This is a genomic window from Pseudomonas sp. GM17 (genome assembly GCF_000282175.2).
In the GTDB taxonomy this organism is placed as follows: Bacteria; Pseudomonadota; Gammaproteobacteria; order Pseudomonadales; family Pseudomonadaceae; genus Aquipseudomonas; species Aquipseudomonas chlororaphis.
This window is the reverse complement of record NZ_CP124732.1, coordinates 3,773,133-3,829,778: the sequence shown is the minus strand read 5'-3', so window position 1 is coordinate 3,829,778 and position 56,646 is coordinate 3,773,133. Positions and strand designations below refer to the sequence as shown.

Sequence of the window (56,646 nt, the reverse complement as noted above, 5' to 3'; positions counted from 1 at the left end):
GTGATCAGCGACCGCTCGCTGGAGTCGGCGCAAGCCACCGCCGCTGAGCTGGACGCTACTGGCGAACGGGTGCTGGCGCTCAAGCTCGACGTGTCGAGCAAGGTCGATTTCGAGGACGCTCTGGCGGCTGTCGTCGCGCATTGGGGGGCGTTGCAGGTGGTGGTGAACAACGCCGCGATGACCATGACCACGCCCGTGATGCAGATCAGCCCGGAAGAGTTCGACCGGGTGGTGAGCGTTAACCAGCGCGGCACGTTTGTCGGCTGCCAAGTGTTCGGCAGCTATCTGGCGACCCGGGGGTACGGGAGGATCATCAATATGGCCTCCCTGGCCGGGCAGAACGGCGGCACCGCGACCGGCGCGCATTACGCCGCCTCCAAGGGCGCAATCATCACCTTGACCAAGGTCTTTGCCAAAGAGCTGGCGGCCTCCGGTGTCACGGTCAACGCCATCGCCCCGGGCCCTGTCGAGTCGCCGGCGGTACGTGCCGCCGTGACGCCCGAGCGCCTGGAAAAACTGATAGAGGCGATTCCGGTCAAGCAATTGGGCAACGCCGCATTCATCGGCAGGCTGATCGTGCAACTGGCCAGCGAAGACGCCTACTTCACCACCGGGGCGACCTGGGACGTGAACGGCGGGCTCTTCATGCGCTGAGGTCATTGGCGCCACGTTTTGCAACAGCAGCAGGGCGTGCCCAGGTGCGCGCCCGTACAACCAATTCGGGACAGTCCGGTATGAGCGATCAATTATTGAAAGTTGTCGTGCGCAAGCGCGAAGAGCAGGGCGAAGGTGTCGTCGTGCTGGATCTGAGCGATGCGTCGGGACAGCCCTTGCCCGCGTTCGAGGCGGGCGCGCATGTCGATATCCATCTCAAGGCTGGGCTGGTTCGTCAGTATTCGCTGTGTGGCGATCCGGCCAACGCCAGCGCCTATCGCTTGGGGGTACTCAAGGATCCCGCCTCGCGGGGCGGTTCGGTGGCGGTGCATGAGTGGTTGCAAGAAGGGCGCGAGATCGAGATCAGCCTGCCGCGCAATCACTTTCCGCTGGCCAGCGATGCCAGGCGCTCGATCCTGATCGGTGGCGGTATCGGCATTACCCCGATGGTCGCCATGGCCTACGCATTGAATGCCCGCGGCAGCGATTTCGAACTGCACTATTGCGGCCGTTCGCGCAGTCGCAGCGCCTTTCTCGACGAGTTGGGCAGCGCTGCGTTTGCTTCCCGGTTGCACACGCATTTCGACGACGAAGCCGTCGAACAGAAACTCGACCTGTCCAGGGTGCTGGGCACCCCCCAGGCCGGTGTACACCTGTATGTCTGCGGACCGTCCGGCTTCATGGACTGGATCATTGCCCAGGCCCTGGAAGCAGGTTACGCCGACGATCATGTGCACCGCGAATACTTCCAGGTCGAAGTCGACACCTCGGGCGCGGGCTTCGAAGTGGTTGCCCAGCGTAGTGGCAAGACCGTCCAGGTGGTCGAGGGCCAGAGCATTGTCGAGGCACTGGCTGCCGTGGGCATCAGGATTGAAGTGTCCTGTGAGCAGGGCGTTTGCGGCACCTGCTTGTGCGACGTTATCGAAGGCGAACCGGATCACCGCGACGTGTATCTCACGGATGACGAAAAATCCGCCAATGACCAGATTCTGGTGTGCTGTTCCCGAGCCAAATCCAAGAAGCTGGTGCTGGATATCTGATAGACCGGAGGGTAAGACCATGGTCGATACAACGGGGTTTCGTAACTCAATGGCAATGCTCGGTGGTGCGGTTTCGATCATCACCACCGATGGCCCTGCGGGTCGTTTCGGCTTCACCGCTTCGGCGGTGTGCAGCGTGACCGACCAGCCGCCGACACTGTTGGTGTGCATGAATCGCTCGTCGTTTTCCAATGTGCATTTCAAGAGTAATGGGGTGCTGAGCGTTAACGTCCTGACGCCGGGGCACCAGGAGGTATCGGGGGCGTTTTCCAACCGCAACCTCGATGCCGAGCAGCGCTTTTCCTGCGCATCCTGGACCACCCTGGAAAGTGGGGCGCCGCTGCTCGATGAGGCACTGGTGAGTTTTGACTGCCGCATCGCCCAGGCTCATGAAGTCGGATCGCACACAATTTTCTATTGCGAAGTCCTGGGTATCCGTAATGGCGAAAGCCAGGAAGGCCTGGTGTATTTCAATCGCGCCTACCACCGCTTGGGAGATGCATCCAAAGCAACTCCCTGACAGGGCTGGAACCCGGAAGTTTCGATAAGGACTTCCATGATCATTAAGTTTATTGAATAACAAGAAAGCAGTTGTCGCTGTTCTGGCGAATGACTGTGTTACGCCTTTTTTTGCAGTGAGTGGTTATAAAAACAATACTGAGGATTGACTGCCTAAGTTTAACTTTTGCTGAACTAATCTGCTTCCACTAGCCGTGCCTTTGTGCATGTAAAAAAGAAGGAACGCTTGATGTCTCAGAATTGCTGGGTAAGCCGTGGCGTCACTCCTGTGGCCGTGATGGGAATCTTCATGCCGGTCGTTGTATATGCCGACTTCGTAGATGACAGACAAGTCAGTCTGGGGATGCGCAACTTCTACATTGACCGTGATTTCAAACAGCATGACGCGCCGCAATCCCGGGTGGGCAGTTGGACCCAAGGTTTCGATTTTCGCGCGATCTCGGGTTACACCGAAGGCACGCTGCAGTTTGGCCTGGACCTTTCGGCGCAGTACGCCTATCGCTTGGACGGAGGCGGTGGACGGGGCCCGGACAGCATCATTCCGTACGATGCCAGCAAGGGCGAACAAGTCCGTGACTATGGCCGTGCGGCGCTGACCGGCAAGGTGCGTTACAACAAAACCGAACTCAAGATAGGTGAACTTCGTCCGACGTTGCCGGTGGCCTACATCGACGATTCGCGGCAATTGATCACCACGTATCACGGTGTACAGATCGAATCCAGGGAAGTGGAAAAGCTGACACTGACGGGCGGTCGCTTTACCGAAATCAGCTCCCGGGAGTCTTCCAATACCGAGAAGATGTACTTGTTCAATGGTCCTAACATCAAACGCCGCAGTGATGGGTTGAACTTTGCGGGTGCCACCTATGTATTTACCCCAAACTTGTCCGGTACTTATTTCTTCGGGCAACTGGAGGATATCTATAAACAACACTACCTGGGGCTGACCTATAACCATGATCTGGGTGCCGGTTACGGCTTGAAGACAGACCTTCGTTACTTCAATCACAGTGAAGACGGCAAAGCGCTGTACGGCGATATCGACAACCGCTCCTATGGCGTCATGACCACCCTGAAAAAAGGCGCCCACGCCTTCGGTGTCGGCTACCAGCGCATGCTCGGCGAGTCGACATTCCCAACGCTCAATGGCTATGCGCCGCAGCCTTACCTGGTGAACTGGTCGACAGTGGCGTTCGTCAAGCCGAACGAAAGCTCCTGGCAATTGCGTTATGACTACAACTTCGCGGGCGTCGGGTTGCCGGGGTTGAAATTGATGACGCGTTACATACGCGGCACCGGTATCGACCGGGGCAGCAATAGCCTCGAACAGAACGTCGAAAGTGAACGCAACATCGTGCTCGGCTATGTGGTGCAAAGCGGTCCCCTGAAGGACTTAGGTTTCGAGTGGCGCCGGATTGACGTAAAGACGCGCTATGGCAATGGCAGGGCGTCGGGGGTGGACTATCAGGAAAATCGCCTGATCACGACCTACACCTGGAAGTTCTGAAATCCCTGGAAGTCGTTCGCGGCTTCCAGGCCGGCCTGCGCATCCGGCACGGTTGAACTTCAACATTGTTTTTCCTTCGTCCGGAGCGCTCCTTCCGGACTTTTTTACCGCGGTTTTTATGCCGCGCTATAAGGATTGCCTATGCGTCGTTTTTATACCGGCTGCGACTTGGATCGCGTTCACAGTATCGCCGAATTGGCCGAGATAGCCCGGCGGCGCTTGCCTTACTTCGTGTGGGAGTACCTCAGCGGCGGTGCGGAGGCCGAATTGACGCTCAAGGATAATCTCGCGGCGTTCAGCGCCTTTGGCCTGCATTCCAGGGCCATGGTGCCCTGCCATGCGCCCGACACTTGTCGCGCCGTGCTCGGCCGGGTGTTGCCCATGCCGATGCTGATTGGGCCGACGGGCTATAACGGCCTGCTGCACCGCGATGCCGACATTCACTTGGCCAGGGCGGCAACGGCACGGGGGCTGCCCTTCAGCCTGAGTACCGCGTCCAATACCTCGCTTGAAGAGCTTGTCGCGGCGGTGCCTGGTGTCGACCTGTGGTTCCAGATGTACGCCATGCGCGATCCGCGGGTGCAAAACGATTTGCTGCAGCGGGCCGCCGACGCAGGCTGCCGGACCCTGGTGTTGACCTGTGATGCGATGGTGCTGGGTAATCGCCAATGGGACCGGCGCAATTTTGCCAGGTCGCGCCAGCTGACATGGCGCAACAAGCTGGATGTGGTCCGCCACCCGCGCTGGCTCAAGCAGGTGATGTGGCCATCGGGGCTGCCCGGCATGGGCAACCTCGAACCCTACTTGCCACCGCGCGAGCGTAACCCCCTGGGATCGATGGCGTTTATCGGCCAGCAGATGGATACCTTGCTCGACTGGGACATGTTGGCGCGTTTGCGTGAGCAGTGGGGAGAGCGACTGTTGCTCAAGGGCGTATTGCATCCGGCAGATGTGGAGCGCGCCATCACCCTTGGGCTCGACGGCGTGGTGGTGTCCAACCACGGTGGTCGCCAGCTGGACGGTGCACTGAGCAGTCTCGACGCGCTGGCGGCCATCGCCCCGCAGGCACGGGGCAAACTCAGCCTGCTGCTCGACGGCGGCATTCGCCGTGGCAGCGACATCGTCAAAGCGCTCGCCTTGGGTGCGGATGCCGTGCTGCTGGGCCGATCCACCCTTTACGGGGTGGCGGCGGCCGGTGAAGCCGGAGCAGGACGGGCATTGGACCTGCTGACGGCTGAACTCGCACTGACCATGAACCTGATGGGCTGTACCCACCTCAATCACCTTGACGGTGACAGCGTGTTCCAGCGTCGACGCGCTTGAGCATCAAACTGCGTTGCAAGCTGGAACAGCTAACTGCGTTGCAGAACCGCCCGGATATTTGACCGCGCGCTCGAGTCGAGGGAGCTGTCGCCGGTGTTCAGCGACGCAATGTATTTTTCGTTGTGGGTGCGGATCATCCATGCATCTCTGGTCCTGAGCCGAGGTATTCATGAAGCTGTACGAGTTGATCACGTTCACCGTGCGCGTGCGCACTGTCGCCATCGCCATGGTGTGTCTGGAACAGCGCCTGCTGGCGCAAGGCGCCGGCGTGAAGTTGATGGGGTGCTGGGCATCGGAGGTCGGCCCGCTGAATCAGATCGCGATGTTGCGCGGCTTTGCCGACGAGGCGTCTCGCCAGGTCGAGCGCGAGCGTTATCTGGCGGCTGCCGACGCGTTTGGCATTGAGGCGTATCTGATGGAGATGCGCGTGGAAAACTATTCGTTGTTTCCCTTTCTCCAGCCGCTGCCTGCCGGGCGGCACGGGCCGTTCTACGAGTTTCGTATCTACGATCTGCTGCCATCCGGTCTGGCACCCACGCTGAGGGGCTGGAAAAAAGCGCTGGGCCCCAGAACCGCCGAGCAATATTCGCCGGTATATGCCGCCTTCTATGCCACCGATGGTCAGTTGCCTCGGTACTTGCACATCTGGCCGTACTACTCGCTCGAACAGCGCCTGGACGTGCGCACCCGTGCCGTACAGGATGGCGTCTGGCCGCCGGAAAACTCAGGTCCGCAACTGCGCGACATGCATTCGACGATCTACCTGCCGGCGAGCTTTTCGCCGTTGCTGTGAGACGGCCGCTGATCGGTGAGGCGCGGTTCACTCAACGCTAGTCATTCCCCACGCCATGTTTTGCCCAGGACAGTCAGGCCGACCTCATAGCTGATCCGCATCGATCACCGCCTGGGCGAACGCCCGCGGGTCTTCCTGCGGCAGGTTGTGGCCGATGCCGCCGCTGATCAGGCGGAACTGATATTTGCCGGTGAAGCGCTTGGCGTAGTCCGCGGGGTTCGGGTGCGGCGCGCCGTTGGCATCGCCTTCGAGGGTGATGGTCGGCACGCTGATGGTTGGGGCCGTGGCCAGTTTCTGTTCCAGGGTGGCGTAGCGGCTTTCGCCTTGAACCAGCCCCAGGCGCCAGCGGTAGTTGAACACCGTGATATCGACATGGTCGGGGTTGTCCAGGGCCTTGGCGCTGCGCTCGAAGGTGGCGTCGTCGAACGTCCATTGCGGCGAGGCCAGTTGCCAGATCAGCTTGGCGAAGTCGTGGGTGTTTTTCTCATAGCCGGCGCGACCGCGATCAGTGGCGAAATAGAACTGGTACCACCACTGCAATTCCGCCTTGGGCGGCAGCGGATTCTGGCCGGCCGCCTGGTTGCCGATCAGGTAGCCGCTGACCGACACCAGCGCCTTGACCCGCTCCGGCCACAGCGCCGAGACGATGTCCGCCGAACGCGCGCCCCAGTCATAGCCGCCGAGCACTGCTTGCTTGATCTTCAGTGCATCCATGAAGTCGATGACGTCACTGGCCAGCGCGGCCGGTTGGCCATTGCGCAGGGTTTTCGCCGACAGGAAACGGGTATCGCCGTAGCCGCGGGCATAGGGCATCAGCACCCGATAACCCTTGGCCGCCAGCAAGGGCCCAACCTCATCAAAGCTGTGAATGTCGTACGGCCAGCCGTGCAGCAGAATCACCACCGGGCCATCGGCGGGGCCTGTTTCGGCGTATGCCACGTCCAGCAGCCCGGCGTTGACATGCTTCAGCGGGCCGAACGGCGAAGGGGCGGCATAAGTGGTGGCGGGGGACCTGGCTGATCCCCTTCAACCTGGGTTGCATTTGATGGCCGCGACGTATCTGGCCTGTGTCCGAATCCTGGGGCGGATGCAAGCTTATGTAGCGAGAAGTCATGCAGATACATTGCGATACTCGGTGGTTTGGCAGCGGGACAGCGACGTCCCATTCCCGCCTCTTGGGCTGCGCAAAGCTCGATACAAAAGTGGCTTATGCCCCGGCTTGCCATGGCGCCGATGCGCGAGCGCCAGGACGGCGCGAACCCTGGCCCCGGTCGCATAAATTTGAAATGCACGCCATTGCCCGACAGAATCGCGCCCCGATCCGGCCAAAGGCGCCGGACGTTCGTGGTGAAAAGGGGCGGCAGTTGAACCAACAGACATTGTCCATGCGCCTGGAGCGCGTGGCGGCGCATGTGCCAGCGGGTGCGCGCCTGGCCGATATCGGCTCGGATCACGGCTACCTGCCGGTGGCATTGCTGCGCCGTGGCCTTATCGCCGCGGCGGTGGCCGGCGAGGTGGCGTTGACGCCGTTCCACGCGGCCCAACGCAGCGTGCGCGAAAACGCGCTGGACTCGGGCATCAGCGTGCGCCTGGCCAACGGCCTGGCGGCGATCGAGCCGGAAGACCGGATCACGGCGATCAGCATTTGCGGCATGGGCGGCGAGACCATCCGCGACATCCTCGACAGCGGCAAGGCCCGCCTGAGCGGCCAGGAACGCCTGGTCCTGCAGCCCAACGGCGGCGAGCAACCCCTGCGCCAATGGCTGATGGAGCATGGCTACCGCATCCTCGGCGAGGAAGTGCTGCGGGAAAACCGCTTTTTCTACGAAATCATCGTCGCCGAGCGCGCCGGGCCGGTGAACTACACCGCCGAGGAACTGTACTTCGGCCCGCTGCAACTGCAGGTCCGCAGCCCGGCCTTCCTGGCCAAGTGGCAGCGCATGCTGCGCCTGAAACACAAGACCCTGGCCCACTTCGCCCGGGCACGGCAGGCCGTGCCCGAGGAGAAGGTCCAGGACATCGCCCGGCAGGCTCGGTGGATCAGCGAGCTGCTGGCCTGAACGCGGTCCAGGGGTTGTACAGGAAGGGGCGCTTTGAATCCCCTATCATTCAAGCATTCACAAACCGAGCAGAAAAAACATGAATCGTCGCAAGAAAATCAATCAGCTATTAAAGGCTAACGCGAAAAAGGCCAGTGCCAAGCTGGCACCGCGAAAGCCCAAATACATCAGCAAGGCCGACCGATTGAAGCTGGCTGCCGAGTCCAGTCCGGAGTCCGTGGTGTCCTCCGAGAGCTGATCCATGGCGCTTGAGCGGCCATTGCTGCTACAAGGCCCGGCTATTTACATCAACCTGTTAGCCGGGTTGGGCCGCCAGGCTATTACTGACCTTGCGTCCCAGCACAAGTACCGTGACAAAACCGCAGCCCACCAGGACCGTGGCCAGGCTCAACAGCACCGAGCTGCCCAGCTGGTCGACGATCCTCCCGCCGAAGAACGAGCCCAACGCAATAATCACCTGGAACAAGGCGACGAAGAGTGGCATGCCGCGTTCGACATCCTTGGGCGCTACGACAAACATCCAGATACTGGCGCAGGCCGGGAAGGCGCCGAAGGCGAAGCCCCAGAGCGCGATCAACATCGCAGCGCCAGTCATGCCGGTGGCGAAGTAGGGGAACAGGGCAGTGCTGGTGCCGATCATCAGTGCGACCAGCAACAGGGTATGACGCACGCTCCGGTTGGCGGCGAAGCCGGCGAAAATATTCCCCACGACCCCGGCCACGCCATACAGCAGCAGAAATGAACCAATAGTCGGCCCATCGAAGCCGGCACTCTGTTTGAAGAAGGGGGCGACATAGGTGTACGCGGCAAAGTGCGCCAGGCCGATCAGCAAGACTGCGATCAGTCCGACCCGAGCTTGTGGGTTGATGAACAAGGCCGGCAGGTCACTGATGCGAATGGCCTTGTCCGGGGTGAGCCGCGGAAGCAGGAAGACCTGCGCCAGCAGCACCGGTATACCCAACAGCGCGGTGACCAGGAAGGTCATGCGCCACCCCATCAGGCCACTCAGCCAGGTGCCTACGGGCACGCCCAGTACGGTGGCCAGGGTCACACCGACCATGATGATCGAGGTGGCCTGGGCTACGCCCACTCCTTTGGGGGCCAGGCGGCCGCTAAGGGCAATGGCGGTAGCCCAGAAACCGCCGATGCTGATGCCCAGCAGCACACGGCCGAACAGCAGCAGGTTGAAGTCGCTGGCGTAGGCCACGACCGAGTTGGCGATGATCATGATCAGCGTCAGGCCGATAAGCAGATTGCGACGGTCCAGGACACCGATGCCCACAGACAGCAAGGGGGCGGCGAGGGCGGCCATGATGCCGGGCAGGGTAACCATCAGACCGGCGTGGCCAGCAGTGATGCCCAGGTCGCTGGCGACATCGTTGAGCACGCCCACCGGGAGAAACTCGCTGGTCACCAGGGCGAAGGCACCCACGGCGACCGAGAGAATCGCCAGCCACTGTTGTTTGACGCTCTGTTGACTATGTTCGAGGAGGCCGTGAGGGGCCTGGCTTGTGCTTGACATGGTGCTGGGTTCCAAGGGGGATGTCGCCTGAGGCGGACAGGGGCGCGGGGGGAAATTCGAGGCGATTATAGGAGTCGGTTTTGGCACGCCGAGAGGCGAGCCTCTCGATAATAATCATCAATGCCATCGATTAAACGCTGGGCGAGTACCGGCTGTTGGCCGGTCGCGACCCATTCGGTAACGGTCATCCCTGTCACATTGATCCGGCAAGATGGAGGGGCACGACGTCCTGAACGCGCCTGGGCATAGGGCGGAAACCGCCCTGATTCGACCGCCTCAGCGCAAACTCCACGACACCCCGACATACATCGCCATGCCTTCCCCCGGCGTCGATCGCGCGGCGTCCAGGCCTTTGTCGTCGTAGCCCGGGGTGACGGTGGCGGCGTAGTGCTGGTCGGTCAGGTTGCGCAGGTCGAGCCAGGTCTGCCAGTCGCCCTTGGGCGCGTTGTAGCCCAGGGTGGCGCCGAACAGCGCGTAGGGATCGGCGTAATAGCTGTTGGCGTAGTCCACCGCCACCTTGGACACCAGTTGCGTGTTGAGCGCGGCGAAGAAGCCCTGAGGCCAGTCGTAGCGCAGTTCGCCCTGGTAGTAGTGCATCGGCAGGCCCGGCAGGCGGTTGTCGCCGAAGCGTTCATCGTCGCGGTAGTGGAAGTCGCTGAAGGTATAGCTCTGGCGCAGGCTCAGCTGGCCGCCGTCTTTCCCTGACCACAGCTTGCTCTGCAGGCTGGCTTCCACGCCCTGGTGCACGGTGGGGCTGGCGTTGAGCTCGTAGGGGGTGGTGGCGTTGGCGTCCGGCAACACCGAGAGCAGTTCGTGGCGCACCTGGGCGTAGTACCAGGCCAGGCTCCATTGGCCGATGGCGCTGTCGCCACGGCCGCCGAGTTCCAGGGTGGTGGCGGTCTGGTTTTGCAGTTTGATCGGGTCGCGCTGGGTGCCGGTGGCGGCGCCGCTGCCGGCCGGGAAACGAATGTTGGAGCTGTAGATCAGCGACCAGGGGTGGGGCGCCTCCACCGAGCGGCTGAGGTTGCCGAACAGTTGCAGGTCGGGGGCCAGCTGGTAGCGCAGGCCCAGGCGCGGCGCGTAGTCCCAGTCGCCGAGGCTGGTCTTGCCACCGCCGTCGGGGTAGGTCACGGCGCTTTCGCGGCGGGTGTAAATGGCGGCCAGGCCGGTGGTCAGCCACAGGTCGTCGGCGATTTCCAGGTCATTGCCCAGATGCAGGACACTGTCCGAGCCCTGGTAAGTGAAGTTGCGCATATGAGTACCCGGCGCATAACCGGCGGTGTTGCCGCTGGGGATACGCACCAATTCGCTGGCCCCTGAGTTGGGCAGGTGCTTGGTCACCCGCAGGCCCAGGGTGCTGTGGCTTTCCAGGCCCCAGAGGGTGTCGCGGCGCTTGTAGTCGAAGGTGCCGCTGACATCGGTGTAGGCCACCTTGAGGCGGTTGGGGCCTTCGCGCAGGTCCATGGGGTAGTCGTGGTAGACCAGGCCGGTCTGGATACTCGAATCGTCGTCGATGTACCAGGTGGTCTTGTTGCCAATAAAGGTGCTGCCCGGCTGGTCGCGGCTGTCGTTACGCGTCACGTAGGCCGGGTTGGCCGCCCGCGGGTCGTGCTCGATGGAGCGCTGGGTGACCCGCCCGGCGAGGTCGTTGTCGGTCTGGCGATGGCGGATATAGAAGCGGGTTTCCAGGTTCGGGTTGAAGCGATAGCCGAAGTTGGCGACGACCCCCTGGCTCTTGCTGGCGCTGTGGTCCTGGTAGCCATCGGAGCGGGCGTCGGTCAGGGACAGGTAGTAGTCGAAGTCGCCCAGCACCTGCCCGGAGCTGACCTGGCGCTGCTGATAACCGTGGCTGCCGGTGGCGTAGCGCACCTGCAACTTCGGCGCGTCGTAGCCGGTGTGGCTGATGTAGTCGATGGCGCCGCCCAGGGCCAGGGCGCCGCGGTCGAAACCGTTGGCGCCGCGCAGCACTTCCACCCGCTCGAGCCACAGCGGTTCCAGCAACTCATAGGGCGTGCCGCCCGGGCCGCTCAGCGGCAGGCCGTCGAGCATCGTGTACAGCCCCGAGGCATGGGCGCCCGGCGCGCGGTTGATGCCCGAACCGCGGATCGAAATCTTCACCCCTTCGTTGCCCGCCGACTGGGCATAGACCCCCGGCTGATACGCCAGCACATCCTGGTTGCTGGCCACGCGGCCCTGCAGCGGGCGGCGCAGGTCCACCACATTGCTGCCGCCGGGCACCTGAGCCAGCCGCGCCTTGGCTTCCTCGATCGATGCGTCTTCGCCGCTGCGCTCCTCGGCGCCGATCAGCACCTGTCCCAGCTCAAGGCCCTGGGCTTCGGCCGGGGCCGGACAGACAAGGGCCAGGCCCAGCAAGGCAGAGGGCAGGGGACGGGGCGAGGGCATCGGGGGGAACTCCAGGCATGGGCAACGGGCAGAGAGAACTGCGACGTATGAAAGAACGAGGGAAACACATGGCAATTTTGTCTTTTGCCTGGCAGGCGCAGATCGGCAGGAGTCCAGCGTCCATGCCCGTGCGCTATCAAGGCTGTTCGCAATGGATATATCCGCGCATCGGCGTTCGGCTATCGTCACCCTATATGACTCGATCGCGCAGCCGCTGTGCTTTTGCGTTGACGCTATGTTGGCCGCTGCTGCGATTCACCCAGCGCTCTCAACCGCGAGGACATCACGATGAGCACCCACAAAGCTGTCGCTGTTTCGCTGGCCCTGTTCGGCGCAACCTTCCTGGCATCGGCTGCGCTGGCCGAGGGCACAGGGTTGATTGCCGCCACCCCCGCCGAACTGAAATGGACACCCGCGCCCTCGGTAGGGCCCGGGGTGATGATTTCGGTGATCGAAGGCGACCTGAAAAAACCAGAGCCTTTCACGATGCGCCTGATGCTGCCGGCCAACACGAAAGTCGGCGTGCATACCCACCCTGTGACCGAACGTGTCACCGTGATCTCGGGCACCTTCTACTTTGCCACCGGCGACACCTTTGATGCGGCCAAGGCCAAGGCCTATCACCCGGGCGACACCCTGATCATTCCCGTCGGCATGCCGATGTACGCCGCCACGCAAAAACAGGAAACCGTGCTCCAGCTCCACGGCACGGGCCCCTGGGGCATCACCTACCTCAACCCGGCGGACGACCCCAGGAACAGCAAAAAATAGGCAATGGCTGAAGGCTGGATTCGATCTGATATGTGTCAGGCAAGGCCTGACACATATCCCTCTCAATGATTAACAGGCTACGGATTTGGCCACCCGGATGTACTCTTCAACGAAGTTGTTGGCAGAGTGAACCCTTACGCCTTTGAGCTTATCCAGGGGTGGGTTTTCCCAGTGCTCTGATGCGGTGATGGGGTAGACGGGGAGTATGGAAACTCCCTGAGGCGGGTCAGCAACGAAGTCAAAGTCTTGAATCCCGTCTTTCGGGAAGTCGATGTAAAACCGCGGTTGCAATCTTGGGTTGGTCCAGCCCGGAGAGCCCACCAGGCCATGGGCCAATATATGCAGCTGTGGTGGGTTGGACTTGAGCAGTGACAGGTGGATGTCCAAAACTTTCATTATGCTAGCCATCTTCGATCTCCTTTCGATGAGTGCACCTCTTTTCACCTCGGCGCTCGGGTGTAAAACCCTCTAGCTGAAAGCCTGATACGTTTCAGAATGTCCCTTGGCAGGCAAGAAGTGTCATGTGCACTTCCTGGATGGTTCTCTCCTTGAGTACCGGGAGGAACGAGTAGGCGAACACGCTACTGTTCGAAAAGGAGTACGGCATGGACAGTGAATTCAGGCCCGTTAAAACCGGTTCGGCTGCTGTTGGGTAGACACTAGTAAAGGAGCCTGCCAGCTGCCAGGCCCGATCATCGGATACCGCAGAGGGCTGGGCGCCACCCGCGCAAGCGTTTCGCCAGGAGGCAACCGCAGTGCCTGCTAAACCAGGGGAGGCTCGATACGCCGCAATTTTATTGAAAAGAAAACCGACTCTGCTTACCTCTCATCCAGGGCCCGACGTTTCGCGCCCGCCATCACCCTTCGTCAAAGCCCTCGATCAAAGGTGCCTCCATGCTGCTTGCCCGCTGGCTGCCAGGTTTGGCCAATCTCCTGCAATACCGCCGCGAATGGTTCAGGTACGACCTGCAGGCCGGTTTGTCGGTGGCCGCCGTGCAGATCCCGATTGCCATTGCTTACGCACAGATCGTCGGGCTGCCGCCCCAGTACGGCTTGTACGCCTGCGTGCTGCCGATGATGGTCTATGCCCTGGTGGGCAGTTCGCGGCAGTTGATGGTCGGGCCGGATGCGGCCACCTGCGCCATGGTCGCCGGGGCGATCGCCCCTCTGGCGCTGGGCGATCCCGAGCGCCTGGCGCAGTTGGCGGTGATTGTCACGGTGCTGGTCGGCCTGATGCTGATCGGCGCCGGCATCGCCCGGGCGGGGTTTATTGCCAGCTTTTTCTCGCGGCCGATCCTGATCGGCTATCTGAACGGCATCGGCCTGAGCCTGCTGGCCGGGCAACTGGGCAAGGTGCTGGGCTACAAGATCGAAGGCGACGGTTTCATTCTCAGCCTGCTGAACATGCTGCAGCGGCTTGGCGAAACCCATTGGCCGACCCTGGCCATCGGGGCGGGCGCCCTGGCGCTGCTGATCTGGTTGCCGCGGCGCTTTGCCAGGTTGCCGGCAGCGCTGGTGACGGTGGCCATCGCCACCTTGTGCGTCGGCTTGCTGGGCCTGGACAGCTACGGGGTCTCCGTGCTGGGCCCGATCCCTTCGGGCATGCCGCAGTTGAGCTGGCCGCAGACCAACCAGGCCGAACTGAAAAGCCTGCTGCGCGATGCGCTGGGTATCGCCACGGTGAGTTTTTGCAGTGCGATGCTGACGGCCCGCAGCTTCGCCGCCAGGAACGGCTACACGGTCAACGCCAACCATGAGTTCCTGGCGCTGGGGGTGTCCAATATCGCCGCCGGGGTCTCCAGCGGTTTCGCCATCAGCGGCGCCGATTCGCGCACGGCGGTCAACAGCATGGTGGGGGGCAAGAGCCAGTTGGTGGGGATCATCGCCGCCCTGGTGATTGCCCTGATCCTGCTGTTCTTCACCGCGCCCATGGCCTGGATCCCCCAGGCGGCGCTGGGGGCGGTGCTGTTGATGGCGGGCTGGGGCCTGATCGACATCCAGGCGATGCGGGTCATCCGCAAGCTCAGCCGTTTCGAGTTCTGGCTCTGTGTGCTGACCACCCTGGGGGTGATTGGCGTGGGGGTGCTACCGGGGATCATCGTCGCGGTGCTGCTGGCGATCCTGCGGTTGCTCAAAAGCATCTATCAGCCCACCGACGCGGTGCTGGGCTGGGTGCGCGGGATCGAAGGCCAGGTCGATATCAGTCAATACCCGCAGGCGCGCACGCTGGCGGGGCTGGTGGTGTATCGCTTCGATGACGCGATCCTGTTTTTCAACGCCGACTACTTCAAGGCGCGCCTGCTCGAGGCGGTCGAACGCGAGCCCGAGCCCCGCGCCGTGCTGTTGGTCGCCGAGGCGGTGACTTCGATCGACGTCAGCGGCATCGTGGCCCTCAGGGAGGTGCGCGACACCCTGCTGGCCCGCGGCATCATCCTGGGCATCGCCCGGCCGCACGGGACATTCCTGAGGATGCTGGTGCGTTCAGGCCTGGCGCGCGAGCTGGAGCAGCAATTGTTGTTCCCCTCGGTGCGCGCCGGCATTCGTGCTTATCGGGTCTGGCGCAATCAGGTGCAGCGTGAGGCGCTGAAAGATGAGCCGCGGGCCGGCACCGCATAACGGGTGTCCAGGCCGTCTCATGACTGAATGCGGCCTTGGCCAGCCACCACCAACGCTTGACCCAAGAGGAGGTACGGCATGCAACGATTCACCGGCGGTTGCCTGTGCGGCAAGGTGCGGCTCGTGGCGTCGGGGCCGCCATACCGGGTCGGTTTGTGCCACTGCCTCGACTGCCGCAAGCACCATGGCGCGCTGTTCCATGCCTCGGCGATCTTCCCCGAGGACGCGGTGACCGTCGAGGGCGAAACCCGCGACTACGCCGGGCGGTTTTTCTGCCCGCACTGCGGCTCGTCGGTGTTCGCCCGCAGCGCCGACGAAATCGAAGTGAACCTGGGTGCCCTGGATGCCCCCGACCAACTCAAGCCCACCTATGAAAGCTGGACTATTCGTCGCGAGTCCTGGTTGCCGGCGTTTCCACTCGCCAGGCGCTACGAGCGCGACCGCGATGCCAGCAGTCGCTTCGAGCAATAGCTGTCGCCCCGGCTATGACCAGGGCGTCTCGGGCGCCACCCCGCGCGGGCGTTTGGCCAGGAGCTTGCGGGCGGTGTCGACGAAGGGCGTGACGATCAGGCTGTAGACCGTCAGGTAACGCCGGTGGTCCCGCTCGCCGGTGCCGAAGCACAGCGGCTCGGGTGTCGAGGAGGTGACGTAGAGCGTGCCGAACATCCAGTCCCAGAGGGACAGGTTGGTGCCGAAGTTGCGGTTGAAGTGGCGGGGCGCGTCGCTGTGATGGATCTGGTGCTGGGCCGGGCTGTTCAACACATGCTCCAGCCGCGGACCGAACGACAGCCAGACATGGCTGTGCCGCAGGTTGGCCGCCAGGCTGTTGAAGATGAATATCAGGTAGGTCACGCCGAACAGGGTGTAGCGGCCGATCTCGCCGCCGCAGGCATACCAGAAGCAGCCGGCGTAGAGGCCCAGGCCGAGGCTGATGCTCAGCTTCTCGACGATCTTTTCCACGAAGTGCACCCGGCTCGCCGTCGCCGGCACCAGCACCGGTGCCGAGTGATGGACCTTGTGGAAGGCCCACAGCCAGCGCGAGTGAAACGCCCGGTGCGCCCAGTAATGGAGGAAGTCCTTGAGCAGGAACACCCCCAGCCCGTAGAGCAGCGCCAGCCCCAGGTTCTGGCCCAGGCGCGGGCGCTCGCCCCAGAGGTTGCTGAAAAAGGTCAGGTAGTCCCCGGAGCGCAGGATGTAAGGGTCGACCAGATGGACGATGGGCAACACCAGCGCAACCTTGAGGATGGCGCGCACGAAGTAGTAGCGGTAATCCAGCAGCGCCGAGGGATGCAGGTGCACCCGGCCGCCGCCGAGGAATTGCCAGAACGACCGGGCGTGGCTCAGGCCGCGGCGCTTTCGGAAACGGAACAGGCCATAGGCGACGCCGTAGGACACGCACAGGAACAAGACCCCGAGGCGGCCGTTCAGATTGAAAATGCCGAGAAATTGCGCAGTGACAGGGGCGATTACCCACTCGGTCAGGTGCTTGTAGACAAGCGACAGGGCATCCACGAATCGCCAGCCTCTGAGCCAGAAAAAAAGAATGGCATTGTAAATCAGTTCGGTTTGGCCGGGCAGGGTGGCGCGACAAGCAGGCAAGGTGCGCAGCGCGCCATCCGCCTGGAACCGGTTGCGGCTGTTGGCCGAGCATCGACAAAAATTCTCGACGGCATGCCCTGGATTGGGCGAGGCTTGTGGGCCCGCAACCGCCCGGTTGGCGGGTGTGGAACTCAAGCCATCAGCCGACGGACACCTCCATGAACCTTGCCACCCTGATGCTCTTCCTCCCGGCCTGTTTCGCCCTGAACATGGCGCCTGGGCCGAACAACCTGCTGTCGATCCGCAATGCCACTACCTATGGCTTTCGCGTCTCCTGCCTGGCGGGAGTAGGGCGGCTGGCGGCCTTTGCCCTGATGATCGCCCTGGCGGCGACCGGGCTGGCGGTGGTGCTGCAAGCTTCGGAGCTGCTGTTTCACGGGATCAAGATTCTGGGGGCTGGCTACCTGCTGTACCTGGCGTACCAGCTGTGGACGGCGGATACCCAGGTCGAAGCCGAGAACAAGACCGCGCCACTGGGCCTGCTGGCCTTGGCCCGGCAGGAATTCCTGATTGCTATCGGCAATCCGAAAGCCATCCTTATTTTCACCGCCTTCCTGCCGCAGTTCGTCGACCCGCAAGCCCCGGTTCCCGCCCAATTCCTGGTGCTCGGCGCACTGTTCCTGGCCCTGGAATGGATCGCCATCAGCGCCTACGCCTACATGGGCCTGCACCTGCGCCGCTGGTTCGCCGAGCCACGGGGCAAGAAGCTCTTCAACCGCTGCTGCGCGGCGTTGTTGTCGGCGGCGGCTTCGGTGTTGCTGTTGGCGCGGCGGGCTTAGTTTTGGCCGGCGGGAATAGGGCGGTTTGTAGTCAGGGGCTGATGGGCCAGGTGCAGGAAGGGATGCGCGTCGGCATGAATTTCAATCGGCCGCCTTTCAAGGATAATCTTTCGCCTACCTCTGGCTGAGACTCACCTATGCCTTTCCTCGACAACCTTATTGCCTTCACGTTTGCCGCGACACTGTTGACCCTGACGCCCGGCCTGGACACCGCCCTGGTATTGCGAACGGCCACTGTGGAAGGAAAGCAGCAGGCTTTACGCGCGGCCCTGGGCATCAGTGCGGGCTGCCTGTCGTGGGGCGCAGCCGTGGCTTTTGGACTGGGGGCACTGATTGCCGTGTCAGAGCTGGCGTTCAATGTCTTGAAATACTGCGGTGCGGCCTATCTTGCTTGGCTCGGGCTCAACATGCTGTTGCGGCCCCGCCAATCGTTGTCCCCTGCCGGCGGCACTGACAATACAACGACGAACTGGTTCTTCAAGGGGATGATGGGCAATGTCCTGAACCCCAAGATCGGTATTTTCTACGTCTCTTTCCTCCCCCAATTCATTCCGCAAGGCCAGCCATTGATTACCTGGACGTTTGGCCTTGTCGGCATTCACGTCGCCATCGGATTGCTCTGGTCGATCATCCTGATTGGCGCGACCCAGCCGCTGGCCAAAATGTTGCGCAGGGAGAAGGTGATTACCTGGATGGATCGCGCCACTGGCATGGTTTTCGTGCTTTTCGCGGCTCGTCTTGCCTTCAGTAAACGGTAGGTTTTGAGGCCGTTCGGTGGTCATCGTGATGGCGACGAATATCGGCAGTCGAGGCGAGAAGGGCCAGCGAAGCCGCGTTTTTCGGCGTTCGCTTGCCAGTCGCCGTGATTGGCGGCTTCTGGCCGATTCTGTTGAAAAAGTCGGTTTTCCCAAAACGCTCGAACATTGATGGGTGAAAACACCTCTTTTGCACGCTGCTACGTGAAATCCGAGTCCTGAACCTTCTGCCAAAAACACAGATTTCAATCTCAGGCGCGTATTTTTCTGCCGTGGAAACCGAAGCCGACTTTTTCAACAGAATCGGCCATTAGCGGGCGCTCACAAGCGAACGCTAATGGTCAAAAATGGGCGGTCATGCTCCACTTTTCTTCAACTATTCTTAGCACGGACACTGTAGTAGGGTTGGACAGTACGCTTGAAATCACAAACGTGGTGAAGACAATGATCCGTCAAGTCCAGGAATCGTGAACGTTAATCATATCGATGTAAAGTGGTGACAAGATGCGGCGCAATGAATATTGAAGTTTCAAATAGAAAGCTTATTCAACAAGGGACTAATGGCTAGATATGGCAATCAAAAAAAATCAGCACTTTGTACCACAATATTATTTTAGATTTTTCTCTAGCAACAAAAAATTTATCCCCTTAATTAGTTTGGTGGACGGCAAAGTTATCCCGGCGGCATCCATTAGAGATCAAGCGTCGAAAAGTTATTTTTACGGCGACAAATATATGGAAGAACGCATTAATGAGCTGGAAAATTTATTTTTAACGCCATTAAAAAAACTAAAAGAAACTAAATCTTTTGGTCAGCTATCACTTGAGGAAACACTACTTGTATTGCAGGGCTTGGTATTCCAAAGATCTAGAACATTAGCCGCCAGACTTGACCAAGAGTCAACGGGGCAGGAATTGGCTAACATGATGCTGGAAATCGCGATCAATACTAGTGAAGAACTTACGGAAGAGAATCGAGCGAGACTTAAAGAAAGTGTAAGAGCTGTACCTAACATGGCCGAGATTCAAAAAATTCATATGATTGAAGCTGTGAGTAACGCGCAGTTCTTGGCAGATTTAGGGATGACCGTACTCAAAAACAGGACCAAGCGATCATTTATATTCGGCGATGCTCCTGTGGTGTATTTCAATTATTTCCAAAAAAATATAAAAAATCGAGGAGTGTTGGGAATGCGCAATCCTGGCCTTCAGATTTACTTCCCAATAAGCCCTCGAGCGGCGATTTTCCTCTACGATGCCAATGTCTACAAGCCTGAAGTCAACAAGCTATCGCAAATCGACGTCCGGCAGGCAGCTGATGTTGATAGTTTGAATATGCTGCAGATTCACAATTCAGCATCTGCGATTTATTTGAACTCACTAGATGACAGCTCTGTATTCTGCACATTGTGGGAAAAATCGCGACGTACTCATTTTAATACCAAAGGGCAACACAGGACTTTTACCGTTGATCACGAGGGTGAAAAAAAAGAAATCTTTCATCAGTATGATGAGCAGCTTAAGTTCGTGCCCCAGTTGACATTCTGCCCTTGTCCAGAGCTCGCGAAAAATGAGCTTTTGATTGACCGTAGCACGTGGAATGGAAGAGCTTACATACCTGAAACCCTGCAATGGAATTTTCCTGCCAGAAGTAGCCATTCGTAACACGCGGTTGCCATTTGCTATATGACATCCGAGCAAAACCACGCTTCAGCAGGCTTAACGGGTGCTGCTTCTCCCATTAGTCGATACAGTCAAGGACCCTAGCAAAGTTTTCATGACTCTTTACCTTTGGCCACAAACAGCTGCTGGCTCGCCACGATAATGGATTGGGTGTTCCCTCTATGGCGCACGGGAATTAAATGATTTCTGAACGCACCGAGCAAAACGGCTTCACTTTTTTCTAGGCGCTCCATAGGCACGGCTGAGCTATGATGCCACTTGTAAGGTTACCTTGATGATTGGGCTAGGTTCCGCATCCAAAATTAGGGAGTCATGGGTGGCCATTTCAAAAAATCGCCAGTCACAACTTTGTCGACTGGACATGTCGTCCAAGTCATTGTGAAACTCCCAGTATAGTTATCCGCCCCCACCTTAGCCTGAGTGCTACGCCCCTCTACTTTACCCACAACTTGAAGTGTCTTATCTTGCAGTTCGTAAGCGGTTAAACATACAGCGGCGATGATCCAAAACATTAATGACAGCGGAATCTTGTCACGAAAAAATCTAAACTTCAGCTGCTCATCCATCCAGCTAATTTGATGTTGCCAAAAGAATTTATAATGAGCATACCAGTCACTGAAAAGAATTTGCTTGCTCAGGCAGGTTTTATAGTAAATCTTTCGAATCTCTTGCAGGCGATCGATCTGTATCGAAGTAGGTGGCGTAGTGAACGCTTGCACTTCTCGATAAAAATCTCGAAGCTCATCAAGGAGCTCCGTGAGCTTCTGCGCAGCAGCTTCATAGTCCGCTTTCTTATGGTCATAATAAGATATATATAGAGCGCATATACCAAACACCAGCATAATCGCAGAAGGGATCTTCGCACTCAGCTCATCGATAACAAGAGCAAAAATACCCACAGCCATTGAAACAAACCCTATAAAGCCAGGAAGTTTGTCCACGATATCGAGAGTCGCCCAATGTTTCTTGCAGCCAATTCCAACATTATAGCCTTGCTCAGCAATGGCTTTAAGCAACGCATCTTTATTCATTTCTGATCACTCAATTGGGACGTGAATACGATCCTTCGCCACAACAACGCCGTTCTTGACCGCATAACATTCCACAATATGATCACCCGCAAAATTCGTGTGTTCCGACACTGTTTGATGTCCACCATCCGCTACTATCTGCCCACGGATACAGTCGCGACGCTCAGCCTCATCACCCCTATTAAGAACCTTCCAGTACACGTCGTATGTGCCTGGAACCTTGATGTCGCTGACTTCAAACTTTAGCGATTTCTGAGCGCTGAGCTTGAAATTTTTTCCCAACATCCCCCTGAGCCTACGTGGTTGAAACCCGTTCTGAGTTACTTCGCAGTCGATCTTAAGTTTATAGCGAATATCGATAGGAAACCGATCTTCAACAAATTCCTCTGTTTCGCGGAATACTCGATTTGAAGCCTTGGCTATTAGCTTTTCAGGTGCAGGGAAACGAGCCCCATATACTTTTTGCCATTTGGCATTCTCTGTATCACTATCCGCAGCTGCGATGGCCTTAACGCAAAGATCATAGGCCTTGCCTGCCGCACTTTGGAAGGCGTCCTTGACTTTCACATGCTGCCCACTACCCAAAGCTGCGTAACGTTCTTTCTCCGGCTCATCCGCTAGATACTTGAAGAAATCTCGACTCATCCAATCGTAGTACAAGTAACTCCTCGTATCGTAAGCATCTGTTGATTTCAAGAAGTTATAGGCTAGCGTGTCGATTAACAGCCCCCCCATTGCAACGCCGTGCTTATTTTTCCAGGCCCGAGCCATTTTGCAAAGACGGCGCAAGTTTCGATTCTTCTCTACATTGGTGTTCTTCATTGCCTCGATTTCAGCTCGAGGCTTTGTTAACTTCCAACTTCCTCCATTACGAGTATCAGGAAACTTGAAACTTCCATCAACTTGCTCGAACGCTGGCTGAACCTCGACATGAAAATTCGTATACAAGACGCGCACGACTGGACTGTCGACGTAAATGTCAGTTCTCGGGTACCGATTTTTCAGCGCATCCTTTGTGTCCGACAACAACTTGGCCTGGCCACCGACAACGTTATAACTGTCCCATTTACCTGCAGGCATTATGTAAATCATATCCAGATCTGAGACACCGCGAATGGCTGTCCAACGGCCGTACGATCCAACCTGTAAATTATTCGCAGTAGCCGATGAAGTGTCTCGAAAACTCTTATTCAGGCATGCCGTAATATCACCATATCGAGAACCGATTTGCTCATCGTTATCGATTTTGATGTTCGAAAGAAAAGTCTCAAATTTTTCCGCGATACTCAATTTCTTTCCTTGTTATTGATTGGGCCGCGCTACGGCATCCACTGCGGTGTATGTGAATGTGTCTAAGTATCTTCGTATGTGAAAATGAAGCATCTTTTTGACGGTTTTTTGGCGCCAAAGTAAAGATAATTCATCCACGTCCTCACCGATAAATCGTAGGGAGTGTAGATCGTTCGAATCATGCTCTCAATACCCGAACCATCCAGTGCCGATGCAGTCCTCTGTACATGCAAGAGATGCTCATTCGTTTATCTATAAGCAAGCGGATGCTCAGAAATCCAAAGGTCGCGCATGAGGTAAGTAAGAATGCAGCTCACCCATCCCCAAGAAATCACTCGCTTCAAGGATCGCCTCAGCAGATCTCGCTTCGTTTTTTGCGTGGATTTGGAAGCGACTTGCGATGAAATCATGCCAGGAATCCAATCCTCCAGGCAGCTTTCCATCCAGCCGAAAGACATGGAGATCATCGAGATAGGTCTAATCGTCTTAGATCGCTTGAGCAACCTCTCGACGACGGCGGAATTCTCCCGCTTGGTTCGTCCAACCGTTCATCCAATATTGACGAGTTTCTGCACGTCATTAACAGGAATCAAACAGATCGATGTGGAGAGAGCAATAACATTCCCGACAGTCAATAACGAGCTGAACGTTTTCTTAGAACCTTATCTCATAGACGGCGCAGTTTGGTGCTCTTGGGGACGCTACGATGCCGATCAACTGAGGCAAGACTGCACAAGACTTGAAGTTACTTCATTACTGACGGAGCTCGAACACCTAGAAGTCGATGAGTTCTACAGCCGTGCCTTCGGCATTTCAGCACCCTGTTTGAAGGAGGCCACAAAATCTATGGGGATCGCTTGGCATGGTGCTTATCACAGAGCACCCGATGACGCTCGGAACTTGGCGCGGCTGCTCGCAAAGCTACTCGACCGTAAGTAGCCTCATCGGCCCATCACGCGCGGGCCCTGCTAGAAGAAGGCAATTGTGAGTGCATGCTATATCAAGCTCCAGTGTGGAACGTCTCATGCCCTAGAAAGCTGCACACTGAGTTCGCCAACCAAGGGCCAGAGCCACAGCAACATTCCCGTTTTGTCCCAAGAATGAGCTGCTCGCAGGCTTTATCTAGCCACAGAAAGCTATTAACTGAGTGCACCGGCACCCCATTGTCTGAATCGACGCTCTTTGTGTAGACACCCGGGAGAGTCTGCTTTTGGCCGACTCCAGCCTGATGCGACTGGCTCAAGGCGGCCAGAAGCGGCCTCAGGCGGACGGCCTAGTCGGATAGGGACGCTCGCTCGTATAGCTTCGCCATGAGGCCCGGAAGTGTCCACACCACTAGGGCCAATTCACCTAATACGAGTAACTAAATGCCCTCGCTAGAATCGGAGCGATCGCTGGCTATCTGGCTTGGCGTATCCCAGGCTCTGGGGCATTCAATTCGCCTGAAAATATAACTGGAATTCTTATGCGGGGCGGTTGCACTCAGCTCCTGCAACCGCCGTCCCTTTTCTTTCATTGGAGCGGCGCCATACTGTTTAGATAGTCAAGGCTTTGGCGGCTGATACAAGGGAGGATTAGCTACATAGCGTGTTGAGTTAAACCATGTAACGCTCCCTTGCTTCTCGGTCCCACCATCAGGATCATTAAAGATAATTTCTTTTGAAGTGGTATCCACTCCAGTAACAACAATAATATGTGCTGGCCCAAACCAATCGCCATCCAGCCAGAGTGGTCCGTACTGCCGTAGAGCGGCCTCGATTTGTTCGGCCGTGCATCCGCGCGGCGTCTCTCAATCCTTCGTTCTTCGCGAGTAACCGCATCTGAGCGGCCGTAACGCCAGTGTTTGCGGCGTAGACAGTAGGGATGCCGAGCCGTGGCCCTTGCTCTCGATAGAAAGCCACCATACAGGCAGCGGCGTACCAGCAGGACATCGTTTTGTCTTGCGCCACCTTTGGAACCGTCATTTTGAATGTCATGGTACCTCCAGGATATAAAAGGGACCGTGGTCAGTGATGGGAAAAGGGGACAGATTTGAATGGCACTTACTTAGCGTTTAAGTAAGTGCCATTCAAATCTGTCCCCTTTTCTCGTCCTGTATAAAAACACAGTTCCCAAAAGCCGGCATGGACAGTCCAACCTCCAAACCCCGCCTGCATGAGGAATATTTAGGTACAGGCCACGACTTCTCGGCGAAGTGTTGTCGTAAATCATGGCTCGGCCTCTTTTAACAGGTCATTTCCAGTCATCGGCTGAAAGCCCACTGAAATTCTGTAAGTGCCAAGCAGGAAGGAAGATAACTGGCATCCAGCCTGCGGGGTGCGTCATTGCGTTGCTTGAACGCTAGTCGACAGTGATCTAGGTCGCAAGTATTTTCCTGGCCAGTGGTCATCCTCCTTTGGGCTTGAGAGAAAAGGGGACAGATTTATTTACAGGCCAGGTCGTCCGCTCCTGGCCGGTTAGCGACGGTCTGACTTCGATCGTCGCTATACATGGTCAAACCTCAGTCTGTTCAGCCATCTCCAGGGCGTCATCGACCTCAATCCCCAGGTATCGAACAGTGTTCTCCAGCTTCGTATGGCCGAGCAGCAACTGAACCGCCCGCAGGTTCTTCGTCCTGCGATAGATCAGTGATGCCTTCGTACGTCGCATTGTGTGGGTGCCATACATGGCTGGATCAAGGCCCACGACTTTCACCCAGCCTTTGACGATACGAGCGTATTGACGAGTAGATAGATGGTCTGAAGTATGCAGCCGGCTAGGAAACAGGCAGTCCTCGCTGCGTAGCTGGGCCCGATGTATCCAGGCCGCGAGAGCAGACCGTGTTTGCTCAGTGATCTCAAACTGCACAGGCCGCTGCGTTTTCTGCTGCATCACCATGGCTCGTGATGATACGTGCTCGCCATGAGCGACATCGCGCACGCGGAGCTTGGTTAAGTCGCAGGCTCGAAGCTTGCTGTCGATGGCCAGATCGAAGAGCGCCAGATCTCGGGTTCTTTCCGCAATTTGAAGCCTTACTCGGATGGCCCAGATATCTCTCAGCCGGAGTGGGGTTTTCTGCCCGACCAGTTTTCCTTTGTTCCAGGGCTGACGGCTGCAGGCAGCGATGATGTTCATGACAATTCCTCCACGTGTGGAAGGACCAGGATGGCTAATCAGAGCAACGGTCGCTAACCGGCCAGGGGGGGGCATTGAGGATCGACAGCTTCTTAGAACAAGATTTTAATGGCTGATCTGATGCAGGGTACCCGATTGGCCATGGGCTTTCATAACCGCGCATGGCGAACCGGCAAGGGCGATTTTTTGCGTTCAAGAAAGGAGGAGAGCATGTCTCTATCAAAAACGAAGGAACGATTGCTCCGCTTGCTAGGGCAGGACGATAACAGCGTCATAGCGCTGTCGGGGAAGTGGGGCACAGGCAAGACGCATCTGTGGAACGAGGTCAGGACTGCCTCAGCCGACGAGAAGGCCAAGAAGGCCCTCTACGTGTCGTTGTTCGGTCTCTCGAGCGTCGACCAAATTAAGCGCAAACTGATCGAGTCGGCAATTCCCGGCGTTGAGTCTCATGGCGGCGTGTTCGACGGCATTAAGAACCTCTTTAACGCAGGCATGTCCGCCGCCTCGCAGCACTACAAGGCGATGGCCGCTCTCAAGGACCTCAACGTGTTGTTGATGGCCCCGGTCGTGCTCCGAGACAAACTAATAGTCATCGACGACATCGAACGCAAGCACGCGAAGCTCGGTATCGACGAGGTCTTGGGCTTCATCGACGACTACTCCAAGCAGTTCAACGTGAGGTTCCTCTTAGTGTTGAACGACGACCAGCTATCCACGGATGGCGGCCAGGCGAAGCTGTGGGAGACCTTCCGCGAAAAGGTCATCGACGAGGAAGTCAGACTACTGACCTCCCCGGAGGAGGCGTTCTCGATCGCCATCAAGCTGACGCCATCGAAATACGCGCAGGGGCTGGAGCGAGCAATTGCGATCTGCGGGCTCACCAACATCCGCATAGTGGGCAAAGTGGTGAAAACCGCCAACCAGATTTTGGCTGGCCGAGATTTGGACCAAGCGATCCTGGCGCGAGTGGTGCCGTCGATCGTCCTGTTTTCCGCGATCCACTACCGCGGCATCCCAGACGGGCCCGATTTCCAATTCGCGCTGAACGTGGCGAACCCGGACTGGATGCATTTAGGCCGGGACAATAACGCAGAGCTGACTGAGCAGGAGAAGCTCGAGGACAGCTGGCGCTTGCTCATGCAAGAACTCGGCGTCCACGGCTGCGACGAGTTCGAGAAGGTGCTCGTCGAATTTTTGGAGTCCGGACTGTTCGACGCGGAGCGCGTGCAGGCCATCATTGACCGGCTCATCGCTGGGACGCAGTCGCTGCAAACCAGGGAGACTGCGCACGACTTCTTAAAGCGGGCGTTTTGGGACCATCGGCTAAGCGACGCCGATCTGCTGGCTCAGGCCGGCCAGTTCCCCGCCTGCGCCGAATTGCTGGATCCCTACATCGCGACCCAGCTCTTTGACACGCTCTGCGAGCTCCCTGAGGGGCAAGCGCTTGGCCATGCAATCATCGATGCGTGGATAACCGCCTTCGAGGCGGAGAATTACCAGTATGTCGAGGATGACAACCCGTTCAACAACCCGATCCATCCGGATATTAAGGCAGCGTTTGATGCTGCCAAAGCTCGGACCCAAGCGAGCACAACCATAGTCGACGCTTGTCTCGACATCATCAATAACCGCGGGTGGGGGACGCTACAGGAGATGGCCATGAAGCGGGCTACGGTAGCGGATTTCGATGCTGCAATACGAGGTATGGAAATAAACACGCTGCGTCGGTTCATGCGGCGGATGATTGAAATGTGTCTTCAACGGTCGACTTACGACTCTCACTTCGGCACGGCGACCCAGCACTTCCTTGACGCCTGTCGAGCGATTTCGAGCGACTCGAATTCCCCTCGGCTCGCAGCGTTGATTAACAAGCTTTTCGCCAAAACCGCATTAGCGGTTGAGCTTACCCCGCTAACCGCCGCACAAGCTGAGCCTGTTGTGAAGGCTAACTAGCTGAAATCTCAACTAGGTGGTTTGCGCTTCTTGGACTTGCAGAGCTTCCTCAACATGAAGACCGCGGGCGCACCCACCACCTCAATGGCGGCATCTCCTTAATAGGAAAAACTGATGGTGCTTGACGACAGCTTATTGTATGCCAGCCTCGATTTCCGCATGCCTGCTCGGGGTTGATAGTCGTCATGTATGACTGACTGCTTCTGGCCGATACCCACCCATACAAGGATATCGAATGGTTATGTCAACGGACGAACTGGCGATACGCCAGATCTCAGCGCTTTCTCCGCAAGTCCTGGTACTGGAAGCGGAGGCAGTTGCGGACGGTTTCAGGTTTCTCACGCGTTTGGTCGCAGAGTGGGAGAACGGTTCGAATCGGTTCGATCAACCGGGTGAGTGCCTGTTGGGCGCCTTCCGCAGCGGGCAACTGATTGCCATCGGTGGCCTTACTCGTGACCCCTATGCCGGGCCGGATATCGGCAGGCTACGGAGGGTATACGTTGCGCGTGCAGCAAGGGGCCGGAATCTGGGCAAAGCCCTGGTGCAGCGGCTTTTGGAACACGCGGCTCAGCGATTTTGTGTGGTGCGCCTATCCACGGATACACCACAGGGCGCCGCGTTTTACCTGCGCTGCGGGTTCCAGCAGATACAGGATGATTTTGCTACGCACGCAAAGTCATTGGCCGATGCCACATAACCAGGTCATTGGAGGGCAGATGGGGTGGCGTAGCCGGTCAACGGCGAAGAGAAGGCTTTGCAGGTTTGCCAAGCCTTGCAGCAGGGGACATCAGCGCGATAGGCCCCCCGTCGGAACGCACTGACGAACATAGTAATTATCGAATTCAGCGCTTTCGATGAAGTGAAAACCATGGCGGGTATAAAAACGATTCGAAGCGCTGCCTTTGAGGGCACCCACTCTAATAGGGAGCCCAGCCACATCCGCCTCTTTGAAAATCTGGGCGAGAACAGCAGAGCCTATTCCTGATCCCTGCGCGCTCGGTCTCACATACAAGTGGTCGAGCAAGAGTTCATTGTCCCGGTGCTTGACCACGACAAAACCAACCCTCTCTCCAGATACCTCGATGTAGCGTGTATTGCGGGCTTCAAAGCCGCTAAGAAAGCGTTCGCGTGCGCGCACTGGATCAAATCGCCCAACCCGCTCCAGGCTTTCGCGCATGGCCTCGATTCGAATGGCTACAAGATTGTCCAAGTCGCTTTGTTGAGCCAAGACCAAAATGACCTGGGAATTTTTATCGGCTGTGGCGGGCATCATTTGCGCTCTGACTGTCATTCAGGGAAGCCAGTATAGAGAGAAGGGAAACAAGCGGCCCACCCGCTTTTTCTGTCGAGGCAAACAGGCGAAAGCAGCCACTCGACCGGTAGGTGAAATCAAGCCGGACTTGCAACGCATCGAGTCTCAGGCCCGATCCCGGCCGTCAATGGAACGGAAAGATGTAGTTCATCCAGGCCGACATGCGCAGGAGGATCTTGCGCATGATCGCCACATGGTGGAAGTGCTGGCTGTAGAGCGCTGCCTGGCCATAGGCGCCACCGGGCATGAGTCTGGCGTAGGGCAGGTAGTCCGGGTCGGTGATTTCAATGACCACTGGCACCCGCCCCGGCGGCGGTGAGCCGGTGTAGCTCAGCAGGGTGCCGGACGGCTGGACCTGTCCTTCGCCGATCACCGTGATGACATTCTTCACCCGGCCCTTGAATACCCGGCCGGGGATACCGTCGAACGCCACTTCCGCCTCGTCCCCCGGGACCAGGCGCAGCAGGCTGTTCTGGCGCATCCAGGCAGAGAAGTAATGGCCCTCGTCGGGAATGAACACCATCGACGGGCGCAGCGGCAGCTTGCTCGCCATCATTCCCGGGCGCAGCGACACATGGGTGACGAAGCCTTTGCTCGGGGCGCGGACCACGGTGCTGTCCAGCTCGAACTGGGCGTTGTCGATCTGAGCCTGCAGGTCGTCGACCCGGGCAATCGCGGCTTCCTGCTCACGGCGGGTGCCGAAGTTGCGCCTGATCAACTCGTTGATCCGGTACAGGTCGCCCCGCGCCGCTGTCTGCTGGGCCTTGAGCGACTTGAGGCGGTTCTCGAAAGGCTCGGGGTCGATGCGAAACAGCACGTCGCCCGGCTCCAGCGGCGTGTTGCCCTGGACCGGCACCTCGATCACCCGGCCGGTGACGACCGGGATCACGGGCACCGAGACAAAGTAGGAGCGCGCCACTTCCGAATAGGGGTGGTTGTAGTTCATCAGGAAAATCAGCGCGCCGATCAAGACCACGCCGCCCAGCACGGCGGTGGGCACCGTCCATTTGTTCAGCGGGATACGGAAGATCTTGAAGATGGCCACGCAGATGGCGGTGTAGGTCAGGATCAGTAACAGGTCCATGGGTCACAGCTTCCCTTCCGGGCGGGGCCCGGCCTGGGATTGTCCTTCCAGTCGCTCGACCCGCTGTCGCAGCTCGGCCAGTTCTTGGGCCAGATCTCTTTCGGCCTGCATCCGCGCCTTGTCGGTCGCGAAACCCCAGCCCCGGTCCTCGCGGTACAACATGGCCCAGATCCACAGGAACGGCCACAGGGCATGGAGCGTGAACAGACTGACCCAGCCTGCCGCGTGAATGGCGTCCTGATGTGGATGGTTCCGATGGACGGCAATTTCGTAGGGAATGTCGTGCAGGACGATGATTCCGTAGAACAGGGTTATTCCGGCGAAGACAAGCATGCCCAGCGCAATCTGATCGAGCATGATTCGCCTCCCGGAAGCCTTCAGCTCGCACGCAACCGCTTATGAAACACCTTGGTCAGCCACGGCCATGGGACAGCCCGATGGCGCGGGCCTTACGCAATCCATACTAGTTCAAGTTCGTTCATCTGCCTGGCTGCCCTGCAGGGCGCGCACGGCCCTGGACCTGGAAAGCTGCGCTCGCCCAGGCTGCGGTTTATGATCGCTGCCTGTCGTCCATCACTGCGAGCCCGATCATGCCTTTTGAACTGGACCTTCCCGAAATCCGCGCCGGCATCGTTGAATTCCCTGTCTGGCATGCGCGCGGTGGTACCTCCACCGGTGTGATCCTGGCTCGCGAAACCCTGCCCGAGGACCCGTTGCTGGTCGAAGAGCTGTTGCGCCACCTGATGGGGGTGCCGTTGAGCGGCGAGCTGCCGGGCAATAACCAGATCACCGGCCTGGGCCGTGGCGGGCCCACCAGCAACAAGGTGTTCATCGCCGAGCGCCAGCCTGGCGAGGCGCGGATGGTCAGCACCCTGGCACAGCTGGCGGCGGGTAAAAGCGCGATCGACTGGAGCGTCAACTGCGGCAACATGTCGGCGGCCTTGCCCCTGTATGCCCTGGAGCGTGGCTGGCTGAGCGCGGACGAGGACAGCGCGCAGATCGAGATCTTCAACAGCAATACCCAGACCACCATGCTCGCGCGCCTGGCGTTCCGCGACGGTCGCCTGCTGAGCGATACGCGCATTCCCGGGGTCAATGGCGTGTTCCCCGGGGTCGACCTGTTTCTCAGCGATCCGGTGGGAGCCAAGACCGGCCAGCTGTTTCCCACCGGGCAACGCATCGACCTGCTCAATGGCGTGCGCGCCACCTGCCTCGACGTGGCGGTGCCAATGGTCATCGTCCAGGCCGCGGACCTGGGCAAGACCGGCCTGGAAACCCCGGCACAGCTGGACGCCGATGCCGACTTCAAGGCCCGGTTGATTGGCTTGATGGTCGAGGGCGGCTTGCGCATGCAACTGCGCAACCGCAGTGGCGCCTTGATGAGCGCCGATGAATTGCAACGCAGCGAAACCCTGCCGAAGATCTGCATCGTCAGCCCGGCCCAGGGCGTGGGCGATATCAACACCCGGTATTTCACCCCGCAAAACGCCCATCCTTCATTGGCCGTCTCCGGGGGCTGCTGCCTGGCCGCCGCCTGCCTGGCGCCAGGCACCGTGGCCCATGAACTGCTCAAGACGCCCAAACCCCTGGGCACCACCACGGCGGAATACCCGGTGTCGATCGAAAACCCGGCGGGGGTGCTGGACACCTTGATCACCGCGCGCGAGGAGGGTGGCTCGATGCGTATCGACGCGGCCGCCTACCGGCGCAGCGCGCAGATCCTGCTCAAGGGCCGGGTGCCGTTGTACAACGCTTCGGCGGCGTTGTTCGAGGCGTTGCAAGGGCGCGGCTGAGGTCCCGGACCGGAAAGGTGGCAGCAAATCCGCTCAACCCCGTGAGCGATATTCGCTGGGGGCGACCCCGAACTCCCGGCGAAAGGCCCGGCTGAAGGCGGCTTCGGATTCATAACCCAACTGTTCGGCGATCCGTGAAATGCGCAGGCTGGAGGTCTGCAAGCGCTGACTGGCCAGTTGCATGCGCCAGTGCATCAGGTAACGCATCGGCGATTGGCCCACCAGGCGGGTGAAGCGTTGCGCCAGGTTGGAGCGCGATTGGTTGACCAGGCCGGCCAGGCGCTCGACGCTCCACGCCGCGCCCGGTTCGGCGTGCAGCAGCGCCAGCGCCTGGCCGACCAGCGGGTCGCGCAGGGCGGCGATCCAGCCGCTGATGCCTTGCGGGGCGTGGGCCAGCCAATGGCGCACGGCCCAGATAAACATCAGGTCGATGATCCGCGACAGCATGATGCTGCTGCCGATCGACGGGTTGCGCACTTCCTTCTGCATCGCCGCCACCGTCAGCGACAGCCATTCACGGGAGCCGATCAGGTCGCTCGGGTCCTCGCCCTGGCAGCTGACTTGCAGCACCCCGGGCAAACCCTGGCTCAAGGCCTGGCCGCACCCGCCCTCGAACCGGAAGACTCCGCTGGTGATGCGCGCTGGCAGGTCCGGGCTGGCATCCGCAGCGCTGTGCAGTTGATGAGCCTGGCCGTGGGGCACGAACAGGATGTCCCCGGGCATCAGGCTGGTGGCTTGGTTATTGCCGTCGAGCCTGAGCTGGCAGCCGGCGTCCTGGATCACATGGAAGCAGGCGCCGCCCGCCGCTCGCTGCAGCAGCTGGCCGGGTTGCAGCAGCGTCTCGCCCAGCAGCTCGCCATGCATCCGCGCCAGGCTGAACACTTCGAAAAACACATCGGCGGCCGGGTGCCGGAGGTCGGCTGGCGAGGCGGCTGGGGGCAGGTGTCTCTGCACAGTCTTCGGCTTTTCGGTCATGGTCGGTCGGCACCGCCCCCTTCGATAATGAGCGTGCCCGAGCATAAGCCAGCACGGGGGAGGGCGTCTCCTGCCTGTCACTTGACGAGCGACCTGCCTCGCAATGCCCAGGGCCTGGCAGTACCGCCGCCATCGGCGAGCGGCCTTTATCCAGACAGAGGATTCAAGCTCATGAGTGGTCAGCCTACGATTGTGTTGGTGCACGGTTTTTGGGGCGATGCGGCCCATTGGAGCAAGGTGATCATCGAGCTGGCACGCAAGGGTTACAGCGCGATCCGCGCGGTGGAAATGCCCTTGACGTCGCTGGCCGATGACGTCGAGCGCACCCGCAAGATGATTGCCCAGGTCGATGGCCCGGTGTTGCTGGTGGGGCATTCCTACGGCGGCGCGGTGATTACCGAAGTGGGCGACCAGCCCAACGTGGTCGGGCTGGTGTATATCGCCGCCTTCGCCCCGGATGCCGGGGAAAGCCCGGGCTCGATCACCCAGCAGCACCTGCCCGCGGCGGCGGCCAACCTCGAGCCCGACAGCGATGGCTATCTGTGGCTCAAGCCAGCGGCCTTCCATGAGAGCTTCTGCCAGGACCTGGGCGCCGACGAAGCGCTGGTCATGGCGGTGACCCAGAAGGCGCCGCTGGCCAGCACCTTCGGCGATACCATCAGTGCGCCGGCCTGGAAGAAAAAAACCTCCTGGTACCAGATCTCCAGCGACGACCGCATGATCCATCCGCGCAACCAGCAAATGATGGCGGCCCGGCTCAACCCACAAAAGACCCTCACCCTGGCCAGTTCCCATGCCTCGCTGGCCTCGCGGGCGGCGCAGGTCGCGGCCTTTATCCACGAGGCCGCCAGCGCCACCGTCAAGGGCTGACCAGGCCGCGCCTCAGGCCCCGCTCAAGAGCGGGGCCTGTTCGGCTCACAGATCCAGGTCGACCCACACCGCCGCGTGATCCGAGCCGGCGTTTTCCTTCTTGTCCAGCTGCGGGTAGACCTCCCAGCGCTTGGGCTGGCTGCCCGGCCACATGCCCTTGCGCCATACGCCGCCGGCGGTGACGGTGGCGAACAGCGCGGGGGAGAGCAGCAGGTAGTCGATCTTGTTCGCCGCCTTGCAGGTGTCGAAGGTGCCGGGGTAACCGCCGTCGTCGAAGGCCGGATGGACGAAGGCATCCTTCAGGTCGGTGCCCTTGAGCAAGGGCTCCAGTGGCGCGCTGTCCGGGGTGTCGTTGAAGTCGCCGACCACCGCGATATAGGCCTCGCCCTGGGCCACCAGCTCTTGGTAGATGAGCTTGATCCGCTCGGCCTGGGCCAGGCGTTTTTTCGCCGAGGCCGCAAGGCCGCCGAAGCCTTTGCTCTTGAGGTGGTTGACCAGCACGATCAGCTGCTTGTCCTTTTGTTTTCCAGAAGGCAGTGGGATATGGAACTGCGCGCAATCGCGGGAAAAGATCAGCTCGCCGTTGGCCGCGCTGTCGTCGACATGGCTGCGCAGCTGGCTGATGGGGTAGCCTGCGGCGGTCATCAGGCCGACATCGATGCCCCGCGTATCGTTGCCGTCGATCAGCATCACATGCCGGTACAGCGGGCCGCCCAGGGCGCCGATGATTTCCGTGTTGAAGTCGCGCAGGGCCGGGCGGCTTTCCGCCTCGACCACCGCCAGCACATCGGCTTGCAGGTCGATCATCACCCGCGCGGTATTGCGCATGGCTTCCAGGTCCACCGGGGCCTCGATCAGCTCCAGCGAACCGACCCACTCGGTGCGGCCGTTGGCGACAATCTCCAGGCCGCCGGCCTTGGGCCGCTTGACCAGGCTGCCGCGGTTTTGCCGCAGGATCACAAACGGGCCCTGGTCCGACTTGCTCAGGCCCAGCTCGGTCAGCAGCTTGACCATCTGCGCCTTGTCCTGGTCGGTGTAGATGGGCTCGCCCAGCAACTGGTTGAGCTTGGCGAAACGCTCCAGCACCGGCTTGCCTTCGGCCCAGCCTTCCAGGTTCATGGCCTTGGCGCGGTTGAACAGGTTTTCAACGTTGTAGGACGCAAGTCTCATCGGGCTCTTCCTTTGCGAGGGGCGGACGTCAATGGGCATTACAACCGATAAAAATGACCGAATGCCGACAGGCCGGGTTTGGGCACCGAGGGGTAAGTGGTGCCGGGCGGCCCCGGCTATTACGGCCGCTTCGGCTTCAGGGCCTGGGACGGGTTGTTGCTGCTAGGTGTGCCGGCCGAATATTTTCAGGCATTGCCCTTTGACGGAAGCAGCCCTTGGGGCGAAGTCCGTTTCCATGCCGGGTTTGGCGCCAAAGGGTAAAGGCTGGGGCCTAGAAGGTCGGCGGGGTAATCACCCAGATCACCAGCGCGTCGACCTCGCCGGGATTGCCATAACGGTGGGGTTCCTGGCTGGAGAAGCTGAAGCTGTCGCCTTCGTTGAGCTGGAAGTAGCGCTCGCCGACCCACAGCTCGAAGCTCCCGGACAGCAGATAACCGGCTTCTTCCCCCTCATGGCTGTAGCTTTGCTGGCTGTAGGTGCCGGGCGGAAAGCGCGAGTGGAGGATTTCCAGCTGGCGGTTGGGCTGCGGGCTCAGCAACTGGTCGACGATGCCGTCTTCGTAATGCACGCTCAGGCGGCTGTTCTTGCGTACGACGTAGCCGCTGTCTTCAGGCGCGGTGCTGGCTTCGCTGGCGAAGAACCACTGGATGGTCACGCCCAGGCTGCGGGCGATATTGAACAGCGCGGGAATGGACGGGTAGGCCAGGTTGCGTTCCAGCTGGCTGATATAGCCGGCCGTCAGTTCGCTCATCCGGGCCAGGGTGGCCAGGGTCATGCCGCGGCGCTTGCGCAGGCCGCGAATCCGCGTGCCGAGAAAGTGTGGCGCTGCCGCGCCGCTCGCTGGCGTGGGCGCGCTGCTGGCAGGCGGCGTCGTGCTGCTGTTGCTCATGGCGTGTTCCGAACCGGGAAGGGTGGGCGCGTCGCCGCGCCCGCCTGAAGGCCTCGGAGTATAAACAGGCTCAAAGCTGCCAGGCGACTTTCAATCCTTCATAAATCGCTTCCTCGGCGGTGCGCGGTGCCAGGCAGTCGCCGATGCGCTGGAATTCCACCAGCCCTTGCAGCTCGCTGGCCAGGCTGTCCAGCGGCTGATGGCCCTGGCAGAGCACCAGGGTATCGACGTTCTCCAGCAACATCGGTTCGCCGCTGGCGGTGTGTTGCAGGTAGACGGTGTTGTCGTCGCAACCGTAGAGCCGGGCATAGGGCGTGATGGCGATGCCCAGTCGATGCAGTTCCCCCGCCAGTTGATCGCGCACGTAGAGCGGTAGGTTTTCCCCGCAGTGGGTGCCGTTGACCGCCAACTGCACCTGATGCCCGGCGCGCGTCAGGCGTTCGGCGATGCCGGGGCCGATCCAGTCGCAGCGCCAGTCGACCACCACCACCGAGCGCCCGAGCGGCACCTCATCGCGCAGCACCTGCCAGGCATCCACCACCTGTAATTCACCGCCGCGCTCGAAGGCCGGCCAATAAGGCTCGGCCCCGGTGGCGATGATCACCACGTCCGGCCGTTCGCGCTCCATCAGGGCGCGGTCGACGCGGGTGTTGCGCATCACGCGCACGCCAGCCAGTTCCATCTCCCGCTGCAGGTTGGTGCTGGCGCCGCCGAACTCGCTGCGGCGCGGCAGCAGTTGCGCCAGCAACACCTGGCCGCCCAATTGTGCGCTGGCCTCATACAGGGTCACCTCATGCCCACGCTGCGCGGCCACCGCCGCGGCTTTCATCCCGGCCGGGCCGCCGCCGGCGACCATCACCCGGCGCGGCCTGACGGTGGGCTGCATGGCGCCGAACAGCAGTTCACGCCCGGTTTCCGGGTGCTGGATACAGGAGATCGGCAGCCCCTTGTGAAAGTGCCCGATGCACGCCTGGTTGCAGGCGATACAGGCACGCACGTCTTCGGCGCGCCCGGCCTCGCTCTTGTTCGGCATCTGCGGATCGCAGATCAGTGCGCGGGTCATGCCGCAGACATCCGCCTGGCCGCGGACGAGGATCAGTTCGGCTTCCTGGGGCTGGTTGATGCGTCCGGTGACGAACAACGGAATCTTCAGGCTGGCCTTGAAGGTCCCGGCTTCCCGGGCCAGGTAGGCCGCCTCGATGGCCATCGGCGGCACGATGTGCACGGCGCCGCCGAGGGACGCCGAGGTGCCCGCGACGATATGCACGTAGTCCAGTTGCGCTTGCATGGCTTGTACGGCCGCCAGGGATTCGTCCTCGGTCAGGCCCTCGGGGTCGCGCTCGTCGGCGCTGATGCGCAGGCCGATGATGAACTGTTCGTCGGTACTGGCCCGCACCGCCGCGATGACCTCGCGCAGAAAGCGCAGGCGCTGCTGTAGGTCACCGTTGTACCCGTCACCGCGCCGGTTGACCCGCGGGTTGAGGAATTGCGCCGGCAGATAACCATGGCTGGCGACGATTTCCACGCCATCCAGCCCGGCCTGGTGCAGGCGGCGCGCAGCCGCGGCGTAACCGCCGACTATCTCGTCGATCATGCCCTGGTCCAGGGCTCGGGGCATGACTCTGAAGCGTTCGTTGGGCACCGCCGAAGGGGCATAGGCGACCGCCAGCAGGCCGTCGCTGGACTCCATGATTTCCCGCCCGGGGTGAAAGATCTGTGACAGCACCAGGGTGCCGTGGGCGTGACAGGTCTGTGCGAGCTGCCGATAGCCGTCGATGCAGGCGTCGTCGGTGGCCATCAGCACATGGGAGGTGTAGCGCGCACTGTCGTGGACCCCGGCCACCTGCAGCACGATCAGCCCGACGCCGCCTTCGGCCCGTGCCCGGTGATAGGCGATCAGCTGTTCATTGACAAGGTTGTCGGTGGGCATCGAGGTGTCGTGACCACTGGACATGATGCGGTTCTTCAGACGCTTGCCACGTAGCTGCAATGGCTCGAAAAGATGGGCGAAAGCAGGGCTTGAGATCGACATGCAGGTGCTCCAGCGGGCCGCGGCCAAGAGGTTCGGCGTTATTGTTTTTCCCTATAGAAATTTACCCTTAGTAAAAAATCAACTTGTTTTTTTACTTGGCGTTGCAGTAGCTTCGACCTGCGCCCACCCCTGGGGCGAACCTCACAACAATAAAAATGGGCTGCGTCGGCACCTTGCTCACGTGGTACCTGCACGAGGAACCCGCGATGAAATCCAATACGCTCAAGCACGTTTTCTCCCCTTTGTTGCTGTCCCTGGTTGCAGGCCTGGACTGCGCCCAGGCGGCGCCGGAAATGGTGGTGGTCGGTTACGGCGGCGCCGGGCAAAAGGCCCAGGACGTGGCGTTCTTCCAGCCGTTCAGCGCCATTGACCAGAGCCGGTTGATCCAGAGCGAGTACAACGGCGAGATGGCCCGGATCAAGGTCATGGTCGACACCGGCAATGTCGATTGGGACCTGGTGCAGATCGAAGGTCCGGACCTGATGCGCGGTTGTGAGGAGGGTATGTACGAGCCATTGGACTGGAAGGTCCTGGGGCGCGCCGACCAGCTGATTGCCGACGCGGCGCAAGCCTGCGGTTCGGCGGCCCTGGTATGGAGCGTGGCCATCGCCTATGACACGGACAAACTGGCCAAGGGGCCGGCGTCGTGGGCGGACTTCTGGGACGTGGCGAAGTTTCCCGGCAAGCGCGGCCTGCGCAAGCGCGCGGTGTACAACCTGGAGTTCGCGCTGCTGGCGGACGGGGTGAAAGTCGAAGACGTGTATGCGCAACTGAATACACCGCAGGGTGTCGATCGCGCCTTCGCCAAGCTCGACCAGCTCAAGCCCCATATCCAGTGGTGGGAGGCCGGGGCGCAACCGGCCCAGTGGCTGGCGGCCGGCGATGTGGTGATGACCTCGACCTATAGCGGCCGCGTCGCGCAGGCGGCCCAGGCCGGCAGCCACCTGGGGCTGGTCTGGCCCGGCAGCCTGTACGGCATGGATTACTGGGCGATCATCAAGGGCTCCAGGCATGCCGACCAGGCCAAGCGTTTCATCGCCTTTGCCAACCGGCCCGAGGCCCAGCTCAAGTACGTCGAGCAGATTCCCTACGGGCCGACCAACACCGAGGCCGCCGCCCGGCTCGCTCCCGACCTGTCGCGATGGGTGCCCACCGCCCCGCAGAACCTCAAGGGCGCGCTGGCGATGGACGTGGGGTTCTGGGTCGATCATGGCGAGGAACTCGAAGAGCGTTTCAACGCCTGGGCCAGCAAGTAAACACCCGGGGCCCATCGTGGCCAGCGCTGGAGGCGGCGAAGGTTCTTGCTGTACAGTCGTTCAGCGCCGCCCCCATCGATTGCCCAAAGGAGATTGCCGCCGATGACTCAGGAAGCCCGTTTTTCCCGGATGGAGCCGGAACTGCGCAAGGCCAATCTGATCGAAGCCACCCTGGTCTGCCTCAAGCGCCATGGTTTCCAGGGCGCTTCGATACGGCGGATCTGTGCCGAGGCCGGGGTGTCGGTAGGGCTGATCAGCCATCATTATTCGGGCAAGGACGAACTGGTGGCCGAGGCCTATCTGGCGGTGACCGGACGGGTCATGAACCTGTTGCGCGAGGCCATGGCCCAGGCCGCGCCGAGTGCCCGGGAGCGCTTGTCGGCGTTTTTTCGCGCCTCGTTCTCGGCCGAATTGCTCGACCCGCAGTTGCTCGACGCCTGGCTGGCGTTCTGGGGCGCGGTGAAGACCGCCGAGGCGATCAACCAGGCCCACGAGCACTCCTATGGCGAATACCGCAACGAGCTGAGTGGGGTGCTCGGCGATCTGGCCACGGAGGAGGGCTGGGAAGACTTCGATGCCGACCTCGCCGCGATCAGCCTCAGTGCCTTGCTCGATGGGCTCTGGCTGGAGTCGGGGCTCAATCCCGGGACGTTCACCCCGAACCAGGGCATGCAGATCTGCGAAGCCTGGGTCGACGGTTTGCAGGCCGGTGCCCGGCGGCGTTTCCGGCGATAGACGGAGGGCTGTTGATCGATCGTTCAGCAGTGGCTAACCTCTGGGCGCTGATGCGGTAAAACTCTAATAAGAAACGCGCCTTCGGGCAGGTCCAGGACAACAAGCGATGACTCCTCGGGTACTGATCGTCGACGACGATCCGCTGATTCGCGAACTGCTGCATGCCTATCTCTCCCAGGAAGGTTACGAGGTGCACTGCGCCGAGACGGCGGAGCTGGCCGAAACCTTCCTGGCTTCCCACGTGGTCGATCTGGTGATGCTGGATATCCGCCTGCCGGGCAAGGACGGCCTGACCCTGACCCGGGAGCTGCGGGTGCGTTCGGAGGTGGGGATCATCCTGATCACCGGGCGCAACGACGAGATCGACCGCATCGTGGGCCTGGAATGCGGTGCCGATGACTACGTGATCAAACCCCTCAACCCGCGCGAGCTGGTGTCCCGGGCGAAAAACCTGGTGCGTCGGGTGCGCCATGCCCAGGCTTGCAAGCCCGAGCCGGCGATCGCGCGCCCGGTCAGACAGTTCGCCGCCTGGGCCCTGGACACCGATCGCCGGCGCCTGATCGACCAGGCCGGCGGCGAAACCCTGCTGACCCAGGGCGAATATCAGCTGCTCAGTGTGTTCCTGCGCAACAGCGGGCATACCCTGAGCCGCGACCAACTGATGGACCAGATCCGCAACCGCGAGTGGGTGCCCAACGACCGTTCCATCGATGTGCTGGTCGGCCGCCTGCGCCGCAAGCTGCATGACGATCCGGCCGAGCCGCAACTGATCATCACCATCCACGGCGCCGGGTATCTGTTCACGGCCAGTGTGGCGGCATGAATGCCCTCGGGCGATGGCTGGCGCTGCTGATGCTGCTGGCGCCGCTCGGCACCCTGGCCGCCGAGCGCATCCGCTACTGCGACTACCCGGTGTATCCGCCGGTGTCCTGGAGCGATGGCCGGCAGGTGCGCGGCCTGGCGCCCAACGTGGTCAAGCAGCTGTTCGGGCAACTGGGCTACGAGGTCGAGATCGTGGTGCTCGGCAACTGGCAGCGCTGCCTGCTGGACGCCGCCGCAGGGCAGGTCGACGTGATCCTGGCCTACAGCACCGTGCAACGCGAGCAGAGCATGCGTTTTTCCAGCGTGCCGGTGCTGCGCGAAGAGGTCGCGGTGTTCGTCAATCGCCGCCATCCGGTGCGCTTCGAACGCCTCGAAGACCTGGCCGGTTACCGCGGCGGCTTGCTGTTCGGCGAAAGCTACGGCCTGGAGTTCGACCGCTTTGTCGCCCGGCACCGCAATATCGAATGGGTGTCCGACAGCCAGCAGAATTTTGGCAAGCTGATTCGCGGCCGTATCGACTTCATCACCCAGGAACGGCGCACCGGGCAGTTGTTCGTCGAGCGCCTGCCGGGGGCCGAAGACATCGTCGCCTTGCCCGCGGCCCTGAGCGTCGACTACCTGCGGATCGCGGTGTCGCGGCGCTCCCCGCTGGCCCGGCGCATGGCGGAAATCGATGCGCAACTGCAGCGCATGGTCGATGCCGGCGAGATCGAACGCTGGCTGAATGAAAGCGAGGCCACTTACCGCGACATGCTCAAGCTACCGGCGGATGCCCGATGATCAGCGCCCGGCCCGGCGGCCTGCTGCGACGCCTGCTGCTATTCATCCTGCTGTTCAGCCTGTGTTTCACCGTGCTCGCCAGCACCGTGCAGCTGTATTTCGAGTACCGCCGGGAAATGCGCGACATCGATTCGCGCATGGCGCTGATCCGCGCCGGTTACCTGGCCAGCCTGGAGCGCAGCCTGTGGGACCTGAACCAGGAGCAACTGAATGTGCAGCTGCGCGGCCTGGTGGACTTCTCCGACGTGGCCCGGGTGCACCTGCGCAGTCCGGACTTCGACCTCGTGCAGGGCAACCCCGAGCCGCGCGGGCCGCTGCGCATCGAGCGTTTCGAGCTGGATTACCAGCCCCCGAGCGGTGGCTCGCGGCACCTGGGCCAGCTGGAAGTCAGTACCGACCTGGGCGCCGTGCATCGGCGCCTGTACGCCACCGGGCTGACCAGCCTGCTGTGGATGAGCGTGTTTCTCTGCGGCCTGGCGGTGGCGTTGTCGGGGCTGTTCTACCGACTGGTGACCCGTCACCTGCAAGTGATGGCCGGATTCGCCCGGCGCGTCGCTGACGGCGATTGGCATGAGCCGCTGCGCCTGGACAAGAGCCGCCGCGGCGGCGAAGACGAAATCGATACCGTGGCCCACGCCCTGGATGACATGCGCCGGGCGATCCTCAGCGATATCGACCGCCGTGAAGTCGATCGCCTGGCCTTGCAGGACAAGCGCGACGAGCTGCAGAAAATGGTCGAGCGGCGCACCGCCAGCCTGATGCGCGCCAAGGACGAGGCCGAAGCGGCCAACCTCGCCAAGTCGCGGTTTCTCGCCACCATGAGCCACGAGTTGCGCACGCCGCTCAACGGCATCCTCGGCATGGCCGAACTGCTGCGCGGCGCGCCCCTCGACGAGCGCGACGGCAAACGCCTGGAAGCCCTGTACAAAGCCGGGGAAGGCCTGCTGACGATCCTCAACGAGGTGCTGTATTTCGCCCGGCTGGAGGAGGGCGAAAGCCATCCGGAACCGGTGGACTTCTCGGTGCGGCAACTGATCGACGAAGTGCTGACGCTGCTGGAGCCGCGGGCACAGGGCAACGGTACCCGCCTGCACAGCCGGATCGATGGGCAACTGGCCGAGCGCCTGCACGGCGCCGAGCAGTTCTTGCGCCAGGTGTTGAGCAACCTGCTGGCCAACGCGATCAAGTTCACCACGGCCGGGCAGATCGTCGTGGCGGTCGAGGTGGTGCCGCAGGCGGCGCAGCAGGCGGCGCAGCAGGGCGGCCAGCGTCTGCGCCTGAGCGTCAGCGACAATGGCATCGGCATTGCCCCGGCGATGCAGGAGAAGATTTTCGAGCGTTTCACCCAGGCCAGCGAAGAGGTCGCGCAGCGTTATGGCGGCACCGGCCTGGGCCTGGCGATCAGCAAGCATCTGGTGGAGTTGCTCGGCGGCCGCATTGGCGTCGACAGCGAAGTGGGGCGAGGCAGTCGCTTCTGGTTCGAGCTGGAGTTGCAGGCCGCCGTTGGCGGCAGCGAAGTCGCGACGGCCAGCACGCCGGTCCAGGCGCTGGAGATTCTGGTGGTCGAGGATGTGGCGCTGAACCGCGAGGTGGTCAGCGGCCTGCTGGAGAGCGATGGGCACCGGGTCTGGCTCGCCGAAGAGGCCAGCCAGGCCCTGGCGCTCTGCCGGCAGCGGCGTTTCGACCTGATGCTGCTGGACGTGCACCTGCCAGGCATCAGCGGCGTCGAACTGTGCAAACGCATTCGTGGCACGCCGGGGGCCAATCGCGACTGTCGGATCTTCGCCCTGACTGCCAGCGTCCAGCCGGCCCTGGTGCGCAGCTACCTGGAGGCCGGCATGCAAGGCATTCTGGCCAAGCCGCTGAAACTGCACAGCCTGCGCCAGGCACTGGCGGGCCAGGCGCCGCTGGCTGCCGCGGCACAGGCCGATGAAGAACTGGACGGGGCGTTGCTGGAAACCCATCGTGCCTTGCTGGGCACCGAGAAACTCAAGGGCCTGCTGATGGTACTGCGCGATTCGTTGGCCCAGCACCGGGTGACGCTCACGGACGCCATCGCGGCCGACGACTGCACCGAGATCGCCCATCTGGCCCACCGTCTGGCCGGGAGCAGCGACTCTATGGGCCTGAGCGCCCTGGCCAGGGTCATGCGGGCGCTGGAGGCGGCGGCGCTGGGCAACGATCAGCAGGCGGTGCAGCGCCTGGCCCCGCAGGTGAACGCGCAATTGCAACGCTCCCTGCAGACCCTGGATGCACTGCTGGAGGGCTGACGTACAAAATCCTTACGACTTTTTACATCTTTGATCTTCAGGTTCAACGCGAACTTACATGGCTTTCCAATAATCGCTTGAACCGCGCCGGGCGCGGTCCTCGAAGCTTATTGGAGATAATAATAATGAACTGCCGTAAAGCTGATCCTTCCCCGCGCCATGACGTCCTGTCAGCCGCCGCGCCCCTCACTGACTGCTGAGGTGCCGACATGAGCGAATCTATCGAACGCAAAGGCATCCACCTGACCCGGGCCTTGAAGAGCCGGCACATTTTCATGTTGTCGCTGGGCGGGGTGATCGGCACCGGGCTGTTCATGGGCTCCGGCGTGATCATCAACCAGGGCGGCCCGGTCGGGGCCATCCTGGCGTACCTGGTGGCCGGTTTCCTGATGTACCTGGTGATGGTCTGCCTGGGCGAGCTGTCGGTGCAGATGCCGGTATCCGGCTCGTTCCAGACCCACGCCACGAAGTTCATCGGTCCGGCCACCGGCTTCATGATCGGCTGGGTTTACTGGATGAGCTGGGCCACCACCGTGGGCCTGGAGTTCACCGCCGCCGGGATGCTGATGGAGCGCTGGTTCCCCGGCGTGCCGATCTGGTACTGGTCGGGGCTGTTCGTGGCGGTGCTGTTCGGCATCAACGCCCTGGCCACCCGCGCTTTCGGTGAGGCGGAATACTGGTTCTCCGGGATCAAGGTGGCGGCGATCCTGGGCTTTATCGTGGTCGGTGTGCTGGTGATCTTCGGCGCGATCCCGCTGGCCAGCGGCGCACCGGCGCCGATGATGAGCAACCTGATCGGCGACACCCTGTTTCCCAACGGCCTCTCGGCGGTGTTCGCGGTGATGATGACCGTGGTCTACGCCTTCCAGGGCTGCGAGATCATGGGCGTGGCGGCGGGGGAAACCGACCAGCCGGAGAAGAGCATCCCGCGGGCGGTGCGCAACGTGGTGTTCCGCGTGCTGATCTTCTACGTGCTGGCGATCGTGGTGCTGTCGGCCATCGTGCCCTGGCAGCAGGCGGGGCTGATGGAAAGTCCGTTCGTCCAGGTGTTCGACATGGTCGGTATTCCTTATGCCGCCGACCTGATGAACTTCGTGATCCTCACCGCGATCCTCTCGGTCGGCAACTCGGGCCTCTACGCCTCGACCCGGATCCTGTGGGCCATGTCGAAAACCGGCATGGCCCCCAAAAGCCTGTCGCCGCTGAGCAAGCGCGGCGTGCCGCTGCGGGCGCTGAGCATCACCCTGGGTTTTGCCCTGATCTCGCTGATGACCAGCTTCATCGCCGCCGACACGCTGTTCATGGTGCTGATGGCCGTGAGCGGCATGTCCGGCACCGTGACCTGGATCGTCATCGCCCTGGCCCAGTACAAGTTCCGCCGCGCCTACCTGCGCGACGGCGGCCAGCTCAGTGACCTGAAGTACCGGGCGCCATGGTTCCCGCTCCTGCCGCTACTGTGCATCGGCCTGTGCTGCTCGCTGTTCGTGTTCCTGGCCATGGACGCGACCCAGCGGCCTTCGCTGTACTGGGGCTTCGGCTTTATCGCACTGTGCTACGGCGCCTACTACCTGGTGCAGCGCAAGCGCCAGCCGGTGCTGGCGCCAACCGTGCCGGTCTAGGACGGGCAGCGGTAAAACCAAAACGCGACAGGCGACTGTCGCGTTTTCGTTTGTGCCAACCGAATCCTGTAGCCGCTGCCGCAGGCTGCGATCGGGGCACAGCCCCGTAAACCGGACGACGCGGTGTGACTGACTCTCGGCGGTGTCTGGGCTGGCGACCGCTACGCAGTCGATCGCAGCCTCGCTTTGGCTCAGCAGCGGCTACAAAGGTCGCTCCCCTGTAGCCAGTTGTTCAAAGTTGTAACACCACGCCGGCCGCGCACCGCGGAACAGAAAAATAACTCAATGAAAACAAGCAAGTAGCGCCTGTTTACCGCTGTTACAAGGCCCCGGACCGCGGATTGTCGCCTTGCTGAACACTCGTTTAGTATCGTCGGCAAGTCGTCCCCACCTCACGCCAAACACAATAATTCGAGGACTCACATGACTACTCTGTCGTCGCTGCTCTGTCAGGTCGAAGCAGGCGTTGCCTGGATCACCCTCAACCGCCCCGACCAACGTAATGCGCTGGACATTCCCACGCTGCACAAACTCCACGGCCTGCTGGATGACTGCAACGCCGATCCCGCGGTCCGCGTGCTGGTGCTGACCGGTAGCGGCCGCAGCTTTTGCGCGGGCGCCGACCTTACCGAGTGGGCCGAAGCCGAGGCCCGTGGGGCGCTGGAAAGTTATGGCTGGACCGAAACCGCCCACGCGCTGATGGGCCGCCTGTACAGCCTGGATAAACCGACCATCGCCGCGATCAACGGCACCGCGGTCGGCGCCGGAATGGACCTGAGCCTGTGTTGCGACCTGCGCATCGCTGCCCGATCGGCGCGGTTCAAGGCGGGCTACACCAGCATGGCGTACTCGCCGGACGCCGGCGCCAGTTGGCACCTGCCGCGGCTGATCGGCAGCGAACAGGCCAAGCGCCTGTTGTTTCTCGATGAGCCCTGGGGAGCCGAGCGTGCCCTGGCGGCCGGGCTGGTCGGCGAGGTGTGCGCCGACGAACAGTTGTTGAGTGTGGCCGGGGCGCTGGCCGCACGCCTGGCCAGCGGGCCGACCTTTGCCTTTGCCCAGACCAAGCAGCTATTGCGCGAAGGCGCCGGGCGCAGCCTGCCCGAGCAACTGCGGGCCGAGCTGGCCGCCGGCCTGCTGTGCGGGCGCAGCGCGGATGGCGCCGAGGCCTTGCGCGCGGCTACGGAAAAACGCGCGCCGAACTTTATCGGGCGCTAGGCCCGACCCTGTAGGAGCAGCCGGTCGACGCTCGATTGCTCGCGATGTGGGCGCCGCGCTGTGTCAGGCATGACGCCATCGCGAGCAAGCTCGCTCCTACAGGTCCCTCAATAAAAACGCACAACAGGTAGCGCCATGAATTTCCAACTGAGCCAAGAACAAGAAATGTTGGTGGATGCGGTTCGCAGCTTCGTCGCCAAGGAACTATTGCCCCATGAGGAGGCGGTGGACCGCGCCGACGAAGTCCCTGCGGAACTGGCCGCGCAGATTCGCGGCAAGGCCATCGCCGCCGGTTTCTATGCCTTCAACATGCCCGATGAAGTCGGTGGCGGTGGCCTGGACTATCTGTCCCAGGCGCTGATCGAGCGCGAGCTGTCCAAGTGCTCCTGGGCCCTGCATGTGTTTGTCGCACGGCCGTCGAAGATTCTCATGGCCTGCACCGGCCAGCAGATCGACGACTACCTGCTGCCCTGCATCCAGGGCGAGAAGATCGATTGCTTTGCCCTCACCGAACCGGGCGCCGGTTCCGACGCCAACGCGATCAAGACCCGCGCGGTCCGCGACGGCGATGACTTCATCCTCAATGGCAGCAAGCATTTCATCAGTCACGCCGGGCACGCCGATTTCGCGATTGTCTTCGCCGTGACCGACACCTACGAGCACAACGGTCGCAAGCGCAACGCCGTGACCTCGTTCCTGGTGGACCGCGGCACGCCGGGCCTGACCATTCGCCGCGGGCCCAAATGCGTGAGCAACCGCGGTTACCACACCTTCGAGATGTTCTTCGACGACTGCCGCGTGCCGGCGTCCAAGGTGCTGGGCGAAGTCGGCAAGGGCTGGGAGGTGGCCAACGCCTGGCTCACCGCCGGCCGCGTGATGGTCGCGGCCAACTGTGTCGGCCAGGCCCAGCGCGCGCTGGATGTTTCGCTGCAATGGGCGGCGGATCGCCAACAGTTCGGCCAGCCGATCGGCAGCTACCAGGGGGTGTCGTTCAAGCTGGCCGACATGGCCACGCAGATCCGCGCGGCCGAGCTGTTGACCCTTCACACCGCTTGGAAGATGGACCAGGGCAGCATGACCGACGGCGAAGCCGGCATGGCCAAGCTGTTCGCCAGTGAGGTGCTCGGGCGCGTGGCCGACGAAGCGGTGCAGATTTTCGGCGGCATGGGCCTGATGGACGAAGGGCCGGTGGAGCGCATCTGGCGTAACGCGCGGATCGAGCGGATCTGGGAGGGCACCTCGGAGATCCAGCGGCACATCATTTCCCGCGAACTGCTGCGTCCGCTGTTGCGCTGAGCCGCCTGGAGAATGTCCATGTCCCAGATTCTTCGCGACAACCTCAAACGACTGCTCGCACCGCGCCACCTGGCCTTTGTCGGGGGGCGCAGCATGGCCCGGGCGCTGCGGCGCTGCGCCGAAGGCGGTTTCCAGGGCCCGATGTGGTTGGTCAACCCGCAGCATGCCAGCCTCGAAGGCGTGCCCTGCGTACCCAGCGTGGCCGAGCTGCCCTGTGGCCCGGATGCGGTGTTCGTCGCCACCAACCGGGAGCTGACCCTGACCTGCGTCGCCGAACTGGCGGCCAAGGGCGCGGGCGGGGCGATCTGCTATGCCTCGGGCTTTGCCGAGACCGGCGCCGCGGGCCAGGCCCTGCAACGGCAGTTGCTCGAAGCCGCCGGCAACATGGCCCTGCTGGGCCCCAACTGTTATGGCTTGCTCGACTATCTGCACAACGCGGCGCTGTGGCCGGTGGCCCACGGCGGCCAGCCGGTGGAGAAGGGCGTGGCGGTGCTGACCCAGAGCGGCAACTTTGCCTACAACCTGTCTATGAGCGACCGCTCGTTGCCGGTGGCGTACATGGCCTCGGTGGGTAACCAGGCGCAGCTGGGCATCGCCGAACTGATGGACGTGCTGCTCGACGAGCCGCGGGTCACCGCCATCGGCCTGCACCTGGAAGGTTTGAAAAATGTGCCCGGCTTTGCCAGGGCGGCGTACAAGGCGCTGGAGAAGGGTATTCCGATCGTCGCGCTGAAAACCGGGGTGTCGCAGATCGGAGCCGAACTGGCCTTGAGTCACACCAGTTCGCTGTCCGGTTCCGATGCGCTGTACGACAGCCTGTTCGCCCGCCTCGGGGTGATCCGCGTCAGTGGCCCGGTGAGTTTCGTCGAGACGCTCAAGGCCGCCGCCTGCGGCGCGCTGCCGGCGGGCGACAGCCTGGTCGCGCTGGCCTGTTCCGGTGGCGATGCCGGGTTGATCGCCGACTATGCCGAACGCAACGAGCTGAGCCTGGTCAAGTTCGACCCCAGCCAGCGCGCCGAGCTGGCCCAGGTGTTGCCGGCTTACGCCAACCTGGTCAACCCGCTGGATTTCACCACCGCGATCTGGGGCGATGGCGAGGCCCTGACCCGCATGCTCGACAGTGCCCTGCGCAGCACGGCCGACGCGGCCATGCTGGTGCTCGATTATCCGGCGCCATTCACCGGCGAGCGCAAGGAGTGCGACCTGCTGCTGGAGCTTTACTGCGCAGCGCTGGAGCGCCACGGCAAGACCGGTTTCGTCACCTCGGCCTTTCCCGAATTGCTGCCGGCCAGCGCCCGCGAGCGTTTGCACGCCCGGGGCGTGGCGGCCTTGCAGGGGGTGGAGGACGGGTTGGCGGCCTGGCGCCGCATCGTGCGCTATCAAGCTTCGCGCCAGGCGCTGCTGGATCTTGGCGAGGCGGCGCTGGCGCCGCTGTGTCCGCAGGCCTTGCCAGAGTCCTTGTCAGGGGGCGGGCGGTTGCTCGACGAGTGGCAATCGAAACAGGCCTTGCAGGTCTTCGGCCTGCCGATCCCCAGCGGCGTCTTGAGCACCCCGGACGGTGCCCTGCAAGCGGCCCAGGGGCTGGGTTACCCGCTGGTGCTCAAGGCGGTCAGCACGCAGTTGCCGCACAAGACCGAGGTCGGCGCCGTGGCACTGAACCTGGGTTCCCCGGCGGCGTTGAGCGTGGCGCTGGAGCAGATGGGCCGCCGGATCGCCGCCTGCGCCCCGCAGGTGCCGTTCACCCAGGTGCTGCTGGAACCCATGGCCAGTGCGCCGCTGGCCGAGCTGATCGTCGGCATCAAGCGGGAAAACGATTTTGCCCTGGCGCTGGTCATCGGCGCGGGGGGCGTGCTGGTGGAACTGCTCCAGGACAGCCGCAGCCTGTTGCTGCCGACCACCGATGGCGCCATTCGCGCGGCCGTGCTCAGCCTGCGCAGCGCGGTGCTGCTGCAGGGCTTTCGCGGGCGCGAGCCGGCGGACCTCGACGCGCTGGTGGCGGCGATCCGCGCGGTGGCGGACTACGCCTGCGAAAACGCCGGGCAGTTGCTCGAACTCGATGTGAACCCATTGTTGGTCGGTGCCCGAGGCACCCTTGCGGTCGATGCGTTGATACGCCTCGGCCACGCCTGAGGAGATGAACATGCACAGCACTACCTTGACCGGCGGCCAGGCCCTGGTACGCCTGCTCGCCAATTACGGTGTCGATACGGTATTCGGCATCCCCGGCGTGCACACGCTGGAGCTGTATCGCGGTCTGCCCGGCAGCGGCATCCGCCATGTCCTGACCCGTCACGAGCAGGGCGCGGGCTTCATGGCCGACGGTTACGCCCGGGTCAGCGGCAAGCCGGGGGTGTGTTTCGTCATCACCGGTCCCGGCGTGACCAATGTCGCGACCGCCATCGGCCAGGCCTACGCCGACTCGATCCCGATGCTGGTGATTTCCAGCGTCAACCACACCGCCAGCCTCGGTAAGGGTTGGGGCTGCCTGCACGAAACCCAGGACCAGCGGGCGATGACCGCGCCGATCACCGCGTTCTCCGCGGTGGCCCTGAGTGCCGAGGACCTGCCCGAGCTGATTGCCCGCGCCTACGCGGTGTTCGACAGCGAGCGCCCGCGGCCGGTGCATATCTCGGTGCCGCTGGATGTGCTGGCGGCGCCAGTGGCCCGGGACTGGAGCACTGAAGTGCGGCGCTGCCCGGGCCGCGGCGTACCGGCGGCGCAGGCCCTGGACCAGGCGGCGGCCAGGCTGCAGGCCGCCCGGCGGCCGATGATCATCGCCGGCGGCGGCGCGCTCGATGCAGCGCAGGAGCTGCAACAGCTCAGTACGCGCCTGGCCGCGCCGTTTTTCAGCAGTGTCGCCGGCAAGGGATTGCTGGCGCCTGATGCCCCGCTGAACGCCGGTTCGACCCTGTGTGTCGAGCCTGGCTGGCAACTGATCGGCGAAGCCGATGTGGTGCTGGCCGTGGGCACCGAGATGGCCGACACCGACTATTGGCGCGAGCGCCTGCCGCTGAATGCCGAGCTGCTGCGGGTGGACATCGACCCGCGCAAGTTCAATGACTTCTACCCCTGTGCGCTGGCCTTGCAGGGCGACGCCCGGCAGACGGTCGCGGCCTTGTTGCAGCGCCTGGAGCCAACGCCCCGGGACGCGACGGCGGCCATCGAGGCGGTGGCGCGGCTGCGCGCGGCGGTACGCGCCGGCCATGGCCCCCTGCAGCTGATCCACCAGGCGATTCTCGAACGGGTGGCCGCGGAGCTGCCGGAGCAGGCCTTTGTCAGCAGCGACATGACCCAGCTGGCCTACACCGGCAACTACCTGTTCGCCAGTCGGGCGCCGCGCAGCTGGTTGCACCCGACCGGCTACGGCACCCTGGGTTATGGGCTGCCGGCGGGTATCGGCGCCAAGTTCGGCGCGCCGCAGCGGCCCGGGCTGGTGCTGGTCGGCGATGGTGGCCTGCTGTACACCGCGCAGGAGCTGGCGACCGCCGTCGAGGAGCTGGACAGCCCGCTGGTGATCCTGCTGTGGAACAACGACGCACTGGGGCAGATCCGCGACGACATGCTCGGCCTGGATATCGAACCGATCGGCGTGTTGCCGCGCAATCCGGATTTCGCCGCACTGGGCCGCGCCTTCGGTTGCACCGTGGCCCAGCCGCAGAGCCTGGAGCAATTGCAGAACGAGTTGCGCAGCGGCTTTCGCCGCAACGGCGTGACCCTGATCGAACTCAAGCACGCCTGCGCGCGCTGACCCTCAACGCTTTTTGCGGGGACTCTTACCATGCGTTTTTCCGATCTGACTCAACGTATCGCCGGCGACGGTGCCGCCGCCTGGGGCATTCACTACCGGGCCCTGGCCAAGCAGGAGCAGGGTGAAGACATCCTGCTGCTGTCGGTCGGCGACCCGGATTTCGACACCCCGGCGCCGATCGTGCAGGCGGCCATCGACAGCCTGCTGTCCGGCAATACCCATTACACCGACGTGCGAGGCAAGCGCAGCCTGCGCGAAAGCATTGCCCGGCGGCACCGCCAGCGCAGCGGCCAGCAGGTCGGCGCCGATCAGGTGATGGTGCTGGCCGGTGCCCAATGCGCGCTGTTCAGCGTTGCCCAGTGCCTGTTCGATCCGGGCGACGAGGTGCTGGTCGCCGAGCCGATGTATGTCACCTATGAAGCGGTGTTCGGTGCATGCGGCGCCGTGGTGGTGCCGGTGCCGGTGCGTTCCGAGAACGGCTTTCGGGTGTTGCCCGAGGACGTCGCCGCGCGCATTACCCCGCGTACCCGGGCCATGGCGCTGAACAGCCCGCACAATCCGTCGGGCGCCAGCTTGCCGCGCAGCACCTGGCAGGCCCTGGCCGAATTGTGTATCGAGCATGACCTGTGGCTGATTTCCGATGAGGTCTACAGCGAGCTGCTGTTCGACGGCGAGCACATCAGCCCGGCCAGCCTGGCGGGCATGGCCGAGCGTACGGCGACCCTCAACAGCCTGTCGAAATCCCATGCCATGACGGGGTGGCGGCTGGGCTGGGTGGTCGCGCCGCCGGCGCTGGCGGCGCACCTGGAAAACCTCGCCCTGTGCATGCTCTACGGCTCGCCGGAATTTATCCAGGATGCCGCCGTGGTCGCCCTGGACAGCGGTTTGCCGGAGCTGGACGCGATGCGCGAGGCCTATCGCCAGCGCCGCGACCTGGTCTGTGAATGCCTGGCCGATTGCCCCGGCGTGCGCGCGCTGAAACCCGATGGCGGGATGTTCGTGATGGTCGATATCCGCGAAACCGGGCTCAGCGCCCAGGCGTTCGCCGATCGCCTGCTGGAACGCCATGGGGTGTCAGTGCTGGCCGGTGAGGCCTTCGGCCCAAGCGCCGCCGGGCATATCCGCCTGGGGCTGGTCCTCGGTGCGGCGCCACTGCGCGAGGCCTGCCAGCGGATCGCCCGCTGTGCCCGTGAGTTGCTGGAGGCTGCGATCGATGCGTGATTACAGCCGACTATTCATCGATGGGGCCTGGCGCCTGCCGTCGGGGCAGGGCAGGGCCGAGGTCACCGACCCGGCCACCGAGCAAGTGGTCGGTAGGGTCCCTCTGGGCGACGAACGCGATGTCGATAACGCCGTGGCCGCGGCCCGGCGCGCCTTCGGCCCATGGTCGCGAACACCGTCGGCGGTGCGTGCCGGTTATATCCGGGCGCTGGCCGGGCAGCTACGCCAGCGCGCCGGCGAGATGGCCGCGCTGATTACCGCCGAGCTGGGCATGCCGGTGCAGTGGTGCCGCGCGGTGCAGGTCGACGGGCCGATCGTCGGGTTGGAGCAGTACGTCGAACTCGCCGGGGCGATGGACGAAGTGCGCGAGGTCGGCAACTCGCTGGTGGTCCGCGAACCCGTGGGCGTCTGCGCCTTTATCAATCCCTGGAACTATCCGTTGCATCAACTGATCGGCAAGCTCGCGCCGGCCTTGGCGGCGGGCTGCACGGTGGTGCTCAAGCCGAGCCAGGAAACGCCGCTGCATGCTTTTCTGCTGGCTGAAATGATCGAGGCCATCGGCCTGCCGGCCGGGGTGTTCAACCTGGTCAGCGGGCCGGGCTCGAAGGTCGGCGAAGCCCTGGCCCGGCACCCGGACGTCGACATGCTGTCGTTCACCGGCTCCACCGGCGCCGGGGTGCGCGTGGCCCAGGCCGCGGCGCCGTCGGTGAAGCGGGTGTGCCTGGAGCTGGGCGGCAAGTCGCCGCTGTTGATCGGCGAGGATGCCGACCTGGCCGCGGCGGTGCGTTATGGCGTGCAGGACGTGATGATCAACTCCGGCCAGACCTGCACCGCGCTGACTCGCATGCTGCTGCCGGCCAGGCGTTATGCCGAGGCGCTGGAGCTGGCGGTGGAAGAGGCGCGGAGCCTGCGCATGGGCGACCCTCGGGACCCGCAGAGTTTTCTCGGGCCGATGTGCTCGGCCTCCCAGCGTCACACCGTTGAGGCCTACATCCAGCTCGGCGAGCAGGAAGGCGCGCGCCTGCTGTGGGGCGGTGCGGCGCAGTACGAGCGGGGCCATTATGTCGCGCCGACCCTGTTCGCCGATGTCGACAACCGCATGCGCATCGCCCAGGAGGAAATCTTCGGCCCGGTGCTGTGCCTGATTCCCTATGCCGACGAGGCCCAGGCCGTCGCCCTGGCCAACGATTCGCCGTTCGGCCTGTCCAGCGGGGTCTGGGCCGCCCGCCCCGAGCGCGCCCTGGGCCTGGCCCGGCAACTGCGCGCCGGGCAGTGCTTCATCAACGGCGCGGCGTTCAACTACCAGGCGCCGTTCGGTGGCTACAAACAGTCCGGCAACGGTCGCGAATGGGGCGAGGAGGGCCTGGCCGAGTTTGTCGAAACCAAGGCCATCCAGCGCTGAATCCCGTACTGCCGGTGGCGGGTCACAGAGCTTTGCGCTGTTGTGTCTGGCCATTTGGCTGCACGCTTGATCCCGCCTTGTTGCGCTACCGGCCGGCCGGTTTTTCCGCCCGAACCACGCCTTGCTCATTGGAATATGCCTAAGGAACCTGCCATGAATGTACTGATCGTCCACGCCCACCCCGAGCCGCAATCCTTTACCGCCGCCCTGCGTGACCAGGCGCTGCGCACCCTCGAGGCCCAGGGGCATCAGGTGCAGGTCAGCGACCTGTACGCGATGCACTGGAACCCGGTGGCCAGTGCCGCCGATTTTTCCTCACGGGAGAATCCCGACTACCTGGTGTACGCGCTGGAACAACGCCTGGGGGTGAAAAGCCAGTCGATCGCCGCGGACATCCGCCAGGAGCTCGACAAGCTGCTGTGGGTGGACTTGTTGATCCTGAATTTTCCGATCTTCTGGTTTTCGGCGCCGGCGATCCTCAAGGGCTGGATCGACCGGGTGCTGGTGTCCGGGATCTGCTATGGCGGCAAGCGTTTCTACGACCAGGGCGGCCTGAGCGGCAAGAAGGCGCTGGTCAGCGTGACCCTGGGCGGTCGCGAGCACATGTTTGGCGAGGGGGCGATTCACGGGCCGCTGAACGACATGCTGCGGCCGATCCTGCGCGGCACCCTGGCCTATGTCGGGTTCGAGGTGCTGGAGCCCTTCGTCGCCTGGCATGTGCCTTACATCAGCGATCAGGCCCGCGAGGAGTTCCTGGTGGCTTACCGGCGCCGACTGGAGCAGCTCGCTGACGACCTGCCGATTGAATTTCCACGGTTGTCACAGTTCGACGAGGCGCTGTACCCGCTCGGCTGACGAGGCCCGGGCGCCCAGGCAGATGGCTGTCCCAGCGCTTGGCTATGCTGTTGCTGCCGACCGCCGGTCTGCCGTGCGCCGCCTGTCCGTCGGTTCGGGCAACCGGGAAACCAGGGGCCTGGAGTAACCTGACAGGCAGCACTTCGCCCGGGCCGAATCGGAGGACAGGGCATGAATGATGAGTCCCGCGAGCAGGGCGAGCCGTTCAAGCGGCTGTTCTTCGCCTTGCCCTGCACCGCCGCCCAACGCCGGGCCATTGCCCAGTGGCGCAGCGCCCTGGGGCTCAGGAGTGGCCGGCCGGTGCCGGCGGAAAACTTTCATTTGACCCTGATGTTCCTGGGCTCGGTCACCGTGGCGCAGATTCCGCGGATCTGCGCCGCGGCGGCGAACGTGCGAACGCCCGGTGAGGCGCTGCACGTCCCGCTCGACCGCCTGGAGGTCTGGCGCCGGGCCGGGGTCTTGTTGCTGGCGCCGGCACAGGCGCCGCTGGCGTTGCGTCAGCTGGTGTATGCCTTGCAGGAAGCGCTGCTGCCCCTTGGGCTGGTCGATTCGCCGCGGGAATTTCGCCCGCACTTGACCTTGATGCGCGACTATCGGGCAGCGGTGCCCGAGTCCCAGACCCCTGCGGATTTTCAGCTGAGTGCCCGGCACTTCGCCCTGTACGAGTCGCATAAGGGCCGTTATCGGCCGCTGGCCGAATGGGCGCTGGCGCGGTGACGCTCGGGGCAGCCCTGTCGGCAGGTTCGCCGGTCAGCCGAAATCCGAGTGCCCCAGAGCCTGCACGTTATAGTTGATGAGGCCGAATCAATGGGAGGAGGACATGCGCCAGATCGTCAGCAAAGAGCCGTGGTGGGCCGCGCCGCCGAAACCGGGCCAGGATGAGTCCGAGCTGGACTGGGGCTGGCTGGTCACTTACAACGAGGGCGAGCCGCGCTTCGAGTTCGTCAAGGAGCGCCCTTCGGAGCAGGAGATCCGTCAGCGCAAGAGTTGCCGGACCACGCCGTCCGAGTAGCCGATCGGCGCGGAGGGCAATCTTGCGCGACCCTCACTGCTTGTAGCCGATCTGCCGCAGCAGGTTCTTGCGCCAGAGGATGTCGTCGTCGCCTTCCAGGCCCTTGGCGCAGAAGCCATCCACCACCCCCAGCACCGCCCGGCCCTGCGCCGTTTCAGCGAGAATCACCTGGCTCGGGTTGGCGGTCGCGCAGAAAATGCGGCACACCTCAGGCACCATCTTCAGGGTGTTGAGCACGTTCAACGGATAAAAACCGTCGCCGAGAAACACGATAAAGCTATGGCCGGCGGCGATCGCCTGGGCGTTCTTTTGCGCCAGCGCGATCATCGTCGGATCGCTGCCGGACCAGCGCACCAGGCATTGGCCGGAGGCTTCGCAAAAGGCCAGGCCAAAGGCGATGTTCGGCACGCTGGCGACCAGGGCTTCGTGGATGTCCTCGACGGACTTGATGAAGTGGGTCTGGCCGAAAATGAAGTTGGTGGCTTCCGGCTTGTCGATGTTCACGCTGATCAATTGCATCTCGAACCACTCCTTGCCGATGTCGCGCGGCGCTGGGGGGCGTTGACGGAAAAGGGGGCGCCCGTCGTAGCCCGTTATCGGCGAGGCGGGATTGCTTCCAGCAACAGATCAAGCATAGCCACACATCGAGCCGCCACGCTGGTCCCTGACCGTCAGCGCCTAGAACTTGGCGTAATTCAATGCGTCGACAATCAGCGAGCCACCCACGCCGGTCAGCGACAGAAGCAGGGCGCGCACCAGTGGTTCTTGCGAGTAACTTGAGAAGGCTCCGGTATGGAGGTCGTTTATGCGTCCGCGGATCAGTTCGAGCTTGTTGTAGACCGGTGTGTTGTCGGTGATTTCCAGCAGGTAGTCATCGA

At 62.1% G+C, this 56,646-nt stretch carries 50 protein-coding genes and 3 pseudogenes (2 of these 53 running past the window's edge); 34 read left to right on the top strand and 19 right to left on the bottom strand.

Annotation, left to right across the window (positions count from 1 at the left end):
- The 6 genes from PMI20_RS17175 to PMI20_RS17150 all read left to right on the top strand — a co-directional run.
- Positions 1–654: the 3' portion of an SDR family NAD(P)-dependent oxidoreductase gene (locus tag PMI20_RS17175; RefSeq protein ID WP_007931963.1), read on the top strand. Its footprint begins 87 nt before the window's first position; 654 of the gene's 741 nt are visible here — the last part of the coding sequence; its start codon lies beyond the left edge, outside the window; the stop codon is at positions 652–654.
- Between the two features lie 80 nt (positions 655–734).
- Positions 735–1,694 (top strand): PDR/VanB family oxidoreductase, encoded by a 960-nt coding sequence (locus PMI20_RS17170; protein ID WP_007931962.1) that lies wholly within the window; start codon positions 735–737, stop codon positions 1,692–1,694.
- 19 nt (positions 1,695–1,713) lie between these two features.
- Positions 1,714–2,214 (top strand): flavin reductase, encoded by a 501-nt coding sequence (locus PMI20_RS17165; protein ID WP_007931961.1) that lies wholly within the window; start codon positions 1,714–1,716, stop codon positions 2,212–2,214.
- Between the two features lie 228 nt (positions 2,215–2,442).
- Positions 2,443–3,720 carry an OprD family porin gene (locus PMI20_RS17160; RefSeq protein WP_007931960.1) on the top strand — a complete coding sequence of 426 codons (1,278 nt, stop codon included), beginning with the start codon at positions 2,443–2,445 and terminating at the stop codon, positions 3,718–3,720.
- A gap of 141 nt (positions 3,721–3,861) precedes the next feature.
- A complete protein-coding gene (locus PMI20_RS17155) occupies positions 3,862–5,043 on the top strand; it encodes an alpha-hydroxy acid oxidase (protein ID WP_007931959.1) in 1,182 nt (393 codons plus the stop codon).
- Between the two features lie 169 nt (positions 5,044–5,212).
- Positions 5,213–5,836 carry an NIPSNAP family protein gene (locus PMI20_RS17150; protein WP_007931954.1) on the top strand — a complete coding sequence of 208 codons (624 nt, stop codon included), beginning with the start codon at positions 5,213–5,215 and terminating at the stop codon, positions 5,834–5,836.
- Positions 5,837–5,920: 84 nt separating this feature from the next.
- Here PMI20_RS17150 and PMI20_RS17145 read toward each other — a convergent pair.
- Positions 5,921–6,841 (bottom strand): annotated as a pseudogene (locus tag PMI20_RS17145) (alpha/beta fold hydrolase); the annotation flags it as partial.
- Between the two features lie 359 nt (positions 6,842–7,200).
- Here PMI20_RS17145 and PMI20_RS17140 point away from each other — a divergent pair.
- Both PMI20_RS17140 and PMI20_RS17135 read left to right on the top strand, forming a co-directional pair.
- The gene (locus PMI20_RS17140; RefSeq protein WP_037036075.1) at positions 7,201–7,896 is read left to right on the top strand and encodes a tRNA (adenine(22)-N(1))-methyltransferase; all 696 of its coding nucleotides are present in this window, start codon (positions 7,201–7,203) and stop codon (positions 7,894–7,896) included.
- A gap of 79 nt (positions 7,897–7,975) precedes the next feature.
- Positions 7,976–8,134: a DUF2986 domain-containing protein gene (locus tag PMI20_RS17135; RefSeq protein WP_007931951.1), complete on the top strand. Its 159-nt coding sequence runs from the start codon at positions 7,976–7,978 to the stop codon at positions 8,132–8,134.
- A 57-nt stretch (positions 8,135–8,191) separates the two neighbouring features.
- On the opposite strand, the gene PMI20_RS17130 is transcribed toward PMI20_RS17135, so the two are convergent.
- The gene (locus tag PMI20_RS17130; RefSeq protein ID WP_007931950.1) at positions 8,192–9,418 is read right to left on the bottom strand and encodes an MFS transporter; all 1,227 of its coding nucleotides are present in this window, start codon (positions 9,416–9,418) and stop codon (positions 8,192–8,194) included.
- 276 nt (positions 9,419–9,694) lie between these two features.
- Entirely contained in the window at positions 9,695–11,821 is a 2,127-nt protein-coding gene (locus PMI20_RS17125; RefSeq protein WP_007931948.1) for a TonB-dependent receptor family protein, read from the bottom strand.
- A gap of 288 nt (positions 11,822–12,109) precedes the next feature.
- Between PMI20_RS17125 and PMI20_RS17120 the strand changes: the two genes are divergently transcribed.
- On the top strand, positions 12,110–12,592 hold the full coding sequence (locus PMI20_RS17120; protein WP_007931947.1) for a cupin domain-containing protein: 483 nt from the start codon (positions 12,110–12,112) through the stop codon (positions 12,590–12,592).
- A gap of 69 nt (positions 12,593–12,661) precedes the next feature.
- On the opposite strand, the gene PMI20_RS17115 is transcribed toward PMI20_RS17120, so the two are convergent.
- Positions 12,662–13,000, bottom strand: coding sequence for a hypothetical protein (locus PMI20_RS17115; RefSeq protein ID WP_007931946.1), 339 nt, complete (start codon positions 12,998–13,000; stop codon positions 12,662–12,664).
- A 486-nt stretch (positions 13,001–13,486) separates the two neighbouring features.
- On the opposite strand from PMI20_RS17115, the gene PMI20_RS17110 reads away from it, so the two are divergent.
- Both PMI20_RS17110 and PMI20_RS17105 read left to right on the top strand, forming a co-directional pair.
- Positions 13,487–15,208 carry a SulP family inorganic anion transporter gene (locus PMI20_RS17110; RefSeq protein WP_007931945.1) on the top strand — a complete coding sequence of 574 codons (1,722 nt, stop codon included), beginning with the start codon at positions 13,487–13,489 and terminating at the stop codon, positions 15,206–15,208.
- Between the two features lie 78 nt (positions 15,209–15,286).
- Entirely contained in the window at positions 15,287–15,679 is a 393-nt protein-coding gene (locus tag PMI20_RS17105) for a GFA family protein (protein WP_007931944.1), read from the top strand.
- Positions 15,680–15,691: 12 nt separating this feature from the next.
- Here PMI20_RS17105 and PMI20_RS17100 read toward each other — a convergent pair whose 3' ends face one another.
- Positions 15,692–16,720: a sterol desaturase family protein gene (locus PMI20_RS17100; RefSeq protein WP_007931943.1), complete on the bottom strand. Its 1,029-nt coding sequence runs from the start codon at positions 16,718–16,720 to the stop codon at positions 15,692–15,694.
- Positions 16,721–16,965: 245 nt separating this feature from the next.
- Between PMI20_RS17100 and PMI20_RS17095 the strand changes: the two genes are divergently transcribed.
- From PMI20_RS17095 to PMI20_RS17085, 3 genes are all read left to right on the top strand, one after another.
- Positions 16,966–17,586, top strand: a complete 621-nt coding sequence (locus tag PMI20_RS17095) for a LysE family translocator (protein ID WP_007931942.1) — start codon at positions 16,966–16,968, stop codon at positions 17,584–17,586.
- A gap of 137 nt (positions 17,587–17,723) precedes the next feature.
- Entirely contained in the window at positions 17,724–18,344 is a 621-nt protein-coding gene (locus PMI20_RS17090) for a LysE family translocator (protein WP_007931940.1), read from the top strand.
- Positions 18,345–18,911: 567 nt separating this feature from the next.
- On the top strand, positions 18,912–20,006 hold the full coding sequence (locus PMI20_RS17085) for a DUF4238 domain-containing protein (protein ID WP_007931939.1): 1,095 nt from the start codon (positions 18,912–18,914) through the stop codon (positions 20,004–20,006).
- 320 nt (positions 20,007–20,326) lie between these two features.
- Here the strand turns inward: PMI20_RS17085 and PMI20_RS17080 are convergent, their stop codons facing one another.
- Together PMI20_RS17080 and PMI20_RS17075 are read right to left on the bottom strand one after the other, a co-directional pair.
- Complete coding sequence (locus tag PMI20_RS17080) at positions 20,327–21,055, bottom strand: SLATT domain-containing protein (protein ID WP_007931938.1); 729 nt, start codon at positions 21,053–21,055, stop codon at positions 20,327–20,329.
- A 6-nt stretch (positions 21,056–21,061) separates the two neighbouring features.
- Complete coding sequence (locus PMI20_RS17075; protein ID WP_007931937.1) at positions 21,062–22,345, bottom strand: nucleotide-binding domain-containing protein; 1,284 nt, start codon at positions 22,343–22,345, stop codon at positions 21,062–21,064.
- A 306-nt stretch (positions 22,346–22,651) separates the two neighbouring features.
- On the opposite strand from PMI20_RS17075, the gene PMI20_RS17070 reads away from it, so the two are divergent.
- Positions 22,652–23,284, top strand: a complete 633-nt coding sequence (locus PMI20_RS17070; protein WP_007931936.1) for a 3'-5' exonuclease — start codon at positions 22,652–22,654, stop codon at positions 23,282–23,284.
- A 604-nt stretch (positions 23,285–23,888) separates the two neighbouring features.
- Here PMI20_RS17070 and PMI20_RS30995 read toward each other — a convergent pair.
- From PMI20_RS30995 to PMI20_RS17065, 3 genes and pseudogenes are all read right to left on the bottom strand, one after another.
- Positions 23,889–24,104, bottom strand: a complete 216-nt coding sequence (locus PMI20_RS30995; RefSeq protein WP_502945120.1) for a papain-like cysteine protease family protein — start codon at positions 24,102–24,104, stop codon at positions 23,889–23,891.
- Between the two features lie 67 nt (positions 24,105–24,171).
- Positions 24,172–24,309: pseudogene (locus tag PMI20_RS30990) on the bottom strand (papain-like cysteine protease family protein); the annotation flags it as partial.
- A 529-nt stretch (positions 24,310–24,838) separates the two neighbouring features.
- The gene (locus tag PMI20_RS17065; protein WP_007931935.1) at positions 24,839–25,459 is read right to left on the bottom strand and encodes a tyrosine-type recombinase/integrase; all 621 of its coding nucleotides are present in this window, start codon (positions 25,457–25,459) and stop codon (positions 24,839–24,841) included.
- A 210-nt stretch (positions 25,460–25,669) separates the two neighbouring features.
- Between PMI20_RS17065 and PMI20_RS17060 the strand changes: the two genes are divergently transcribed.
- Positions 25,670–27,412 carry a P-loop NTPase fold protein gene (locus tag PMI20_RS17060; protein WP_007931933.1) on the top strand — a complete coding sequence of 581 codons (1,743 nt, stop codon included), beginning with the start codon at positions 25,670–25,672 and terminating at the stop codon, positions 27,410–27,412.
- 235 nt (positions 27,413–27,647) lie between these two features.
- On the top strand, positions 27,648–28,109 hold the full coding sequence (locus PMI20_RS17055) for a GNAT family N-acetyltransferase (protein WP_037036056.1): 462 nt from the start codon (positions 27,648–27,650) through the stop codon (positions 28,107–28,109).
- A gap of 90 nt (positions 28,110–28,199) precedes the next feature.
- On the opposite strand, the gene PMI20_RS17050 is transcribed toward PMI20_RS17055, so the two are convergent.
- The 3 genes from PMI20_RS17050 to PMI20_RS17040 form a co-directional block, all read right to left on the bottom strand.
- On the bottom strand, positions 28,200–28,685 hold the full coding sequence (locus tag PMI20_RS17050) for a GNAT family N-acetyltransferase (RefSeq protein WP_007931930.1): 486 nt from the start codon (positions 28,683–28,685) through the stop codon (positions 28,200–28,202).
- A gap of 163 nt (positions 28,686–28,848) precedes the next feature.
- Positions 28,849–29,808: an HlyD family secretion protein gene (locus PMI20_RS17045; RefSeq protein WP_007931928.1), complete on the bottom strand. Its 960-nt coding sequence runs from the start codon at positions 29,806–29,808 to the stop codon at positions 28,849–28,851.
- 3 nt (positions 29,809–29,811) lie between these two features.
- Positions 29,812–30,165: a DUF3302 domain-containing protein gene (locus tag PMI20_RS17040; RefSeq protein ID WP_007931926.1), complete on the bottom strand. Its 354-nt coding sequence runs from the start codon at positions 30,163–30,165 to the stop codon at positions 29,812–29,814.
- A gap of 233 nt (positions 30,166–30,398) precedes the next feature.
- Here PMI20_RS17040 and PMI20_RS17035 point away from each other — a divergent pair, with 233 nt between their 5' ends.
- Positions 30,399–31,601 carry a PrpF domain-containing protein gene (locus PMI20_RS17035; protein WP_007931919.1) on the top strand — a complete coding sequence of 401 codons (1,203 nt, stop codon included), beginning with the start codon at positions 30,399–30,401 and terminating at the stop codon, positions 31,599–31,601.
- A gap of 33 nt (positions 31,602–31,634) precedes the next feature.
- Here the strand turns inward: PMI20_RS17035 and PMI20_RS17030 are convergent, their stop codons facing one another.
- Entirely contained in the window at positions 31,635–32,576 is a 942-nt protein-coding gene (locus tag PMI20_RS17030; protein ID WP_007931917.1) for an AraC family transcriptional regulator, read from the bottom strand.
- 171 nt (positions 32,577–32,747) lie between these two features.
- Between PMI20_RS17030 and PMI20_RS17025 the strand changes: the two genes are divergently transcribed.
- On the top strand, positions 32,748–33,446 hold the full coding sequence (locus tag PMI20_RS17025) for an alpha/beta hydrolase (RefSeq protein WP_007931914.1): 699 nt from the start codon (positions 32,748–32,750) through the stop codon (positions 33,444–33,446).
- Between the two features lie 45 nt (positions 33,447–33,491).
- On the opposite strand, the gene PMI20_RS17020 is transcribed toward PMI20_RS17025, so the two are convergent.
- The 3 genes from PMI20_RS17020 to PMI20_RS17010 form a co-directional block, all read right to left on the bottom strand.
- The gene (locus PMI20_RS17020; protein WP_007931912.1) at positions 33,492–34,616 is read right to left on the bottom strand and encodes an endonuclease/exonuclease/phosphatase family protein; all 1,125 of its coding nucleotides are present in this window, start codon (positions 34,614–34,616) and stop codon (positions 33,492–33,494) included.
- A gap of 271 nt (positions 34,617–34,887) precedes the next feature.
- A complete protein-coding gene (locus PMI20_RS17015; RefSeq protein WP_007931910.1) occupies positions 34,888–35,505 on the bottom strand; it encodes a cupin domain-containing protein in 618 nt (205 codons plus the stop codon).
- 70 nt (positions 35,506–35,575) lie between these two features.
- The gene (locus PMI20_RS17010; protein WP_007931908.1) at positions 35,576–37,537 is read right to left on the bottom strand and encodes an oxidoreductase; all 1,962 of its coding nucleotides are present in this window, start codon (positions 37,535–37,537) and stop codon (positions 35,576–35,578) included.
- Positions 37,538–37,743: 206 nt separating this feature from the next.
- Here PMI20_RS17010 and PMI20_RS17005 point away from each other — a divergent pair, with 206 nt between their 5' ends.
- The 15 genes and pseudogenes from PMI20_RS17005 (at position 37,744) to PMI20_RS16935 (ending at position 55,768) form a co-directional block, all read left to right on the top strand.
- Entirely contained in the window at positions 37,744–38,793 is a 1,050-nt protein-coding gene (locus PMI20_RS17005; RefSeq protein WP_007931906.1) for an ABC transporter substrate-binding protein, read from the top strand.
- 102 nt (positions 38,794–38,895) lie between these two features.
- A complete protein-coding gene (locus PMI20_RS17000; RefSeq protein WP_007931904.1) occupies positions 38,896–39,528 on the top strand; it encodes a TetR family transcriptional regulator C-terminal domain-containing protein in 633 nt (210 codons plus the stop codon).
- 106 nt (positions 39,529–39,634) lie between these two features.
- On the top strand, positions 39,635–40,351 hold the full coding sequence (locus PMI20_RS16995) for a response regulator (RefSeq protein ID WP_007931902.1): 717 nt from the start codon (positions 39,635–39,637) through the stop codon (positions 40,349–40,351).
- Positions 40,348–41,130, top strand: a complete 783-nt coding sequence (locus PMI20_RS16990) for a substrate-binding periplasmic protein (protein ID WP_007931900.1) — start codon at positions 40,348–40,350, stop codon at positions 41,128–41,130. Before PMI20_RS16995 ends, PMI20_RS16990 begins: the two co-directional genes overlap by 4 nt.
- Positions 41,127–43,400: a hybrid sensor histidine kinase/response regulator gene (locus tag PMI20_RS16985; protein WP_007931898.1), complete on the top strand. Its 2,274-nt coding sequence runs from the start codon at positions 41,127–41,129 to the stop codon at positions 43,398–43,400. The genes PMI20_RS16990 and PMI20_RS16985 overlap by 4 nt, the downstream gene beginning before the upstream one ends.
- Positions 43,401–43,609: 209 nt before the next feature.
- Positions 43,610–45,030: pseudogene (locus tag PMI20_RS16980) on the top strand (amino acid permease); the annotation flags it as partial.
- Between the two features lie 412 nt (positions 45,031–45,442).
- Positions 45,443–46,234: an enoyl-CoA hydratase/isomerase family protein gene (locus tag PMI20_RS16975; RefSeq protein WP_007931895.1), complete on the top strand. Its 792-nt coding sequence runs from the start codon at positions 45,443–45,445 to the stop codon at positions 46,232–46,234.
- A gap of 135 nt (positions 46,235–46,369) precedes the next feature.
- Complete coding sequence (locus PMI20_RS16970) at positions 46,370–47,530, top strand: acyl-CoA dehydrogenase family protein (RefSeq protein WP_007931893.1); 1,161 nt, start codon at positions 46,370–46,372, stop codon at positions 47,528–47,530.
- Positions 47,531–47,557: 27 nt separating this feature from the next.
- A complete protein-coding gene (locus PMI20_RS16965; RefSeq protein WP_162136186.1) occupies positions 47,558–49,660 on the top strand; it encodes an acetate--CoA ligase family protein in 2,103 nt (700 codons plus the stop codon).
- A gap of 10 nt (positions 49,661–49,670) precedes the next feature.
- Entirely contained in the window at positions 49,671–51,278 is a 1,608-nt protein-coding gene (locus PMI20_RS16960) for a 5-guanidino-2-oxopentanoate decarboxylase (RefSeq protein WP_007931889.1), read from the top strand.
- Positions 51,279–51,308: 30 nt separating this feature from the next.
- Positions 51,309–52,499: a pyridoxal phosphate-dependent aminotransferase gene (locus PMI20_RS16955; RefSeq protein ID WP_007931887.1), complete on the top strand. Its 1,191-nt coding sequence runs from the start codon at positions 51,309–51,311 to the stop codon at positions 52,497–52,499.
- Positions 52,492–53,901, top strand: a complete 1,410-nt coding sequence (locus PMI20_RS16950; RefSeq protein ID WP_007931886.1) for an aldehyde dehydrogenase family protein — start codon at positions 52,492–52,494, stop codon at positions 53,899–53,901. Before PMI20_RS16955 ends, PMI20_RS16950 begins: the two co-directional genes overlap by 8 nt.
- Before the next feature lie 153 nt (positions 53,902–54,054).
- On the top strand, positions 54,055–54,756 hold the full coding sequence (locus tag PMI20_RS16945; RefSeq protein WP_007931885.1) for an NAD(P)H-dependent oxidoreductase: 702 nt from the start codon (positions 54,055–54,057) through the stop codon (positions 54,754–54,756).
- 171 nt (positions 54,757–54,927) lie between these two features.
- On the top strand, positions 54,928–55,473 hold the full coding sequence (gene thpR, locus PMI20_RS16940) for an RNA 2',3'-cyclic phosphodiesterase (protein ID WP_007931884.1): 546 nt from the start codon (positions 54,928–54,930) through the stop codon (positions 55,471–55,473).
- A 103-nt stretch (positions 55,474–55,576) separates the two neighbouring features.
- Positions 55,577–55,768, top strand: coding sequence for a hypothetical protein (locus PMI20_RS16935; RefSeq protein ID WP_007931882.1), 192 nt, complete (start codon positions 55,577–55,579; stop codon positions 55,766–55,768).
- A 33-nt stretch (positions 55,769–55,801) separates the two neighbouring features.
- Here the strand turns inward: PMI20_RS16935 and PMI20_RS16930 are convergent, their stop codons facing one another.
- Together PMI20_RS16930 and PMI20_RS16925 are read right to left on the bottom strand one after the other, a co-directional pair.
- Positions 55,802–56,287 carry an adenosine-specific kinase gene (locus PMI20_RS16930; RefSeq protein WP_007931881.1) on the bottom strand — a complete coding sequence of 162 codons (486 nt, stop codon included), beginning with the start codon at positions 56,285–56,287 and terminating at the stop codon, positions 55,802–55,804.
- A gap of 159 nt (positions 56,288–56,446) precedes the next feature.
- A protein-coding gene (locus tag PMI20_RS16925) for a hypothetical protein (protein ID WP_007931879.1) crosses the window boundary here: on the bottom strand, positions 56,447–56,646 show its 3' end. The gene runs 3,346 nt beyond the window's last position; 200 of the gene's 3,546 nt are visible here — the last part of the coding sequence; its start codon lies beyond the right edge, outside the window; the stop codon is at positions 56,447–56,449.

What these genes read in the sequence shown, in the direction of transcription:
- PMI20_RS17170 (WP_007931962.1), top strand. Translation starts at nt 735, where the DNA reads ATGAGCGATCAATTATTGAAAGTTGTCGTGCGCAAGCGCGAAGAGCAG.
- PMI20_RS17165 (WP_007931961.1), top strand. Translation starts at nt 1,714, where the DNA reads ATGGTCGATACAACGGGGTTTCGTAACTCAATGGCAATGCTCGGTGGT.
- PMI20_RS17160 (WP_007931960.1), top strand. Translation starts at nt 2,443, where the DNA reads ATGTCTCAGAATTGCTGGGTAAGCCGTGGCGTCACTCCTGTGGCCGTG.
- PMI20_RS17155 (WP_007931959.1), top strand. Translation starts at nt 3,862, where the DNA reads ATGCGTCGTTTTTATACCGGCTGCGACTTGGATCGCGTTCACAGTATC.
- PMI20_RS17150 (WP_007931954.1), top strand. Translation starts at nt 5,213, where the DNA reads ATGAAGCTGTACGAGTTGATCACGTTCACCGTGCGCGTGCGCACTGTC.
- PMI20_RS17135 (WP_007931951.1), top strand. Translation starts at nt 7,976, where the DNA reads ATGAATCGTCGCAAGAAAATCAATCAGCTATTAAAGGCTAACGCGAAA.
- PMI20_RS17130 (WP_007931950.1), bottom strand. Translation starts at nt 9,418, where the DNA reads ATGTCAAGCACAAGCCAGGCCCCTCACGGCCTCCTCGAACATAGTCAA.
- PMI20_RS17125 (WP_007931948.1), bottom strand. Translation starts at nt 11,821, where the DNA reads ATGCCCTCGCCCCGTCCCCTGCCCTCTGCCTTGCTGGGCCTGGCCCTT.
- PMI20_RS17120 (WP_007931947.1), top strand. Translation starts at nt 12,110, where the DNA reads ATGAGCACCCACAAAGCTGTCGCTGTTTCGCTGGCCCTGTTCGGCGCA.
- PMI20_RS17115 (WP_007931946.1), bottom strand. Translation starts at nt 13,000, where the DNA reads ATGGCTAGCATAATGAAAGTTTTGGACATCCACCTGTCACTGCTCAAG.
- PMI20_RS17110 (WP_007931945.1), top strand. Translation starts at nt 13,487, where the DNA reads ATGCTGCTTGCCCGCTGGCTGCCAGGTTTGGCCAATCTCCTGCAATAC.
- PMI20_RS17105 (WP_007931944.1), top strand. Translation starts at nt 15,287, where the DNA reads ATGCAACGATTCACCGGCGGTTGCCTGTGCGGCAAGGTGCGGCTCGTG.
- PMI20_RS17095 (WP_007931942.1), top strand. Translation starts at nt 16,966, where the DNA reads ATGAACCTTGCCACCCTGATGCTCTTCCTCCCGGCCTGTTTCGCCCTG.
- PMI20_RS17090 (WP_007931940.1), top strand. Translation starts at nt 17,724, where the DNA reads ATGCCTTTCCTCGACAACCTTATTGCCTTCACGTTTGCCGCGACACTG.
- PMI20_RS17085 (WP_007931939.1), top strand. Translation starts at nt 18,912, where the DNA reads ATGGCAATCAAAAAAAATCAGCACTTTGTACCACAATATTATTTTAGA.
- PMI20_RS17080 (WP_007931938.1), bottom strand. Translation starts at nt 21,055, where the DNA reads ATGAATAAAGATGCGTTGCTTAAAGCCATTGCTGAGCAAGGCTATAAT.
- PMI20_RS17070 (WP_007931936.1), top strand. Translation starts at nt 22,652, where the DNA reads ATGCAGCTCACCCATCCCCAAGAAATCACTCGCTTCAAGGATCGCCTC.
- PMI20_RS17065 (WP_007931935.1), bottom strand. Translation starts at nt 25,459, where the DNA reads ATGAACATCATCGCTGCCTGCAGCCGTCAGCCCTGGAACAAAGGAAAA.
- PMI20_RS17060 (WP_007931933.1), top strand. Translation starts at nt 25,670, where the DNA reads ATGTCTCTATCAAAAACGAAGGAACGATTGCTCCGCTTGCTAGGGCAG.
- PMI20_RS17055 (WP_037036056.1), top strand. Translation starts at nt 27,648, where the DNA reads ATGGTTATGTCAACGGACGAACTGGCGATACGCCAGATCTCAGCGCTT.
- PMI20_RS17050 (WP_007931930.1), bottom strand. Translation starts at nt 28,685, where the DNA reads ATGATGCCCGCCACAGCCGATAAAAATTCCCAGGTCATTTTGGTCTTG.
- PMI20_RS17045 (WP_007931928.1), bottom strand. Translation starts at nt 29,808, where the DNA reads ATGGACCTGTTACTGATCCTGACCTACACCGCCATCTGCGTGGCCATC.
- PMI20_RS17040 (WP_007931926.1), bottom strand. Translation starts at nt 30,165, where the DNA reads ATGCTCGATCAGATTGCGCTGGGCATGCTTGTCTTCGCCGGAATAACC.
- PMI20_RS17035 (WP_007931919.1), top strand. Translation starts at nt 30,399, where the DNA reads ATGCCTTTTGAACTGGACCTTCCCGAAATCCGCGCCGGCATCGTTGAA.
- PMI20_RS17030 (WP_007931917.1), bottom strand. Translation starts at nt 32,576, where the DNA reads ATGACCGAAAAGCCGAAGACTGTGCAGAGACACCTGCCCCCAGCCGCC.
- PMI20_RS17025 (WP_007931914.1), top strand. Translation starts at nt 32,748, where the DNA reads ATGAGTGGTCAGCCTACGATTGTGTTGGTGCACGGTTTTTGGGGCGAT.
- PMI20_RS17020 (WP_007931912.1), bottom strand. Translation starts at nt 34,616, where the DNA reads ATGAGACTTGCGTCCTACAACGTTGAAAACCTGTTCAACCGCGCCAAG.
- PMI20_RS17015 (WP_007931910.1), bottom strand. Translation starts at nt 35,505, where the DNA reads ATGAGCAACAGCAGCACGACGCCGCCTGCCAGCAGCGCGCCCACGCCA.
- PMI20_RS17010 (WP_007931908.1), bottom strand. Translation starts at nt 37,537, where the DNA reads ATGTCGATCTCAAGCCCTGCTTTCGCCCATCTTTTCGAGCCATTGCAG.
- PMI20_RS17005 (WP_007931906.1), top strand. Translation starts at nt 37,744, where the DNA reads ATGAAATCCAATACGCTCAAGCACGTTTTCTCCCCTTTGTTGCTGTCC.
- PMI20_RS17000 (WP_007931904.1), top strand. Translation starts at nt 38,896, where the DNA reads ATGACTCAGGAAGCCCGTTTTTCCCGGATGGAGCCGGAACTGCGCAAG.
- PMI20_RS16995 (WP_007931902.1), top strand. Translation starts at nt 39,635, where the DNA reads ATGACTCCTCGGGTACTGATCGTCGACGACGATCCGCTGATTCGCGAA.
- PMI20_RS16990 (WP_007931900.1), top strand. Translation starts at nt 40,348, where the DNA reads ATGAATGCCCTCGGGCGATGGCTGGCGCTGCTGATGCTGCTGGCGCCG.
- PMI20_RS16985 (WP_007931898.1), top strand. Translation starts at nt 41,127, where the DNA reads ATGATCAGCGCCCGGCCCGGCGGCCTGCTGCGACGCCTGCTGCTATTC.
- PMI20_RS16975 (WP_007931895.1), top strand. Translation starts at nt 45,443, where the DNA reads ATGACTACTCTGTCGTCGCTGCTCTGTCAGGTCGAAGCAGGCGTTGCC.
- PMI20_RS16970 (WP_007931893.1), top strand. Translation starts at nt 46,370, where the DNA reads ATGAATTTCCAACTGAGCCAAGAACAAGAAATGTTGGTGGATGCGGTT.
- PMI20_RS16960 (WP_007931889.1), top strand. Translation starts at nt 49,671, where the DNA reads ATGCACAGCACTACCTTGACCGGCGGCCAGGCCCTGGTACGCCTGCTC.
- PMI20_RS16955 (WP_007931887.1), top strand. Translation starts at nt 51,309, where the DNA reads ATGCGTTTTTCCGATCTGACTCAACGTATCGCCGGCGACGGTGCCGCC.
- PMI20_RS16950 (WP_007931886.1), top strand. Translation starts at nt 52,492, where the DNA reads ATGCGTGATTACAGCCGACTATTCATCGATGGGGCCTGGCGCCTGCCG.
- PMI20_RS16945 (WP_007931885.1), top strand. Translation starts at nt 54,055, where the DNA reads ATGAATGTACTGATCGTCCACGCCCACCCCGAGCCGCAATCCTTTACC.
- thpR (WP_007931884.1), top strand. Translation starts at nt 54,928, where the DNA reads ATGAATGATGAGTCCCGCGAGCAGGGCGAGCCGTTCAAGCGGCTGTTC.
- PMI20_RS16935 (WP_007931882.1), top strand. Translation starts at nt 55,577, where the DNA reads ATGCGCCAGATCGTCAGCAAAGAGCCGTGGTGGGCCGCGCCGCCGAAA.
- PMI20_RS16930 (WP_007931881.1), bottom strand. Translation starts at nt 56,287, where the DNA reads ATGCAATTGATCAGCGTGAACATCGACAAGCCGGAAGCCACCAACTTC.